Origin of the sequence: Paenibacillus sp. yr247 (genome assembly GCF_900103825.1) — a bacterium.
In the GTDB taxonomy this organism is placed as follows: Bacteria; Bacillota; Bacilli; order Paenibacillales; family NBRC-103111; genus Paenibacillus_E.
Genome location: NZ_FNIF01000006.1, coordinates 115343 through 173013 on the forward strand (window position 1 = coordinate 115343; position 57671 = coordinate 173013).

At 45.7% G+C, this 57671-nt stretch carries 51 protein-coding genes and 1 pseudogene (1 of these 52 cut by a window edge); 47 read left to right on the forward strand and 5 right to left on the reverse strand.

What is annotated here, in order from left to right; genetic code table 11:
- Window positions 1-144: 144 nt before the first annotated feature.
- Window positions 145-279: a hypothetical protein gene (locus BLT91_RS33535; protein ID WP_302847496.1), complete on the reverse strand. Its 135-nt coding sequence runs from the start codon at window positions 277-279 to the stop codon at window positions 145-147.
- A gap of 379 nt (window positions 280-658) precedes the next feature.
- Here BLT91_RS33535 and BLT91_RS14270 point away from each other — a divergent pair, with 379 nt between their 5' ends.
- The 22 genes and pseudogenes from BLT91_RS14270 (at window position 659) to BLT91_RS14370 (ending at window position 23868) form a co-directional block, all read left to right on the forward strand.
- On the forward strand, window positions 659-1669 hold the full coding sequence (locus BLT91_RS14270) for a LacI family DNA-binding transcriptional regulator (protein ID WP_090821956.1): 1011 nt from the start codon (window positions 659-661) through the stop codon (window positions 1667-1669).
- 32 nt (window positions 1670-1701) lie between these two features.
- Window positions 1702-3717: a PKD domain-containing protein gene (locus BLT91_RS14275; protein ID WP_090821959.1), complete on the forward strand. Its 2016-nt coding sequence runs from the start codon at window positions 1702-1704 to the stop codon at window positions 3715-3717.
- Between the two features lie 26 nt (window positions 3718-3743).
- The gene (locus tag BLT91_RS14280; RefSeq protein WP_090821961.1) at window positions 3744-5054 is read left to right on the forward strand and encodes an ABC transporter substrate-binding protein; all 1311 of its coding nucleotides are present in this window, start codon (window positions 3744-3746) and stop codon (window positions 5052-5054) included.
- Window positions 5055-5150: 96 nt separating this feature from the next.
- The gene (locus tag BLT91_RS14285; RefSeq protein ID WP_217635226.1) at window positions 5151-6104 is read left to right on the forward strand and encodes a carbohydrate ABC transporter permease; all 954 of its coding nucleotides are present in this window, start codon (window positions 5151-5153) and stop codon (window positions 6102-6104) included.
- A 17-nt stretch (window positions 6105-6121) separates the two neighbouring features.
- A complete protein-coding gene (locus BLT91_RS14290) occupies window positions 6122-6982 on the forward strand; it encodes a carbohydrate ABC transporter permease (protein WP_090821965.1) in 861 nt (286 codons plus the stop codon).
- A 61-nt stretch (window positions 6983-7043) separates the two neighbouring features.
- Window positions 7044-8906, forward strand: a complete 1863-nt coding sequence (locus tag BLT91_RS14295; protein ID WP_090821968.1) for a glycoside hydrolase family 127 protein — start codon at window positions 7044-7046, stop codon at window positions 8904-8906.
- Window positions 8907-8936: 30 nt separating this feature from the next.
- Window positions 8937-11714, forward strand: coding sequence for a glycoside hydrolase family 2 protein (locus tag BLT91_RS14300; protein ID WP_090821970.1), 2778 nt, complete (start codon window positions 8937-8939; stop codon window positions 11712-11714).
- Window positions 11692-12171, forward strand: a complete 480-nt coding sequence (locus BLT91_RS14305; protein WP_254776953.1) for a DUF2961 domain-containing protein — start codon at window positions 11692-11694, stop codon at window positions 12169-12171. Before BLT91_RS14300 ends, BLT91_RS14305 begins: the two co-directional genes overlap by 23 nt.
- Window positions 12172-12323: 152 nt before the next feature.
- Complete coding sequence (locus BLT91_RS14310) at window positions 12324-13406, forward strand: Gfo/Idh/MocA family protein (protein WP_090821972.1); 1083 nt, start codon at window positions 12324-12326, stop codon at window positions 13404-13406.
- A gap of 39 nt (window positions 13407-13445) precedes the next feature.
- Window positions 13446-13853 (forward strand): ATP-binding cassette domain-containing protein, encoded by a 408-nt coding sequence (locus BLT91_RS14315; protein WP_090821974.1) that lies wholly within the window; start codon window positions 13446-13448, stop codon window positions 13851-13853.
- A gap of 260 nt (window positions 13854-14113) precedes the next feature.
- On the forward strand, window positions 14114-15136 hold the full coding sequence (locus BLT91_RS14320) for a DUF2332 domain-containing protein (RefSeq protein ID WP_090821976.1): 1023 nt from the start codon (window positions 14114-14116) through the stop codon (window positions 15134-15136).
- A gap of 121 nt (window positions 15137-15257) precedes the next feature.
- Window positions 15258-15473: pseudogene (locus tag BLT91_RS32875) on the forward strand (SAM-dependent methyltransferase); the annotation flags it as partial.
- Window positions 15474-15761: 288 nt separating this feature from the next.
- On the forward strand, window positions 15762-16907 hold the full coding sequence (locus tag BLT91_RS14325; RefSeq protein ID WP_090821979.1) for a thiolase family protein: 1146 nt from the start codon (window positions 15762-15764) through the stop codon (window positions 16905-16907).
- A gap of 18 nt (window positions 16908-16925) precedes the next feature.
- On the forward strand, window positions 16926-17696 hold the full coding sequence (locus tag BLT91_RS14330; RefSeq protein ID WP_090821982.1) for a 3-hydroxyacyl-CoA dehydrogenase: 771 nt from the start codon (window positions 16926-16928) through the stop codon (window positions 17694-17696).
- A gap of 15 nt (window positions 17697-17711) precedes the next feature.
- Window positions 17712-18863, forward strand: coding sequence for a CaiB/BaiF CoA transferase family protein (locus BLT91_RS14335; protein ID WP_090821984.1), 1152 nt, complete (start codon window positions 17712-17714; stop codon window positions 18861-18863).
- Window positions 18856-20001, forward strand: a complete 1146-nt coding sequence (locus BLT91_RS14340; protein ID WP_090821986.1) for an acyl-CoA dehydrogenase family protein — start codon at window positions 18856-18858, stop codon at window positions 19999-20001. Before BLT91_RS14335 ends, BLT91_RS14340 begins: the two co-directional genes overlap by 8 nt.
- 9 nt (window positions 20002-20010) lie before the next feature.
- Complete coding sequence (locus BLT91_RS14345) at window positions 20011-20286, forward strand: NUDIX domain-containing protein (RefSeq protein ID WP_090821989.1); 276 nt, start codon at window positions 20011-20013, stop codon at window positions 20284-20286.
- 163 nt (window positions 20287-20449) lie between these two features.
- On the forward strand, window positions 20450-20590 hold the full coding sequence (locus tag BLT91_RS31610; RefSeq protein ID WP_175532301.1) for a hypothetical protein: 141 nt from the start codon (window positions 20450-20452) through the stop codon (window positions 20588-20590).
- A gap of 66 nt (window positions 20591-20656) precedes the next feature.
- A complete protein-coding gene (locus BLT91_RS31615) occupies window positions 20657-20854 on the forward strand; it encodes a hypothetical protein (protein WP_090821993.1) in 198 nt (65 codons plus the stop codon).
- 434 nt (window positions 20855-21288) lie between these two features.
- Window positions 21289-21852 (forward strand): DUF6143 family protein, encoded by a 564-nt coding sequence (locus BLT91_RS14360; protein WP_175532302.1) that lies wholly within the window; start codon window positions 21289-21291, stop codon window positions 21850-21852.
- Complete coding sequence (locus tag BLT91_RS14365; protein ID WP_090821995.1) at window positions 21849-22406, forward strand: DUF6143 family protein; 558 nt, start codon at window positions 21849-21851, stop codon at window positions 22404-22406. Before BLT91_RS14360 ends, BLT91_RS14365 begins: the two co-directional genes overlap by 4 nt.
- A 157-nt stretch (window positions 22407-22563) precedes the next feature.
- Window positions 22564-23868, forward strand: coding sequence for a homocysteine synthase (locus BLT91_RS14370; protein WP_090821997.1), 1305 nt, complete (start codon window positions 22564-22566; stop codon window positions 23866-23868).
- Window positions 23869-24052: 184 nt separating this feature from the next.
- Here the strand turns inward: BLT91_RS14370 and mctP are convergent, their stop codons facing one another.
- The gene (gene mctP / locus BLT91_RS14375; protein ID WP_090821999.1) at window positions 24053-25612 is read right to left on the reverse strand and encodes a monocarboxylate uptake permease MctP; all 1560 of its coding nucleotides are present in this window, start codon (window positions 25610-25612) and stop codon (window positions 24053-24055) included.
- Between the two features lie 18 nt (window positions 25613-25630).
- Entirely contained in the window at window positions 25631-25840 is a 210-nt protein-coding gene (locus tag BLT91_RS14380; RefSeq protein WP_090822130.1) for a DUF3311 domain-containing protein, read from the reverse strand.
- A 309-nt stretch (window positions 25841-26149) separates the two neighbouring features.
- On the opposite strand from BLT91_RS14380, the gene BLT91_RS14385 reads away from it, so the two are divergent.
- The 15 genes from BLT91_RS14385 to BLT91_RS14455 all read left to right on the forward strand — a co-directional run bounded on the left by BLT91_RS14385 (window position 26150) and on the right by BLT91_RS14455 (window position 44122).
- A complete protein-coding gene (locus BLT91_RS14385) occupies window positions 26150-27514 on the forward strand; it encodes an acyclic terpene utilization AtuA family protein (RefSeq protein ID WP_090822001.1) in 1365 nt (454 codons plus the stop codon).
- A 3-nt stretch (window positions 27515-27517) separates the two neighbouring features.
- The gene (locus BLT91_RS14390) at window positions 27518-27862 is read left to right on the forward strand and encodes an AtuA-related protein (RefSeq protein ID WP_090822003.1); all 345 of its coding nucleotides are present in this window, start codon (window positions 27518-27520) and stop codon (window positions 27860-27862) included.
- A gap of 16 nt (window positions 27863-27878) precedes the next feature.
- The gene (locus BLT91_RS14395; protein ID WP_090822005.1) at window positions 27879-29018 is read left to right on the forward strand and encodes an acyl-CoA dehydrogenase; all 1140 of its coding nucleotides are present in this window, start codon (window positions 27879-27881) and stop codon (window positions 29016-29018) included.
- Between the two features lie 5 nt (window positions 29019-29023).
- Entirely contained in the window at window positions 29024-29806 is a 783-nt protein-coding gene (locus BLT91_RS14400; protein WP_090822007.1) for an enoyl-CoA hydratase, read from the forward strand.
- Window positions 29807-29811: 5 nt separating this feature from the next.
- On the forward strand, window positions 29812-31356 hold the full coding sequence (locus BLT91_RS14405) for an acyl-CoA carboxylase subunit beta (protein ID WP_090822010.1): 1545 nt from the start codon (window positions 29812-29814) through the stop codon (window positions 31354-31356).
- Between the two features lie 249 nt (window positions 31357-31605).
- Window positions 31606-32619, forward strand: coding sequence for a LacI family DNA-binding transcriptional regulator (locus BLT91_RS14410; protein WP_090822012.1), 1014 nt, complete (start codon window positions 31606-31608; stop codon window positions 32617-32619).
- 175 nt (window positions 32620-32794) lie between these two features.
- A complete protein-coding gene (locus BLT91_RS14415) occupies window positions 32795-33889 on the forward strand; it encodes a LacI family DNA-binding transcriptional regulator (protein ID WP_302847497.1) in 1095 nt (364 codons plus the stop codon).
- Between the two features lie 134 nt (window positions 33890-34023).
- Complete coding sequence (locus BLT91_RS14420) at window positions 34024-35361, forward strand: ABC transporter substrate-binding protein (RefSeq protein WP_090822013.1); 1338 nt, start codon at window positions 34024-34026, stop codon at window positions 35359-35361.
- A 121-nt stretch (window positions 35362-35482) separates the two neighbouring features.
- Window positions 35483-36433, forward strand: a complete 951-nt coding sequence (locus BLT91_RS14425) for a carbohydrate ABC transporter permease (protein ID WP_090822015.1) — start codon at window positions 35483-35485, stop codon at window positions 36431-36433.
- Between the two features lie 4 nt (window positions 36434-36437).
- Window positions 36438-37268: a carbohydrate ABC transporter permease gene (locus tag BLT91_RS14430; RefSeq protein ID WP_090822017.1), complete on the forward strand. Its 831-nt coding sequence runs from the start codon at window positions 36438-36440 to the stop codon at window positions 37266-37268.
- Between the two features lie 324 nt (window positions 37269-37592).
- Window positions 37593-39641, forward strand: coding sequence for a spermidine synthase family protein (locus BLT91_RS14435; RefSeq protein WP_175532303.1), 2049 nt, complete (start codon window positions 37593-37595; stop codon window positions 39639-39641).
- Entirely contained in the window at window positions 39613-41967 is a 2355-nt protein-coding gene (locus BLT91_RS14440; protein ID WP_090822022.1) for an alpha-L-rhamnosidase-related protein, read from the forward strand. Before BLT91_RS14435 ends, BLT91_RS14440 begins: the two co-directional genes overlap by 29 nt.
- A gap of 101 nt (window positions 41968-42068) precedes the next feature.
- Entirely contained in the window at window positions 42069-42914 is an 846-nt protein-coding gene (locus tag BLT91_RS14445; RefSeq protein ID WP_175532304.1) for a phytanoyl-CoA dioxygenase family protein, read from the forward strand.
- Window positions 42915-42934: 20 nt separating this feature from the next.
- A complete protein-coding gene (locus BLT91_RS14450; RefSeq protein WP_090822026.1) occupies window positions 42935-43726 on the forward strand; it encodes a sugar phosphate isomerase/epimerase family protein in 792 nt (263 codons plus the stop codon).
- Window positions 43727-43870: 144 nt separating this feature from the next.
- Entirely contained in the window at window positions 43871-44122 is a 252-nt protein-coding gene (locus BLT91_RS14455) for a hypothetical protein (RefSeq protein WP_090822028.1), read from the forward strand.
- Window positions 44123-44285: 163 nt separating this feature from the next.
- Here BLT91_RS14455 and BLT91_RS32880 read toward each other — a convergent pair whose 3' ends face one another.
- On the reverse strand, window positions 44286-44372 hold the full coding sequence (locus BLT91_RS32880; RefSeq protein ID WP_141224993.1) for a YjcZ family sporulation protein: 87 nt from the start codon (window positions 44370-44372) through the stop codon (window positions 44286-44288).
- Window positions 44373-44841: 469 nt separating this feature from the next.
- On the opposite strand from BLT91_RS32880, the gene BLT91_RS14460 reads away from it, so the two are divergent.
- Both BLT91_RS14460 and BLT91_RS14465 read left to right on the forward strand, forming a co-directional pair.
- Entirely contained in the window at window positions 44842-45459 is a 618-nt protein-coding gene (locus BLT91_RS14460) for a molybdopterin cofactor-binding domain-containing protein (protein WP_175532305.1), read from the forward strand.
- A 30-nt stretch (window positions 45460-45489) separates the two neighbouring features.
- The gene (locus BLT91_RS14465; protein ID WP_090822032.1) at window positions 45490-47070 is read left to right on the forward strand and encodes a multicopper oxidase family protein; all 1581 of its coding nucleotides are present in this window, start codon (window positions 45490-45492) and stop codon (window positions 47068-47070) included.
- Between the two features lie 377 nt (window positions 47071-47447).
- Here BLT91_RS14465 and BLT91_RS14470 read toward each other — a convergent pair whose 3' ends face one another.
- Window positions 47448-48296, reverse strand: a complete 849-nt coding sequence (locus tag BLT91_RS14470; RefSeq protein WP_090822034.1) for an AraC family transcriptional regulator — start codon at window positions 48294-48296, stop codon at window positions 47448-47450.
- A gap of 541 nt (window positions 48297-48837) precedes the next feature.
- On the opposite strand from BLT91_RS14470, the gene BLT91_RS14475 reads away from it, so the two are divergent.
- The 8 genes from BLT91_RS14475 to BLT91_RS14510 all read left to right on the forward strand — a co-directional run.
- Window positions 48838-50019, forward strand: a complete 1182-nt coding sequence (locus tag BLT91_RS14475) for a Gfo/Idh/MocA family protein (RefSeq protein WP_090822036.1) — start codon at window positions 48838-48840, stop codon at window positions 50017-50019.
- A 38-nt stretch (window positions 50020-50057) separates the two neighbouring features.
- Window positions 50058-51737, forward strand: a complete 1680-nt coding sequence (locus BLT91_RS14480) for a type 2 periplasmic-binding domain-containing protein (protein WP_090822038.1) — start codon at window positions 50058-50060, stop codon at window positions 51735-51737.
- 125 nt (window positions 51738-51862) lie between these two features.
- Entirely contained in the window at window positions 51863-52840 is a 978-nt protein-coding gene (locus BLT91_RS14485) for an ABC transporter permease (RefSeq protein ID WP_090822040.1), read from the forward strand.
- A gap of 13 nt (window positions 52841-52853) precedes the next feature.
- The gene (locus BLT91_RS14490; protein ID WP_090822042.1) at window positions 52854-53735 is read left to right on the forward strand and encodes a carbohydrate ABC transporter permease; all 882 of its coding nucleotides are present in this window, start codon (window positions 52854-52856) and stop codon (window positions 53733-53735) included.
- Window positions 53736-53772: 37 nt separating this feature from the next.
- Window positions 53773-54552: a phytanoyl-CoA dioxygenase family protein gene (locus BLT91_RS14495; RefSeq protein WP_090822044.1), complete on the forward strand. Its 780-nt coding sequence runs from the start codon at window positions 53773-53775 to the stop codon at window positions 54550-54552.
- Window positions 54553-54654: 102 nt separating this feature from the next.
- Window positions 54655-55479 (forward strand): sugar phosphate isomerase/epimerase family protein, encoded by an 825-nt coding sequence (locus tag BLT91_RS14500; RefSeq protein ID WP_090822046.1) that lies wholly within the window; start codon window positions 54655-54657, stop codon window positions 55477-55479.
- Window positions 55476-56534, forward strand: coding sequence for a Gfo/Idh/MocA family protein (locus BLT91_RS14505; protein ID WP_090822047.1), 1059 nt, complete (start codon window positions 55476-55478; stop codon window positions 56532-56534). The genes BLT91_RS14500 and BLT91_RS14505 overlap by 4 nt, the downstream gene beginning before the upstream one ends.
- A gap of 460 nt (window positions 56535-56994) precedes the next feature.
- Window positions 56995-57671, forward strand: partial view of an ROK family transcriptional regulator gene (locus BLT91_RS14510; protein ID WP_090822049.1) — the 5' portion only. Its footprint extends 520 nt past the window's final position; only the first 677 of its 1197 coding nucleotides appear in the window; its start codon is at window positions 56995-56997; its stop codon lies beyond the right edge, outside the window.

The following is a 57671-nucleotide window of genomic DNA, read 5'->3' on the forward strand; positions in this document are numbered from 1 at the left end:
AAAAAGAAAAAGCACAACCTTTAGGGCTGTGCTTTTTCACTTTATTTAATGATTTGAATAAGCTCTTTTAGAGCTTGTGATAACCCATCATTTAACTGAGTTAATGCTTGCTTATCGATCGGTTGTTTTTGTGATCCGGCTACTTCAGGGTTCAGACTCTTCATAAAGGTCCGAGCTACGTGGCTTCACGCCATCTTCGAATGTAGCCCAAGTTTCTTCAATTTTAGGACCGATTTCTTTAATTTTAGCTTCGTTGCCAGCTTCAATTGCTTTTTTCATAACACTAGTGACGCCAATTAACTGAGTAGCCGTGGATTTGACGAATTGCGGGAATAGACTCCGAGATTATAATGTAATCGTACTTGATCAAAATCAGGTTTGGTCGAACCATCAAACTACCTACCCAAATCCGAATTTAACCGTGAGTGCAGGGGGACTAACTGGAAGGTACGTTAAGATCCAATTAATGGGTACAAATAGTTTAGCTCTTGCGGAAGTACAAGTGTTTGGAGAGCTGAAAGGGGCGAAAATTCGGAACTTTTGTCGGATGGGAAATTTTGTTTTATATGTATTGACACTATAGAATGCAATCGATTACACTACTTAATGTAATCGATTGCATGAAACATTATCGCTCTTATTCGGAAAGGGTTCGTTTATGGCAAACATTTATGATATTGCAAAATTGGCGAACGTTTCCGCCGCCACCGTTTCCCGTGCACTGGCTAACAATGAGAAGATCAGTGCCGCCTCTAGAGAAAGAATACAAAAGATTGCAGAAGAGCTAGGTTATCGTCCGAATCTCGTGGCAAGAAATTTACGGCAAAAATCGTCCTTGATGATTGGATTGATTCTGGATGACGTATCCGATGAGCTCAGCGGCTTTATTGCCAGAGGTGTTGAAGACGAAGCGCGTAAAAACGGCTTTAGCGTTCTGCTTTGGAATATCCAGCATGAGCTCGAAAGCGAACTCGCAGCTCTTGATTTCTTTACGAATTTAAAGCTCGATGGCGTAATACTTGCCGATACTACGCTGAACGCGGTCGAAGAATTCCCTCATTTGAAGATGCCAACCGTATTAATTAATCGTACGGGAAGCGAGGAAGAGTCCATTCATAACGTACTGACGGATGATTATGCCGGAGGTTATGATGCAACGGAATATTTGTTAAAGCTAAATCACAAAAAAATTGCCTTTATCAACGGTCCTTTCGATTGGCATGCAAGCGCTAGGCGATTGAATGGCTACTACGATGCTCTGAGGGATCACCATGTGGAGCCCCGAGAAGAGTACGTGAGGCACGGTGATTGGTACGAAGAATCTGGATATCAGCTGGCGAAGGAATTACTTCTTCTGGATGATCGCCCGACGGCTATTTTCGCATCGAGCGACATGATTGCCATTGGCGTCATGGATGCTGCCAAAGAGCTCGGCCTCCACATACCTGAAGATATTTCGATCATGGGTTACGATAACCGGATTATCGCCAAGTATGCAAGGCCAAGGCTGACTACCATATCCTTGCCATTATATGAGGTGGGGATGATGGCGGCCAAGACACTTTGCGAAATCATTCAGAATCAAGCCCACAAGGATAAACAAGTCAATATGTTAGTGAAGGGAAATGTGATTGAAAGAGAAACGACGAAAACGTTTCAAGCAGATTGAATGGTGAAGACGGGAAGGGGAGCGCCCAGAAAATGAGTATATATGTGAAACCCTATTCAGGAATGGTTATTACGGAGAACGTTATCTTCGAGCCCGGCGAATATGTGTTTGGTGACGGGCTTGGCCTTATCGTAGGTGGGGAAGGCATCACAATCGACGGAAACGGTGCGATTATTCGCGGTCGTGGAAGGGAAGGCAATATACACACATATAGCGGAATCGGCCTCTTCTCGAGCAGTTTCAATCACGTTACGGTGAAAAACATAACGCTTCGTGGTTTTCAAACCGGTATGAAAGTGATGAACGGCTCGAACTGGACCATCACAGATAATGATCTATCTTACAATTATACGGATCCTGATTATGGTTGGGGGGAAGGCGAACCGTTCGGCGCCCTTCATCTAGAGAACCTGCATCATAGCAGTATCAAGGGGAATAAAGGCAATTACGTCTGGAACGGCCTTCATCTCAAAAATTGCGATGACAACGTAATCGAAAATAACGACATGTCCCATTGCACGAACGTTTGCCTGAAATTGTGGCGCTCATCATACAACGAATTTTCAAATAACAACATGAGTTACGGCATTCGCATCTCCCCTGGTGAAGTGCATGCAAGGGATTCAACATCTGTCCTGATTGAAAGCGGTTCCAATGACAATAAATTTTCCTTCAATGACTTTACGTACGGCGGCGACGGCGTATTTATCCGGTCGTTAAACGGTTGGGTCAGCACGGGCAATTATTTTGAAGGCAACGATGCTTCTTATGCGCACAACAATGCTTGGGAAGTTTGGGATCCGGGCAACACGTTCGTGAATAACAAAGGTAATCATTCGAGCTACGGTTTCTGGCTTGGCGGTTCCTGCCATGCGGTGTTAATCGGGAACGAAGCGGCGTACAACGGGGTGCGGATCGCGAATGCGCCTGAGCCTTTCGGGAACGCGGGCATTGCTGTCGTCAACGGTTCAAGCAGCCATTTTATTATGAGGAACAATCACATTCATCATAATAAGAGCGCTGGTCTTGCCATCGGATACAAACTAGGATACGAAGCTTATCACTGGATTATTGAGCAGAATGTAATCACAGACAACGATACATACGGCATTTATTTGAAGCATGCTCAATGTATAAACATCTCGGCAAATGTTATGGCGAATAATCGGCTTGGTGACCTGCACCAGGAAGTAAACGTAAGCAACGTTTCAGTAAGCGCTGAAATCTCTGAAGGTACAGCTCCTATAGCAAAAGCCAAGCGATTAACATCCCGGGCGGTAACCGGGCAGCCTGTTCAATTCGATGCCAGCGAAAGCGTGGACTCAGGGGGTGGAGATTTACTATACAGGTGGGAGATGGGAGACGGAACAGTCCTTGAGCATCCCGATATTACTCATATTTATGAAAATCCAGGGTTTTATCGCGTCGCATTAACGGTATCCAATGGCGTGCTTTCAGACCTGGCTTGGTTCGACCTTTATGTATTCCCGAATCCGGGATCCGTATTACTTGCTTTGAATCCAGTCTCAGCGGAAATCATGCAAGTGGTGCCTGATCAATACGCTTCTCTAACGATCGATGAGGACAACACTGTTCAAAGTGGAGCTTCAGCTCATCTGCGTTCCGCATCAACTTTAACGTGCATTCGCTTGGAAATTAGCAAGCCGGATGGCAAGCAGGCCACGCTTACCAGAGCCAAACAATTCGTTTTCTGGATGAAATATCATCATGAAATGTGGGGCGGCTTTGCGCAAGGGGGTCTGAAGCTGCGATTCATCCAGGATAACCATAACAGCATTCAATACATATGCACGGCTCCTGTCTTTAATTGGAGCAAAATTGCTTCCGAAGCGAGATATGGTTGGTCACTTTTTCAAGTACCGCTTCTTTCAGCTGCAGATGCAACAAGCTTTAGTGCGGTTTCGGACGCTTGGAACGTAAAGGTCACCGGAAATCCGCAAGTGGAACAGATTCAAAGTGTGGTTATAGAATACTCTTCTCATGGGGGCCAGTTTCATGTCTGGCTGGATGAAATTGTATTTTTATAATAATAAACTACGGGGAGTGGTATCACATGGTGAAGTCTTCAAAAATCGTTTTAGCAGGGCTTTTGGCATCAATGGTTGCTTTATCGGGGTGCAGTGCAGATAAAAATATCGCAAGCACGAGCAGTGGAAAAAGCGGTGAGAAAGTAAAACTAAGAATTTCTTCGGGCGCAGCTGTCGAAGAAGCAACCGCGGAACAAGCTGCGATTAAAGCCTTCATGGAGAAATATCCGAACATTGAGGTTGCCTACGAACCGATTCCGGGCGACGATTCCAACCAGAAGATCCTCGCATCCATCGCATCCGGTAATGCACCTGACGTATTTCTGATGGACTCCGTCGTTCTCCCCCAATTCATTGATAACGCTGCCGTTCTGGATATGGGTCCTTATGCGAAAAAAGATCCAGCCTTCAACAAGGACGTCTGGTTTAAAAACGTTTATGAAATCGGCGTGCGCGGCGATAAAATTTATGATCTACCCCGTGGCTTCACACCGCTCGTGGTTTATTACAACAAGGAAGTATTCGATAAGTCCGGCGTTCCTTATCCGAAAGAAGGATGGACATGGAACGATTTCCTAGAAACTTCCAAGAAGTTAACGAAAGCAGGCGCTGACGGAAAAACCGAGCAGTACGGCGTAACTGCAGATCCTTATTTCTATAAGTCCGTTCCATTCGTATGGCAAAACGGCGGTGATGTGCTCAGCAAAGATGGAAAAACCGCGAAAGGCTACCTAAACGGTGCGGCATCCGTCGAGGCGTACCAGTTCTACACAGATTTGGTTACCAAGCATAAGGTTTCTCCAACCCCTTCTGTGAAAAAAGCGTTTGGCGATCTATTCTTCCAAACAGGCAAAATCGCAATGAACATCAGCGGTCACTGGACGCTGCTGGGGCTTAATGATACGGCTAAAGCCGGCAAGTTTAACATTGACAAGCTGGGCGTAGTCGGATTGCCGAAAAACAAAGATAACGTATCCGTTATGTATGAGGCAGGTTGGGCGGCTTCCGCGAGCACGAAGCATCCACAAGAAGCTTATCAATTGGCGAAGTTTATGTCAGAGTCCGAAGTGGGCCAAAAAGCACGCATCCAATCCGGTTTAGAGCTTTCCGCCGTGAAAAAGGTATCCGAGGAATACGCGAAGGACAAACCGATTGAACAAGTGTTCGTTAAAGAAGTTCAATATGCGCGCCAGCCTTGGGGCTCCATCCATCCAAAGTGGGATTCCATCGAGAAAGAAATCGACAAAGCGATCGAACAAATTATTGTGAATAATACACCTGTGCAAAAGGCATTCGACGATGCCGTTCCGAAAATTGATAAGATCATCAACGAGTAATTCGGCTCAACACCTCTCATGTATCGGGAATCTGAAATTCCCGGTACATATTCTTTTTAAATAGCCCAATTCCGTGTTAGGGAAAGGAGAGACTCAATGGAAAGCGACACTGCGGTAACCTTCGCTTCCTCAAAGCGAACCATGAAGCCTAGCTTCTGGAAAAAGCTAAGAGGCCAAACAGCAAGCGATGAAAAGCCGATCGGATATTTATTCATCTTGCCTGCTTCCTTGCATCTCATGGTTTTCGTTATTTATCCCATCTTGTTCGCGTTGTATCTCAGCTTTCATAAATGGAGCATCCTGAAGCCGGATAAACCCTTCGTTGGCCTTGGCAACTATAAAAAGCTGCTTGACGATACCGATTTCTGGATCGCGATGAAACATACCTTTTATTTCGTGGCAGGCAGCGTACCAACCGGCATTGCCATTTCACTCCTTGTAGCGCTAGTGCTGAATCGAAAGATGCGAGGAGTCTATTGGTTCCGGACGATATTCTTTCTCCCTGTTATTTCTTCGACGGTTGCTATTGCCATGGTATGGCAGTGGATCTTACAGCCAGAGTTCGGCTTGTTGAACTTTATGCTCAGTAAAGTCGGTATTCACGGCATCAAATGGCTTCTGGATCCGAACTGGGCCATGATCGCGGTGATCATCGTGTCGGTTTGGAAAGGAATCGGGTATCAAATGATCATATTCATAGCCGGTTTGCAAGGCATACCCGATCATTTGTACGAAGCGGCTAGAATTGACGGAGCCTCAAAATGGCGCATGTTCTGGTCAGTAACGGTACCTCTGCTGATGCCGACACTATTCTTCCTAGCTGTGACGTCTGTCATCTCTTCGTTTCAGGTGTTTACGGTCGTATACATGCTGACGGAAGGCGGTCCGTTAGGTTCAACAGACGTAGTCGTTTATCATATTTACGATCAAGCGTTTAAACGCTTCAATATGGGTTATGCCTCGTCACAGTCGTACGTCCTGTTCGCAGTCATTTTCGCTGTTACCATGATCCAGATTAAAGTGATGAAGCGATTTAATTATGAATATTAAGAGGAGGGAGAACGAATATGGCTGCTGCGATTACTAGTAGGAGGAAGCCGATCAACGTGACTCAGCTCCTCACAAGCACCGTGACGTACGCGATACTCATCATCGTTAGTTTATCCATGCTGTACCCTTTCATATGGATGTTTACGACATCACTCAAGCAAGAATACTCCGTCTTTGAATTTCCGCCACGCTTCATTCCGGAAACTTGGGAATGGGTCAATTATGCAACGATCTTTAAAGCCGCCCCTTTCTTGACGTTTCTGAAAAACACGGTATTCGTTACGATGATGGTTGTGATCGGGCAGCTATTGGTTTGCTCATTGGCTGCTTACGCCTTTGCCCGGCTTTCCTTTAAAGGCCGAGATATCATTTTCATCATTTTTCTGTCGACGATGATGATTCCAGCCGAAGTTACGCTGATCCCGACTTACGTTATGGTTTATAAATTTGGTTGGCTCGATAAATATGCGGCCTTGATTGTGCCCGGATTAAGCAGCGCCTACGGCATTTTCATGCTGAAGCAGTTCTTTCTCGGCCTTCCGAAAGAAACGGAAGATGCGGCAAGAATCGATGGCTGCAGCGAGCTGAGAATTTATTGGAATATCATCCTTCCGTTATCCAAGCCAGCTCTGGCCACGCTTGCCGTCTTCACGTTTATGGGGATATGGACAGATTTCTTATGGCCTCTGCTCGTTACCAATACATCTGAAATGAGAACGTTAGAGGTTGGACTCTCCATTTTCCGCAACGTTTATACGACGAACTGGCCCTTACAGATGGGCGCGTCTCTCCTTGTGATTATGCCGGTACTTATCGTGTATATTTTCAGCCAAAAATACTTCGTTCAAGGCATTTCGCTCACCGGAATGAAAGGGTAATTAGGGTAACCGTCTATGTGAAGAACCTGCAAAATATAACTAGAGAAGAGGTCGGATAGGTATGAATAGCACAGTAAAAAGCACATTGTACTCCACGTATAAGCTGCCGCATCAACGGTTGGCGAACGTCCCATTTACACAGGTGTCCATTGAAGACAGATTTTGGACGGCACGGATGAAAGCTTCGCAAAAAACGACCTTAACGGCTTGTCTAACACAGTGTGAACAAACAGGAAGAATATCGAATTTCGCAAAGGCAGCCAGTCTTACGGACGGCGAATTTGAAGGAATTTTCTATAATGATTCAGATGTTTATAAAGTGCTCGAGGGGATCGCTTATTCCCTCATGAATGAGCCTGATGATGAGCTGGAGGCGCAAGCGGATCGGGTTATCGGATTCATTGCCGCCGCTCAAAAAGAAGATGGCTACCTGCAGACCTATTTTACGCTTGCTGAGCCCGATAAGAAATGGACGGATATGAACAAGCATGAGGAATACTGTGCAGGCCATCTCATCGAAGCGGCCATCGCTTATCATCAAGCGACAGGAAAGCGCAAGCTGCTGGATGTAGCCATTAAGTTGGCTGATCATATTGATTCTTTGTTCGGACCGGATAAACGCCACTGGGTACCCGGACATCAGGAGATCGAGTTGGCGCTCGTTAAATTGTATTTGGAAACCAAAGAGGAGCGTTACTGGAAGCTCGCTTATTGGTTCCTTGAAGAAAGAGGCCACGGGCATGGTGTAGGCTATAGCTGGGACCGTGCAGATTGGGGGGCCGCTTATTCGCAGGATCATATGCCAGTGCGTGACATGTCCATTGTTACGGGCCATGCGGTGCGTGCCGTCTATATGTATGCAGGGATGGCCGACTTAGCGTCATTGACCGGAGATGAAGGGTATTTGGCAGCACTGGATAGACTTTGGGACAATGTCGTGAATAAGAACATGTATATCACGGGCGGAATTGGTCCATCAAAGCAAAATGAAGGCTTCACCGAGGATTACGATCTGCCGAACCAAAGCGCGTATTGTGAAACTTGCGCCTCCGTAGCGATGATCTTATGGAACCATCGCATGAACTTGCTGCATGGAGACAGTAAGTATGCCGACATCGTAGAACGTGAGATGTATAATGGCGCATTGGCTGGTGTTTCTCTAACTGGAGATAAGTTCTTCTATGTGAATCCACTGGAGGCTGATGGCACGCACCACCGCGTTGAATGGTACGACTGCTCCTGCTGCCCGACGCAAATTGCCCGCTTTATTCCTTCTATCGGCAATTACGTCTATGCAATAAATGAAGGACAAATCATGATCAATCAATATATAGCAGGCACAGGATCATTGCATGTTGGAAACGATGAGGTAAAGCTGCAGCAGGTGACGAATTTCCCTTGGGACGGGCGGGTAACGATTAGGGTTGAAGAAACAGGTGACACGGCATATGACATGCTGCTTCGGATTCCAGGCTGGTGCAGAAATTTCACGCTGAAGGTAGGCGGCGAACAACTGGTTCGTTCGAGTATGGAAAACGGCTACGTGAAGCTAAGTCGTACTTGGAAGGCTGGGGAGGAGATCGAGCTCTCATTCGAAATGCCGGTACAGAAAGTTTACGCCAATCCGCTAGTTAAAGAAAACGTTGGAAAAGTCGCGTTACAACGCGGGCCGATCGTCTTTTGCATGGAAGAAATGGATAATACGGATTATGATCTTACTGAAGTTTCTCCGGATACACGCTTCCAAGCGGTGTTCGAGCCGGAGCTGCTCGAGGGCGTCGTCACTTTATACGCAGCAGGGAGTGATCATACGGATTCATTCCAAGCTGTGCCGTACTTTGCGTGGGATAACCGCGAACAAGGGAAAATGCGCGTGTGGTTGCCCGAGAAAAAGGATGCGACGGCTTTGTATGAGATTCAGTAATAATAGCCTCCAAAGGATCGGGTGACCTACATGGCAGATATGAAAATGAACATACCGACATCGGCTGACAGCGCGCTCAGCCTTAACGGGAATTGGGAAATCTTCATAGATTTTGTGGATGCGGCTGTAAAACCTGAAGATCTGAATGTTCATGCCCAGTGGCGGGACATTCATGTTCCAGGCTGCTGGGAGCAGGTCGAAGAAAACAAAAAGGCGGAAGGTCCGGTATGGTACCGAAAGTCGTTTAAGGCGCCGGCAGCATGGTCGGATCTTCCGGTGGCATTGGAATTTGGCGGCGTTAATTATTATTGCGAGGTCTATTTGAACGGTATTTTGGCCCGTACGCATGAAGGCGGTTGGAACGGGTTTCAACTAAGGCTGGAAAAGCTGCTCGCATTCGGCAACGATAATGAACTGCTGGTTAAGGTGTATAAACAAGGCGTGAGATTCCCTCTGCGTGAAAGCCTTGCAGGATTCCTGCCGGATGTGGGCGTCATTTTCGGAGGCATCTGGAAATCGGTTCAGCTAATCCTTGTCCCTGATGTAATAGTAAAGGATGTTTTCGTGAAGCCTCGTGTCCGTGACAACGGTGCGGAGGTGGAGTTTGTCTTGAATGCCATTCCAAGAGATACCGCGCGTTCACTAAAACTAATAGCTGAAATCAAGGATGTACAAGGAAATACCGTAAGCTGCGGGGAGCTATCGATGACGATAGTTCCTGCATCGGAACGAATGGAAGGCAAACTCTGGCTAGAATTCGAAGATGCGATCTCCTTATGGAGCCCGGAGCAGCCGGCGCTTTACCAGTTAAATCTATCCTTATCCGAAAATGGTTGCGAGATTCATAGCCATACTTGCCGTTTCGGCATGAAGGAGCTAGAAGTGCGCGATGATCAATTCTACTTGAATGGTTCCCCACTTTACATGCGGGGTGTGCTGCATTGGGGCTGGTACGCCGATCATATTGCGCCGATGCCAAGCAGAGATGAGATCCGCGAGGAACTGAAGCGCGTGAAAGATAGCGGGTTTAACCTTATTAAGCATTGCCTGTATGTACCGACGCAAGACTATTATGAGCTGGCGGATGAAATGGGCGTGCTGTTATGGCAGGAGTTGCCGATGTGGCTTCCCGAGGTGACGCCTGAATTTAAGTCTCGTGCGTTCTCGCAATATGAAGCCATTATACGCGAAGTTCGAAATCATCCGTCACTTAGCGTCTGGACGCTTGGCTGTGAATTAGACCAGTCCGCGGACTCGACTTTCCTACAGGAGCTTTACCAAATGGCCAAACGTCTCACGGATAACGCGGTTATTCGCGACAATAGCGGTTCCGGGGAATGTTATGGAGGTTTGTTAAAGGAGTATGCGGATTTCTATGACTATCATTTCTACACCGATATTCACTTTTTCCCCGATCTGTTAAGCCAATTTGCTGGCTCATGGCGGGAAAACAAGCCTTGGATGTTCGGCGAATTTTGTGATTATGACGAGTTCCGCAATCTGGACACTACCTTGGAAGATCACGGCGGCGAGATGCCATGGTGGCTCAAATATGATGAGGCAATCAATCCGGTTGCCAAAGAAGAGCGTTGGCAGTACAGCCGCCAAGTTGAGAAGTTAGCTAAGCTCAATTTGCCATTCAGCAATGAGCAGCTGTGGAAGAACGCAAACCAAAGTGCTTACGTGTATCGCAAAGCCGTTCTCGAGCTTGTTCGAACTTATTCGAAGATTTGCGGTTATGTCCTCACATCGATAAAAGATAACCCGATCGCGACTAGCGCCGTATTCGATGATGCCGGAAGGCCGAAGCAGCCGCCTGAGCGGTTGAGGATGATAAACGATTCCACCGTAATCACTCTGACTTGGGATAACCGCCGCAGCTGGATTGGCGGAGGTGACCGGCTCGTCCGATGGGATCCGTACAACTATACGGCCGGTACATTTATCCGCCCGCATTTGTTCGTCTCCCATTACGGCAGCGAACTTCTCGAAGACGGCGTTCTCTCTTGGAAAATCGTTAATGAAGTGGACGGAGTCTTACTGGGAGAAGGAGTAATTTCTTCCGTCATGATGCAGGCCGGCGAAGCCAGAGAAATTGGAGTACTTGAGGTCGCTTCACCGGAAGTCAAAGTGCCTACGGCGCTAACGCTTAGCGTAGCGTTAATAGGCAAGGCCGAAACAATCCGCAATGCGTGGACCTTATGGGTATTTCCGAAGCCCGCCTTGACGGCAGAAGAGCAGTCGGTTCTGCTGATCGACGATCCGTTCGATGTTTTCGCAGGGCTGAATACCTTGTATCCGGGGATTCAAGTAAATTCAGGCATCCAAGAAAGCACGCGAGTGATTGTAACTTCACATCTCCTTCCTGAGCATGAAGCGTTCATGGAGCAAGGCGGTAACGTACTGTTCGTTCAAAGGAGTAAATCGGGTCCGTTCGCCGTGAAGCAGCTTTCGTTTTCAAGGGAATCTTTGCAATTGTACTACGATCATCCGGTGATGAACGGCTACCCTCATGAGCATCATACGTCACTTACCATGTTTGGCTTAGCAACAGACCTAGTGTTCGATTATGAGTCGCTGCCTGCGCATACACCGGTGATGGAGCGCTTGGATGCCAGATTATTCGAACGTCATGGATATATGGTCGAAGCTTCCAGGGGACAAGGGCTGCTTCTTGCGACCACGCTTCGTTTCGAAGGCGGGTTAGGCTCGCAGCCTCAAGGCATCGTGAAAAATACGGGCGCCCGATATTTGCTGGATATGGCGATCAAGTATTTATTGGAGGGTGAACGACCGGACGGGCGGTAATTATGACTGGTTCGAGATTCAGGCAGGTCAAACGTATGAAATCGCTAACATTAAAGGCGCAGGATGTATCCGCCATATTTGGTGTACCATGCACAATCCTGCCGGGGAAAAAGACCATCTGCGGAAAGTATTGATCCACATGTTCTGGGATGATGAGGAACTCCCTAGCGTTGAAGCGCCTATTGGAGATTTTTTCGGCATGGGGCATGCGATCTCCAAAGATTTTTGGTCCTTGCCGCTTGTAATGGGGCCTGACAAAGGCAGGGGCTTCAACTCCTTTTTTGCGATGCCATTTGCGGAGCAGGCGAGAATTGAAATCAGCGAAGAGTCGCCTGCCATCCACGGTACGGGAACCGAGGATTATTTCAATACAGCTTTCTGTCCGCGGACCGAATTCCATTTCTTCGTATTTCGGTATTCATTTGAACTCCGGGGCACGGGCATGCTAACAAGCTAATTAATGACTACTCCAGCACCGCTTACTGGTACCAAATGGAGCCGCACCGCAAATTTCCAGAGATGCTCCCGGTGACCCAGCGGTTGCCTCGGCATTATAAAAAGCAAGTCCTACTCGTACAAGAGTAGCTGCAAGGCGACAGGGGGGACAGCATGGAAGGGCATGGACGTTTTACGAAAATCGGCAAATCTTACAGTCTAGGCGTGATCGGTTTAGGCGAAGGCAAAGGGTTAATCAAGGGGCTTTACGGTCATCCAGAGCTTAAGGTTCTAGCCGTTTGTGACGTGAACGAAGCTTTGATCAACAAGGTGAAAAGCGATTATGATGTTCCTCACGGTTATACGGATTTGGCACTTTTGATTGCTAGAGAGGATATAGACATCGTTGCCATCTATACACCTGACCAGCTTCATTTGGAGCATATCCAAGCCTGTTTTCGTGCGGGGAAGCATGTCATTTGCACGAAACCGCTGGTCAACTCCCTGGGTGAGGCGAGGAAGCTCATGCAGCTTACGGCAGACTATCCAGAAACTAAGCTGATGGTCGGGCAAAGCTCGCGTTTCTTCGGACCGATGCAGGAACAGCGCAGGGCGGTTGAAGCAGATAAATTAGGACCCATTTCCTTCATGGAGACTCAATATGTGCACGACATGCGCTGGTTTTACGGCAATAGGCCATGGGCGATGGAGGGCGGCTTCGACCTGCTTTTCGCTTGCTGCTCGCATCCGGTCGACCTCATCAAATGGTACATGGGTGAGGTGGAGGAAGTGTTTGCCTACGCAAGCCAATCGCTGGTTGCTGAACAGGCTAACTTTCAAGGAGATGATACGTTCGTGATCAACCTGAAATTTGCCAGCGGCAGAATCGGTCGGGTACTGGGATTTTACGGCTTAGAACAGCCGCACCAGAACCGGCCGTGGATCGAAGTGGCGGCATATGGAACGAAAGGAACCTTTATTGCCAAATATCCGCAGCTAGAGGCCATCGTAAAATACGAAGGCGAGCATGAACGTATCGAATCGTATTTCGAGGATATTTACCATTACTTCCAGTTCGAAGGGGTCAACCATCATGCTGGAGAATTCGTGAATTACGCTGAATATTTCACCAAGTGCCTCACGTATGGCACCGTGGCTATGCCAGACGCAGCAGACGGTTTCACAACCATAGCGACACTGGAAGCGATTCGCGAATCGATCCGGCAAGGCCTACCGGTTAAAGTGGAGCGAATATAATGTCCTGTAGTATCGAGTCATACATCTAACATATCGGTAATGGTTTTGGTGCAACATTTAAAATTGATCAAAGATATCCGCGATTTCTTTGTTGATTATGCTGTCAAACTAAACAATTTGTTGATTAATTCAACTGAAAGAGAGCCGCTCGTTTTACATGCACTAGAATCGGTGGACTTACTTGATCGCAAGAAGCATTTTCCATCAGAGCTATCTGGCGGGCAGCAGCAGCGTGTTGCTATTGCGCGAACATTGGCGGGAGATCCACCGATCATTCTGGCCGATGAACCTACAGGTGAGCTAGATCCCAAAACAAGTGTTGAGATGTTAGAGCTTTCGAAGAAATTAAATGAACAAGGTCGGACGATTATTTTGATTACGCATGACATTTTGATTGCGAAGCGGATTATTCGTTTTCGGGATGGGCGATTGTATGCAGATGCTTAGTATTTATAAGACCGGAACTCCTTGGGAAATAAGGGGTTCCGGTTTATTTTATTTTCAAGTAATCGATTATTTTATTCAATGAAAATGCCGGCATTCAGCTACCGGGCAGTAATGTGGAATATGGAAATGTATGATAACATTAATTTAAAATTGCTTTGGAATGATTTATTTGAATACGTTGGGTACAAACCATTACATTGAATCAATTGCAGGAGCATTTTAAAAATAAGGCTTATAATCCTGATAAGGTGGTGTGAGATTTGGATATAAACTTACTCTCAGAGCGTTTTAAGGTTTTTGCTGAAAGAGAATGTAAGGATTCCAGCATTCTATATGGACATCTTGCAGAAAACATAGCTTATGACACGAAGTTGCTTAAACTAGCAGCTCATTCGAGACTCGGACAGCCTGTTCCTAACCTCTTATTGGGTGCGGTTCACTATTTGCTATTGGGTGGGATAGAACATGAATTAGCTGAGTATTACGCCAGCATTGTAGATGAACCAAGGGAGTCATCGGCAGCAATTGATTGTTTCAGGGATTTTTGTAACTTATACGAAAATGAGATTATTCAGATTCTAGAAAGCAAGCTTGTACAAACGAACGAAGTGAGACGCTGTGCTTACTTGTACCCTAGCTTTTGTTACATATATAAAATAACGAAAAAACCGTTGGCACTCATAGAAATAGGAACAAGTGCTGGCTTGCAACTTCTTTGGGATAAATACAGCTACTCTTATAATTCGAACAAAAAGTACGGAAATGATCAATCGGCTCTAGAGATAACAGCAGAAATCAGAGGCGATAAAATTCCATTCCTTTTTGAGCATTGCCCACCAGTAACATCCAGGATAGGTTTAGATTTGCACGTAAATGACCTAAATGATCCTGAAGATTATCTTTGGCTGAAAGCGTTGATTTGGCCGGAACATAAGGAACGGATTTCCTACTTTGAAAAAGCAGCTTTATGTTTAGAAAAGCAACCCTTAGAGTTAATTAAGGGAGATGGCATTGCTTTGCTTCCGAATATGGTATCGAAGATTACTAAGGATTCAACAATATGTGTTTTTCATACCCATGTGGCCAACCAGATATCTAACGAAGCTAAGATAAAATTGAGTGAGTATATTCAATACCTAGGTGAAGAAAGAGACGTGTTCCACCTCTATAATAATATGTGGGATCTTGAACTCCATCTCGATTATTATGTAGACGGTAATGTGCGTACGAAAACGCTGGCAGAAACAGATGGACACGGTCGGTGGTTTCAGTGGAAGTTATGATTCACAACTCAACAAGCGGGGAACAAGAGCTATATAAAAACAAGTGAAGGCACCCCCAGCCAGATTTTGTGAGCGAATTTAGTGAAAGCTACCACCTTTTTTCTATAGATCAGAACGATTAAAAGGTGGAACCTTCTTAACCCAACAAGAAAGTGAAAATGATAAATTCAATATTAAGGAATATTTTGGACGTGGTCAAATTTATGGAACTAAGGACGGAACGTTAAAAGAGCAGTATATCCATGAGTTAAAACTGATAGGTTTTTCAGAAGTACAAGCATTTGAGAATTATGCGACTGAATATTATAAAAGAATAGAAGATATTGTCTTCCTTTTGAACACATTCCTAAAAACAAAAAAATTCAATCGGCGAGAATCCTATAAGGCCGAAACTCCTTGGGAAATGAGGGGTTCCGGTTTATTTTATTTTTGACCTTCCGGTGAGATACCATACCACGAAGCATGCGCTTGGTGTAATAAAAATGTTATTTAAATAAGTTTCCTAACTTTAAAGGTCCAATTTATCATACAAATGTAATAGGTCGTAAAAAAACGACAAGAAAGTATGGCAGGTTAGACCTTGCCACACATTCATATTCCTCTAGACAGAAAGGAAGAAACCATTATGCGTGAAGTTGTTATTGTCGAAGCGGTCAGAACTCCCCTTGGTCGCCGAGGAGGAGCATTAAGCGGAATTCGTCCTGATGATTTAGCTGCAGAAGTGTTAAAGGGGCTTGTAACTAAAGCGGGAATTGAGCCGGGAATCATAGATGATGTCATCATGGGATGTGTAACTCAATCAGGGGAACAAGCAGGAGATATTGCCAGAGTAGCAGCTCTGCTTGCCGACTTTCCAATTGAGGTTCCGGGAATTACGATTGACCGTCAATGCGGGTCCAGTCAGCAAGCTGTTCATTTCGCTGCACAAGCGATTCTAAGCGGAGATATGGACGTCGTTGTAGCGGCTGGTGTAGAAAATATGTCCCGTGTTCCGATGAATGTGCAAGGAATTCCATGGAATGAAAAACTTACAGCGCGTTTCGGAGTATTTAATCAAGGAATATCCGCAGAAAAAGTAACGGAGAAGTGGGGATTCAGCCGCCGTCAATTAGACGAATTTTCATTGGAAAGCCACAGGAAGGCTATACAAGCTCAACAAGAAGGAAGATTCGAACGGGAAATACATCCTATTGAGGTTACGCTATCAGATGGCACGAAAACGATACTATCTCAAGATGAAGGCCCTAGAAGAGAAACTTCAATCGAAAAATTGGGAGCTCTTAATCCCGTGTTTATGGAGAACGGCAAGATTCATCCAGGAAATTCCAGCCAAATTAGTGATGGCGCAGCTGCCATTCTGTTAATGTCTCGTGAAAAGGCCGAAGCATGCGGATTGAAACCGCGGTTTCGAATCATCGCTCGTGCTGTTGTTGGTTCTGATCCCGAATTAATGCTTACGGGTCCGATTGCTGCAACACAGAAAGTGTTACAAAAAGCGAATTTAACCATTCAAGATATGAATATATATGAAGTGAATGAGGCATTTGCGCCTGTCCCGCTTTGTTGGTTGGCTGAGACTGGAGCAGATCCTGCAAAGCTGAATCCTAATGGCGGAGCGATTGCACTCGGTCACCCGCTAGGTGCTAGCGGAGCACGTATCATGGTTACCTTGATGCATGAACTGGAGAGAACCGGAGGGCGTTACGGTTTGCAAACCATTTGCGAAGGTCACGGCATGGCAAATGCAACGATTATTGAACGTTTAAATTAGAAATAAGGAGGAGTATGAATGAATCTGCAAGATTGTGTAGCCGTAGTAACAGGAGGAAGTTCAGGATTAGGCGAAGCAACAGTAAGGAAGATTGTACAGTGTAAAGGTAAAGCAGCGATACTTGATTTGACCAAAGAAAAGGGTCTTGCCCTTGTGGAAGAGTTAGGCCGAGAGAATGTGATTTTCGTACAAACAGATGTCACAAGTGAAACTGATGTACGTATAGCTTTAGAACAAACCGTAGAAGCTTTTGGTTCCATTCAAGCTGTTGTGAATTGCGCCGGAATCGGCATAGTTGAGAAAGTAATAAATAAAAACAAGCCGCATGAATTATCAAGCTTTACTAAGATCATACAGATCAACCTGATTGGAACCTTCAATTTGATTCGATTGGCTGTAGAAAAAATGGCGGAAAATCAGCCCAATGAAGAAGGGGAACGCGGTGTCATCATTAATACGGCTTCCGTTGCAGCTTACGAAGGACAAATTGGGCAAGCAGCTTACAGTGCTTCGAAAGGAGGAATTGTGGGCATGACATTGCCCATTGCCAGGGAGCTCGCGAGATATGGTATTCGCAATATGACTATCGCGCCTGGATTGTTTGAAACACCGTTATTCAATTCTCTTCCTGAGGAAGCAAAGATAGCCTTAGGTGCCTCGGTGCCATTTCCGCAGCGTTTGGGAAAACCGGATGAATTCGCCAAGCTTGTGCGAAGTATCATTGAAAATCCCATGCTGAACGGAGAAACGATTCGCCTAGATGGTGCGATACGCATGCAGCCGAAGTGAAGAGGATGTGAGCGCATGGCTTTATTAAACGCTATTAAAGTTTTGGATTTTTCAACATTACTGCCAGGTCCTTATGCAACGATGATGCTTGCAGATTTGGGCGCTGAAGTTTTGCGGGTCGAATCACCAACAAGGCCGGATTTGCTTAGAAACTTTAATGCTAAGGATGGCGAGGATTCTACTGCCCATCAATATATTAACCGCTCCAAAAAATCTATTGCTCTCGATTTAAAGAAACCGGAGTCTATAGATCTTGTGAAACAACTTATAGAAGAGTATGACATTGTTTTAGAGCAATTTCGTCCCGGCGTCATGGAGGCGTTAGGATTAAGTTACGAAGAACTGAAACTAGTGAATCCGGGCCTCATCTACTGTTCGCTTACTGGATATGGACAAAACGGTCCTTACCGTGATCGTCCGGGTCATGACAACAATTTTTTGGCAATCTCAGGAATAGCCAGCTATTCAGCTCGCAAAGAAAGTAGACCTATCCCAATGGGAATTCAGATTGCTGATATTGCCGGTGGTTCCCTGCATACGGTTATTGCGATCTTGGCAGCCATCATCCACCGCAAAGAAACGGGTGAAGGTCAATATGTAGATGTGAGTATGACGGACACTGCCTTTGCTCTAAACACCTTGTTCGGACCGGGATATTTAACAGCTGGTATTGATCCGGAGCCTGAAATGATGGAGCTCAACGGCGGCACTTTCTATGACTATTACGAAACTAAAGACGGGCGGTACTTTTCTGTAGGAAGTCTTGAACCTGCATTTAAAAAACAGTTATGTGAAGCGATCGGGCAGCCCGAACTGATAGAACTTGGGATGAGTGAAAGCTTTGAAGATATAGATGCATTTAAAAAGAAGATTACAATAGCATTTCTGGGTAAAACGTATGAAGAATGGACGGCTAAATTTGCTAACATGTCGGCTTGTGTGGAGCCGGTGCTCAAGTTCTCTGAAGCTTGCGAACATTCGCAAATCAAAGCGAGGAAAATGATCGTAGAAGTTCCTAAGGCTGATGGTACCTTCCAACGGCAGATTGCTTGCCCGATTAAGTTTTCGGCCTTTATGCCGGAATATAAGCATATCGGCGTGAATCTAGGGGCTCATACGAAAGAAATACTTAAGGATTTAGAAAAAAGGAGTGGAAAACATGTCTAACAGCTATGTGCAGGAAGAACATCGCATTTTTCGCAGCTCCCTTCGCAAATTTCTTGAGAAAGAAGCCGTTCCGTACTACGACCAATGGGAGGAAGATCGCATAATCCCTCGTCAATTTTGGGATAAAATGGGCAATGAAGGGTTCCTTTGTCCGTGGGTTGATGAAAAATATGGAGGTCTTAACGCTGATTTTGTCTACTCCGTCATTTTAAATGAAGAGCTGGAGCGTGTCGGCACGAGTTTAATTGGATTTGGCCTTCATACTGATATCGTCGTTCCCTATCTGGATGCATATGGATCTGAGGCGCAGAAGGAGCAATGGCTGCCGAGATGTGTAAGCGGGGAACTGATTACAGCAATTGCGATGACAGAGCCAGGAACAGGGTCAGATCTTGCAAATATTAGAACAACGGCTTTAAAAGACGGTGATTTTTACGTCATAAACGGTGAAAAAACATTTATTACGAATGGTATTCATTCGGACTTAATCGTTGTCGTATGTAAAACAGATCCAAAGGCAAGCCCAGCTTACAAAGGAATTAGCCTTCTTGTAGTTGAACGCGATACTGTCGGTTTTTCAAGAGGAAAAAAATTAAACAAAGTGGGCCTGCATGGCCAAGATACAGCCGAACTGATCTTTCAAGATGCGCGTGTACCGGCTTGTAATCTTCTGGGGGAAGAAGGAAAAGGCTTTTATTATTTGATGGAAAAGCTGCAACAGGAACGTTTAATCGTAGGAATAGGAGCACAAGTTGCGGCAGAAGAGATGTTAAGGATGACAATAGCCTATACAAAAACCAGAAAAGCGTTTGGACAGGCTATTAGCAAGTTTCAAAATACGCAGTTCAATATTGCCGAAATGGCAACGGAGGTGGAAATTGGCCGTACGTTTATTGATCGTTTGATCGTAGAGCATATGGAAGGAAAAGACATTGTAACTCAAGTCTCAATGGCCAAATGGTGGTTAACGGAAATGGCTAAGCGGGTTGCCGGTATATGTATGCAGCTTCATGGTGGATATGGCTATATGGAGGAATACCCGATCGCTCGTAGATATCGGGATATACCTGTAGCGGCCATTTATGCAGGAACCAATCAAATTATGAAAAGCATCATTGCCAAAAATTTAGGTTTATAAGACAACAATATCGTTGTTTCTGCGGCAACAATTGTAATAAATGAGCGGAACGAAATATTATTAATAAAAGGTCCTTGGAGAGGTTGGGAAATGCCGGGGGGGCAGGTTGAAGAAGGTGAATCGCTGAAAGATACGGCAATTAGGGAAACAAAGGAAGAGTGCGGTTTAGAGGCAGGAGTCTTTCCAATTGGAGAAGTCTTAGAGATGGTAACTTGGAAAAATGTTAGGCAAAGAATTGAGCTTTGCTTAAATGAAGAACTTCATCCATTTTATGTTGAGTTTTGACTATGTTATTCCGCTAACAGTGAACGATAGCACCATGAAACAGGCTGCCGACAGCAATGGATTGGCAGCCTGTTTTATTCTTTACAACAATAGGAATCCCAAAGTAGATATTGAAATAATTATGTTAAAGCAGGATAGATCTTGTGAGAGGAGTGTAAGGGGCATGATTGAGAACACGATTCAATTACAGATGGGCGATTATTGGGTTATGCGGAATACGGGCGGCCAGACGGGACTCCCGTTATCACGATACACGGAACGCCGGGGGCGCGCTTTGGCGCCTCCCGACTGGATCAGTTGGTGAACAGAGCCTCATCCTGGGCGAACAATTGACCACGTAGTGGAGGATACGGTCTTTTTTGCAGATGTCATGGAATTGAAGCAATTCGCTCTTAGTGCTGGATCGGGAGGAGCCCCATTTGCATTAGCCTGCAGCCAACGCATGCCTCACCGAGTAACGAAAACTGCCATAATGGCAGGACTTGGGCCGGTATACTTACCCGAATTGCTTGAGGGGGTATCAAAGGAGGAACTGAAGAGCACCGAAAGCAAATACCTGCCGCTGTAAAAGATCTCATTGCCCTGGTGGTGAGTGAAAGTACAAAAAGTCCCCTCGGGATGCTTGATGATTATCGATGCTTCGGTCATCCCAAATGCTAGCCTCAAACGGTTCCACAACGTAGATCACATAACAACGTCACAAACCGCCCTTCCCGAGGTACTTGCTTTCCTCGCCGAATAGCTTTCATTGTAAACAACTGCAAGAACTACTAAGCTATTTGTCAGATCGACTATAGATTCCTATCTAGCAATTTCCCTACTTGTTCATGCGAAACGGTGATTAATCAATGACAAGAACTTTAGCAACGTTTGCTTGTTTGATCATTCGACTTTAATTACGTATCGATGACGGAACAATAAACGTGAATGCTTTTGGGAAATCGAAAATAAAATGTGGTAAAGCCTGCTGATTGGCGAATGCTGGCATGAAGGAGGGATCCCGTGTTCGGCTTGATCAAAAAAAGGCGCCAGCCTGTTGAAGTGGTGGATGTGAAGAGTCGTACGTTGAATTCATTTCGGGGCAATTATTTTATCGGCCAGACCGATGCGCTCATAATGGAGGGTCAGCAACAGAACGCTTGGGGTGGAGTGTTCAATCCCGCAGAATCAGGAGTCATCCTGTTCTTAGACATTTTTGCCATCACCAATTTTTCAAGCCAATTCTTTAATATGGAAATATGGGTTAACCCCAAACTTACTGGAAAAGGCAATACCTCTTCTCTTGTTCATCCCGCCAATCTCACGCTAAATCCACCTACCCAGCCTAAAGTAAAGCTGCAATACGCTAGCCAAATTAATGAAATTCCTATAGGGGGAGTAAATGTGAGTAACCGAATCGTTCCCCCGAATTCAACGTTTATGAGCGATTCTAACAAAGGCGGAATCGTCATACCACCCGGTGGGTCCTTTGCTATTTTCTTGAAATCTCCAGGCCCATTTATATATGAGTCTAGAATCGTATTCAGATGGTGGGAGGAAAAAAATTCAGTTGGAGGTCAGCAATGAGCTTTCAACACAGAAAAAGTGCAGAGCAGCCTGTTGAGGTCATCAATATGACCGAATCTGTTTATCAAACCCGGCTTGGAAATTATTTTCTCGGACAGACGGGGTTGTTAACTTTTGGAGAACGTAATTACGCTTGGGGAGGACTATTCAATCCGAGTGATTCCGGTATCCATTTATTATGTGATGTATTTACGGTTACGAATTATTCACCCAATCCATTTACTGTTGAATTTTGGTTGAAAAACAACTCCCTAGGAAAAGGAACCGTCTCTCGGAATGTTGCCTCAGTTAATCAGGCGATTTGTCCCATTCCGATACCTAAGGTGGAGCTGCGGGATGCAGATCGGCTGAGCGAATCTCCTAAGGATGGTCTGTTTTCATTTGTACAAATAGCGGAGCCTAAGTCAACCGTTACAAACGATTTACAAGGCATGATTATCCTGCCTCCAGGAAGCTCTATCATCGCTTTTTTACGTTCACAGGAGAGGGGGACTGTTCCGTCGCGAGTGGGCTTTGGCTGGTGGGAGGATCCTGCTCCATTGACTAACGGATAAATCAAAATCCGGTTCATATTTTGGAAATCGCTATCGCGCTAAAATATGAAGAGTTAATTAAGGCTTTACCGGAGCAATACGTTTAGATTCAAAGATCCCTAAACGAGAATAATATGGAAGAGTATTACAATTTCTGGACTTTGGGGAGTGAACTTCAATGGCGGAACAATTTTCAGAGGAAAGACGCTTTTTGGAAGAGACACTGGCAGTGCATGGCGGACAGGAACTTGATCCTTCGACCTTCTCTCGTGCTGTACCGATTTATCAAACGACCTCTTATGGCTTCAGAGACGCTGAGCATGCGGCCAATTTGTTCGGATTGAAGGAGTTTGGCAATATTTATACGCGTATCATGAATCCGACAACCGATGTATTCGAAAAACGGATTGCGGCACTGGAAGGAGGCATTGGTGCGCTTGGCGTAGCATCCGGACAGGCAGCGATTACTTATTCAATTCTGAACATTGCCGAAGCAGGCGATGAAATTGTATCTGCAACAAGCCTCTATGGCGGAACATATAATTTGTTTTCGTATACGCTAAAGAAGCTAGGGATTCACGTGCGGTTCGTCGATCCAAGTAACCCGGAAAACTTCCGCGCAGCAATTACTGACAAAACCAAGGCATTATTTGCTGAAACGATTGGAAATCCGAAGGGCGATGTTCTGGATATTGAAGCCGTTGCGCGAATTGCACATGAGAACGGCATTCCGCTGATTGTTGATAATACGTTCCCTAGCCCTTATTTACTAAAGCCGATTACACATGGAGCGGATATTGTGGTTCATTCCGCTACCAAATTTATCGGCGGACATGGCACCTCCATCGGCGGCGTAATTGTGGACAGCGGCAAGTTTGACTGGGCCGCAAGCGGAAAATTCCCTGGATTAACAACTCCGGACCCCAGCTACCACGGTGTTGTGTATACAGATGCAGTTGGGTCAATTGCCTATATTATTAAAGCACGCGTACAGCTGTTAAGAGATATGGGCGCAGCGATTTCGCCCTTCAACTCCTTTTTGATGCTGCAAGGTCTTGAAACTCTTCACCTTCGTATGGAACGTCACTCATCGAACACTTTGAAGGTTGCCGAGTATTTAGAGCAGCACGAGGATGTAGAAGGGGTAAGCTACGCTGGCCTTGAGAGTCATCCTTCCTACGAGCTCGCGAAAAAGTATTTGCCTAAGGGACAAGGAGCGATTCTTACTTTTGAAATTAAAGGCGGTGTGGAAGCTGGCAAGCGTCTTATCAATGCCGTAAAATTGTTTTCCCATCTGGCTAATGTGGGAGATTCTAAATCGCTTATTATTCATCCTGCCAGCACAACTCATCAGCAGTTATCAGAGCAGGAACAGCAGGCGACTGGTGTAACACCGGGACTAATACGGTTGTCTGTCGGCACAGAAGCAATTGAGGACATTCTGTACGATCTCGAGCAGGCAATCCGGGTAAGTCAAGGTTGATCAAATCAAACGGATAACGGCAAACCACAATAGCCTTGCTATTCGCAGTCCAGTGGACTCGAGTAGCGAGGGTATTTGCTCTAGTTATCCTCTTTTAGCTACTTATGATTCGCTCGGCAGCCTATTCCGCAAATTGAAAACAGAAACGGAGCCTTGCAAGTTTGCAGGCTCCGTTTTCTTCATTTTATACATGGCGGGAGTTTCCAATGGAGTGAGTGTTGTTTTGATCTTCTGCTACGTCAAAATGATAATCTTGCGGTTGCGTTTCGTCTTTGCCATTTCCGATACCAATCGCACGGAAGATGAAAGTTAGGACGATGGCCACAATGAAATTCAATACTAGCGCATAGAGCCCAGAATATACCGTCGAAGCGCCGGATAGTCCGAATGGCAGCTTGTACTGATTTCCATAACTGGTTGAAACGGCCATAAATGTACCGTATACCATCCCAATTAGCCAGCCAATTACCATAGCCCAACGATTCAACCATCTTGTGTATAAGCCGACTACGACCGCAGGCAAGGTTTGAAGAATCCAGATCCCGCCCAGCAGCTGCAGGTTGATTGCGTCCTGTTTGTTCATTAAGAAAATGAACAGCAATGCGCCGACTTTCACAACAAGCGAGAACCATTTTGCAACCTTGGATTCCTGCGTGTCTGTGGCATTTTTGTTGATATACGCTTTATAAATATTGCGCGAAAACAGGTTGGCCGCAGCAATCGACATGATCGCAGCTGGGACAAGGGCACCTATACCGATTGCGGCGAACCCAAATCCTGCAAACCAGCTAGGGAACATTTTAAGGAACAATTCCGGAATAGCAGCGTTGCCATCCTTCGTCGTGATGCCAGCGGCAATCGCCATAAACCCAAGCAATGCAATGATACCCAGCACGAACGAGTAGGCCGGCAGCAGTGCGGAGTTGCGTTTAATCACATTTCGACTGCTCGAACTGAAGATCCCGATCAAGGAGTGCGGGTACAGGAACAAGGCAAGTGCGGAGCCAAGTGCCAACGTCGCATAAGGCGCATAAGCCTTAGGACCAAGGATGACAGCTTCCTTATGCTTGATTGCTGCGGCATCAAAGATCGGACCAAATCCGCCAAGCTTATACGGGATATAAATAACGGCTGCAATAACAGTGATATAGATCATCAAATCTTTGACAATGGCAATGGCGGCCGGAGCGCGAAGACCGCTATTAAATGTATAAATCGCCAGTACCAGGAAGGCAATGATAAGCGGCAAATCGTGCATAAAACCTGTCCCCGTAAATCCCATGGCATCGAGTACAGCCTGCATACCAACCAATTGAAGCGCTATGTACGGCATCGTAGCCAAAATACCTGTAACCGCGACAGCCAATGCAAGGGAACTGCTTCCAAAACGTCCCTTAACGAAATCTGCTGCCGTAATGTAGCCATGCTTTTTGGCAACTGACCACAGGCGCGGCATAACGACAAATATGAACGGATAAATGATAATGGTATACGGAACAGCGAAAAATCCGATCGCGCCTTTCCCATACATCGAAGCAGGAACGGCAATAAACGTATAGGCCGTATAAAGATCTCCGCCTAGGAGAAACCAGGTGATCAGCGTTCCGAACCTTCTTCCACCTAATCCCCACTCATCGAGAAGCTCAAGGTTCCCTTGACGCCATCTTGCCGAATAAAATCCGATAACCGTAACTAGTAGAAAGAACAATAAGAAAACAATGAATGCCGTCCAATTAATATTCATAATAGCTCCTTCTCTCTCTTATTTTCGCTTAGTAGCGAAATAAACGACTGCCGTTAACACTGCACTGATAATAACCCACAACAATTGATACCAGTAAAAAAATGGCATTCCCGCCAGTTTTGGCTCTGCAGTAGAATAGGATGAAGGCCACAGCATAGCTATAAAAGGAATGATCAGAAGGATGTACCACCATTGGCTGGCATTTTTTTCATTTTGTTTATTCTGCATGATCAATGTCACACTCCTTTCGCATATTTTGTAAAAAAGTTCACAGGAAAATTTTGCAACATGAAAGCGTTTTCGTCAATATATATTTTTCATTTCTTCTACTAAATTGTGTATATCCGATGTTTGAAAATTTGAAGTCGTCTTGGTGAATCCTCATCTTGAGAAAAAGAATAAAGAAAACTGTGACAATACCGCCTACAAATGACTTTCAGCGTTTTTTTCATGGAGAAGCCGAATAAAAACGTTTGTCCCCCCCATAAAATGATTATAAAGCTGTACCTGATGACTTCGAGTTGAAAGGGGGCTGACATGAAAACGATCCGAATTGGGGCAGGACAAGGATTTTATGGGGACTCCATTATACCTGCAATTGAAACGGCGAAGAATGGGAATGTCCAGTATCTATGTTTCGATTGTCTCGCAGAATTAACGCTAGCCATTTTGCAAAAAGATCGGCAAAGAGACCGGGCCAAGGGATATACAGGAGACATTACACGAACGATGATTGAGCTTCTACCTTTTGTAAAAGAAAAGGGATTAAAAATACTGACAAATGCCGGGGGAATGAATCCGCATGGAGCCGGACAGGAGGTACTGCGTATTGCCCGGGAAATGGGGATTGAAGGACTGAAAGTGGCAGTGGTCACAGGTGACGATGTTCGGGATCGATTAGATGATTGGGAGCAGCAGGGCATTTCCCTACATCATATGGAAGATGGAAGAAATTTGGGATCCATTAGGGATCGTTTGGTATTTGCCAACGCCTATCTAGGTATCGGTTCCGTTGTGGAAGCGCTTCGGCTAGGCGCCGACGTGATCGTAACCGGACGGACGACCGACTCCGCGTTATTTCTTGCTCCGTTAGTCTATGAATTTGGCTGGGAGCAGGAGGATTGGAACCGTATGGCGCAAGGCATACTGATGGGGCACCTCATGGAGTGCTCCGGGCAGGCAATGGGAGGAAATTTCAGTGGGGATTGGCAGTCCATTAAAGATTTAGATAACATCGGCTTTCCAGTGGCGGAAGTCCGAGAAGATGGAGAATTTGTCCTTACGAAGACGGAGGGAACGGGTGGGCTTGTCTCCGTAGATACAGTAAAGGAACAGCTGTTGTACGAGATTCATGACCCGTCCGCTTACATGACGCCGGATGTTGTATTGAACCTGACAGAAGTTCAATTGGAGGAAATAGGTGTGAACCGGGTGCGTGTGACAGGCGCTCGTGGAACGAAGCATCCCGATCAGTTGAAGGTTGTCATGGGGTATGCGGACGGCTGGCTCGGGCAAGCGCTATGTGGCTATTCATGGCCCGACGCACTCGCCAAAGCACGGACCGCAGATCGCATTATACGTAAGCAAATCGAGCGAATAGGTTTGCAGTTTGACGACATCCAAACGGATTATCTCGGCTACAATTCATTACACGGACCACTCGCGAAATTGCCACAGGAAGAGCTGAATGAAGTGTATTTGCGTATCGCCGTACGTACGAGGAACAAGGATGATGCAGCCAAGCTGGGCAGACTTTTTCCGCCGTTGATGCTTAGCGGTCCTCCGGCCATGGGCGGATTCCTGGGTATGATGAAACCGCGCGAGCTGCTTGGGATGTGGTCATGTCTCGTGCCGCGCGAAATTGTTGAGAGCGGGGTTCAAGTGAACGTTCTGGAGGTGTAGGCAATGGCCCGAATACAGCTTCGGTATGTCGCGCAAGCACGTTCAGGCGATAAGGGAAACACGATAAATATTGCCTTATTTGCCCCAAATGCGGCTATATACGGGGTACTGATGAGAGAAGTAACCGCGGAGCGGGTAAAGAAGCATTTTGCCGGATTAGTAGATGGAGAAGTTACCCGTTATTTATTGCCTAATCTGCAAGCGATGAATTTTGTGTGCAAGGAGGCATTGAGCGGGGGCGGTTCTGCATCTATGAGAATGGATAATCTTGGAAAATGTTATGCGTCCAACTTAATGCGACTAGAAATCGAAATCGAGGACGAAGTAATCACTCCAAGTCTTACGTAGAAAGGTTGTGGAGATGATGCATTTCGATTTGACGGCAGAGCAAACGATGATCCGAAATATGATTCATGATTTTGCAGAATCCGAGGTTGCCCCGGGGGCCATTGATAGAGACCGTACGGGAATATTTCCAAAGGAAATATTCGAAAAATTGGCAAAGCTCGAGCTTATGGGGCTTCCTTTCCCTGAACAATATGGGGGTGGAGGGGCAGATACAATAAGCTTTGCTATCGTCGTTGAAGAGCTAAGCCGAGGCTGCGCATCTACCGGAATCACCTACTCCGCTCATATTTCGTTGGGAGGAGCGCCAATTCATCTATATGGAAGTGAGGAGCAAAAGACCAATTTTTTAACTCCTCTATGTAAAGGGGAGTATCTGGGCGCTTTCGGGCTAACCGAGCCAGAGGCTGGGTCGGATGCTGGAGGAACTCGAACGTCTGCTGATCTTGATGGGGATGAATGGGTGATAAACGGCTCCAAATGTTTTATTACGAATGCCAGCTACGCGCAGAACCTCGTACTGACCGCTGTCACTGACAATTCCAAAGGAACAAACGGAATAAGTGCTTTTATCGTACCTACGGATACGCCTGGTTTTACCGTACTTGATAACTATGAAAAAATGGGGCTTCACGCTTCCAATACAACGGAGCTAGTGCTTGATCAAGTGCGCGTACCCAGAGGCAACCTTTTGGGAATTGAAGGCAATGGCTACAAACAGTTTTTGGCTGCTCTCGACGGAGGGAGAATCGGTATCGGCGCGATGGCTGTCGGCATAGCGCAAGGCGCATACGAGAAATCTCTCCAATACGCCAAACAACGTAAACAATTCGGGCGCAATCTATCTGCATTTCAAGCCATTCAATTCAAACTGGCGGATATGGCTATGTATATTGAAATAGCTCGTACCATGGTATATAAAGCAGCTTGGCTCAAGGATCAAGGAAGAAGATTTAAAAAGGAAGCGGCGATGGCTAAATTATTTGCTTCGGAGATGTGTATGAAAGTATGCGACCAAGCGGTTCAAATTCATGGTGGCTACGGCTACATGAGAGAGTATGAAGTGGAGCGCAGCATGCGTGATGCGAAGCTGTTGGAGATTGGTGAAGGAACCTCGGAGATCCAGAGGATGGTGATTGCAAATCAAATTCTGGGGTGAAGAACATGGAAAAGTTAGTGTTGGTCTCCAAAAACAGTCAGGGGATTGCAGTCATAACTCTGAATCGGCCTCAAGCGGCAAATGCATTAAACATGCAGCTGCTGACTGAACTTCAAACCGTGCTTGCCGATTGCAGATCGGATACATCCGTTCGCTGTGTGATTATCATTGGTGAGGGCGATTCAGCATTCTGTGCAGGTGCCGACTTGAAAGAACGCGCTGGAATGAATGAGTCGGAAGTTCGTCATGCTGTTACGTTCATTCGTGAAACGATTAACGAAGTTGAAGCGCTCCCTAAGCCGGTCATTGCAGCCATCAACGGTGCGGCCTTTGGAGGAGGACTGGAGCTGGCTCTCGCTTGTGATATCCGTATCGCAGTTAAGACAGCAAAGCTTGGTCTTACCGAAACGTCCCTGGGCATTATTCCGGGTGCCGGCGGAACACAGCGATTGCCAAGGCTAGTGGGCATTGGACGGGCAAAAGAGTTGATTATTACGGCTAGACGAATTGTAGCTGACGAAGCGCTGCAGATCGGACTTGTTGCACATATCGCACCAGCCGGTAAAGTACTGGACAAAGCGATCGAATTAGCTGGCGAGATTGCCCGAAACGCTCCGATTGCTGTCACACAAGCCAAGCTCGCGATCAATAAGGGAGTGGATACCGACCTCCGAACCGGGTTGGCCATTGAGCAGCAGGCGTATGAGGCAACCATCTCGACTAAGGATCGCCTGGAAGGGCTGCAAGCATTTCGTGAAAAACGCCACCCGATATTTAAAGGGGAGTAATCCAGATGTCCAAAGAAATCGAATCGCAGAAAGACCTACTGCAAGAGCGGATCGAACAGATCAAGAAGGGGGGCGCCCCCAAATATCATGAGAAAAATACGGAGCAGGGGAAGCTGTTCGTCCGCGACCGGCTTCAGCTGCTGTTTGATTCGGAATTCGAACTCGAGGATTCCTTATTTGCCAACTGTGTAGAGCATGACTTGCCTGCGGACGGAGTAGTAACGGTCATAGGGAAAATAAACGGACAGACGGTTTGCGTAATCGCGAATGATTCGACGGTCAAAGCGGGTTCGTGGGGGGCCAGGACGGTAGAAAAGATGATTCGCATGCAGGAAACCGCGGACAAAATGCGGGTGCCACTCCTTTACCTCGTCGATTCGGCGGGCGCACGGATTACGGACCAGGTTGAGATGTATCCAGGACGGCGGGGTGCCGGAAGGATTTTTTATAATCAGGTAAAGCTATCGGGGAAAATCCCGCAGATCTGTATTTTATTCGGACCATCTGCGGCAGGAGGCGCCTATATTCCGGCGTTTTGCGATATTGTGATTATGGTCGAGGGCAATGCTTCGATGTACCTCGGCTCCCCGCGGATCGTAGAAATCGTTACAGGGGAAAAGGCAACCTTGGAGCAGCTGGGCGGCGCCAAAATGCATTGCTCCGTATCAGGCTGCGGCGATGTACTCGCTCATAGTGAAGAAGAAGCAATTGCGCTTGCCAGGGACTATCTCGCTTTTTTTCCAGCTAATTTTACCGAAAAACCGCCTGTTTGCGAACCGCAACCTCCGAAAGATCTGGAAAAAACACTGGAAGAGATTATCCCTGAGAATCAGTATACGGCGTTTGATATGTTCGACCTCATTGATCGGATTATCGATGAAGACTCCTTTTTTGAAATGAAGAAGCTGTTCGCTAAAGAACTCATTACCGGATTAGCGCGACTTAACGGGAAGCCGGTAGGGATCATTGCCAATCAGCCGCGTGTGAAGGGTGGCATTTTATTCCACGATTCTGCGGACAAAGCCGCCAAATTTATTTGTTTGTGCGACGCCTTTCACATTCCCCTTCTGTTTCTGGCGGATGTTCCCGGCTTTATGGTTGGCACCAGAGTAGAGCAGGCGGGCATTATTCGGCATGGCGCAAAAATGATTTCCGCCGTTTCCGAAGCAACGGTCCCTAAAATTTCGATTATTGTCCGCAAAGCCTACGGAGCAGGCTTGTATGCCATGGCCGGGCCTGCGTTCGAGCCCGATTGCTGCCTCGCCCTGCCTTCGGCGCAAATTGCCGTTATGGGACCTGAAGCGGCGGTCAACGCGGTGTATGCGAATAAAATCGCCGAGTTGCCGGAATCGGAACGGGCGGATTTCATCTCAAGTAAGCGGGAAGAATACAGAAAAGATATAGACTTGTACCGCCTAGCCTCCGATATGGTTATAGACGGGATTATTCCTGCCAATACCTTGCGAAGCGAATTAATCAAACGGTTTGAGGCATATTCCTCAAAAAGCGTCGTAATTTCAGATCGAAAGCATCCGGTTTATCCGGTTTAAACCTGCTCCAAGAGGCAAATACGTTTCGGCTTCGTTTGCCAGTCAGCTTCTTGAGGTTATCAACGAGCTAGAAAAGGGGCAAGTCGAATGTAATCATTCACCGCCCCTTTTTGCTGTTCAAGGTCGAAATGCAGGCGGAAAACTAATGTGACTACTTAGAAGATTTACTAGTTTTGTTTGAAAACGTTTCCGTAATTACTGGAACAAAGTGATACAAATAATTTGCAAGTACAGCGGAGTGATAGAAAAATGGCAGCTACAATTAAAGATATTGCTAAAATGGCCGGTGTTTCTATAACGACGGTGTCTAGAGCATTAAATAACCATACGGATGTCAATAGAAATACATATAAAAAAATAATAAAGATAGCTAAACAACTGAATTATCAGCCCAACTCTTCTGCCAGAAACCTTGTGCTAAAAAAGACCAACACCATTGGGTTAGTTATTTCGGGATTAACAACAAGAAGTGGGCATCATTTTATTTACGATGTGATTTGTGGGATTAATGAACAGGCAAAATTAAGAAACTATGATGTGCTTCTAATTGGCACATCCACCCAACAACAAAAGGAGATCAGTTTCAAAGATCTGTGCTTAAAGCGTAACTTTGATGGAGTCATATTGGCGGGTGTGCGCACTGGTGATCCGTATATCGAGCAAGCGATGCAATCTGATATACCCACGGTCATAATGGGAGTTCCAGTCGCTACTGCTTTTTGTGGAAGTGTTGTCACAGAAGACGTGTCTGGAGCATTTTCGGCAGTACAACATTTAATTGATTTTGGCCATCGACACATCTTATTCATTAATGGTCACAAAGAAACTGTCGTAAGTCAATTCCGACTAGAAGGATACATTAAAGCACTGAATAAGAACGGTATTCCGTATAATGACAATTATGTCGCTCATGCTAATTTTGAAATCGAAGGCGGATCGCAAGCGTTAGAAAGTTTGTTGAGTCACAATCCAGAGGCAACGGCCGTATTCTGTGCTAGTGATTTGATGGCTTACGGTGCCATGATGAAGTGTATGGAGTTGGGATTCAAGGTACCTGATGATATATCGATCATAGGCTTCGATGGCATTGATATTACGGAAATTGTAAAACCTTGTTTGACTACCATTTATCAGGATCGTTGGCAAATGGGGATATCCGCTGTAAATATGCTGCTGGAGCTGCTTGGTGGGAGTGAAGGATATATCCGTTTCATGTCGCCCAAACTGGTGATTCGAGAAAGTACAAAAATGTTGATAAAGTAATAAGGGGGTGATTACTTACCTATTGCAGCCCTTTTTTTGAATATAATGAAAACGTTTCGGTTTTTTGTTCCGATTTTGTAAAATTAATCGTGGAGGTAGATCTAATTGCTAGGAGAACAAAGTGTAAAAAAATCTCCTAGAGAGTAAAATAAAATGCTTGCAAACGCTTTCGGTAATGTTTTATAATTGGTTTGCAAGTAATCCGAAACGTTTCGGAAAAGTGAGGAAAGGTGCCTTGATTACAATCAAAGATTTGGCCAGAACTGCTGGCGTTTCCGTCACTACTGTTTCCCGGGCGTTGAATGGCTACAACGATGTGAGCGAGGAGACCCGAAGGAAAATAAAGCGGGTCGCCGAGGAATTAAATTACCGCCCGAACGTGATCGCTCGGAGCTTGGTGACGAAGAAATCGCGAACGATCGGTGTTATCCTGTCGGAAATTAACCGTGCAGGGGCCAAGGATGCTCTGGCGTACGAAACCCTCTGCGGTATCAATGACCGGACATCTGAACTAGATTACGACATTCTGCTGTTCAGCACCAATCCCAAGAAGCAGCTCTCCAAGTCATATGCGGATTTGTGCAAGGAGCGAAACGTTGCAGGAGCGATCATTTCCGGCCTGCGTGTTCACGATCAATACCTTCATGAGGTCACTCATGACACAAACTTTCCGTGCGTGCTGATTGACATTCCCTCAGCAGGAACCAATCTCGGCCACGTGACCACAGATAACGTTCAGGGCGCAGGAATCGCCGTCCGGCATCTGCTAGAACTGGGACACCGGAATATCGCCATGATCAATGGCCATAATGATGCCGCTGTCAGTCGGGAGCGTTTGAAGGGGTACCACCAAGAGCTTGAGAAGAGCGGCATTGCCTTCCGGCCCGAATTCGTATATAACGGCAATTTTTCGGAAGAAGGCGGCTGCGAGGCCATGCATCAAATTTTGCTGAATCAACCGGAGGTGACGGCAGTATTCTCCGCCAGCGACCTGATGGTGCTCGGTGCATTGCGGGCCGTGGAACGAAGCGGTGGGAGGGTCCCTGAAACGATCTCAATCGTCGGCTTTGACGATATTGCGATTGCTTCGTACTGCTCGCCTAGATTGACGACAATCCGGCAGGATAAGTACGAAATGGGTTATCAATCGGCACAACTACTGATTGACATGCTGGAAGGCAGAAACATAAACCGCAAAATTGTTCTGAACACCGAACTGATTGTCCGCGAGAGCGTAATGCCAAACATAAAGCCTTCACGAAATAGCTAAGGGCGATTTTTTATCGGTTGTTATTTTTTGCTGCATAAAACCAAAACGTTTCGGTCACACAAATAAGATATTTGAGGCTGTGCATTTCCGGAAGCCTTTAAATATAAAATCTCAACCATGAGGAGTGTTCAAGGATGACGAAGAGGGGACATGCAGTTTTAGCACTAGGTATCGCATTTGCTCTTACCGTGACGGGCTGCAGTACAGGCGAGAAATCCGATTCAGGCGCTAGTGCTACAACCAGTCCGTCTGGTGGATCGAACGGCAGTTCGCAGAAGGAAGTCAAGCTGCGTATCGGTACTTGGGAAGGCGGGGACGGCCTCAAAATTCAACAGCAAATCGCGGATAACTACAAAAAGACACACAGCAATGCTAGCATCTCCATCGAATCGGTGCCAGATCAGTACGGAACCAAGCTATTGACCCAGATCGCGGCTGGTCAAGCGCCGGATATTTTCCAAATCGGCGACGGCGATGTCAGTATGTTCATGAAAAAAGGAGCGCTTGAAGATCTTACACCGTTTATTAAAAGCGGCAACGGCATTAAAGTTGAAGATTATTATCAAAGTGTACTTGATGTAGGTAAACTGAACGGCAAATACTATACGTTACCGAAAGACTATTCAGATATTGCGGTATATTACAACAAGAAAATGTTCGACGCTGCGAATGTTCCTTATCCGAAAGCAGGGTGGACTTGGGATCAGTTTTATGACACCGCAAAGAAGCTGACCCTAAAAGATAACGACAAATATACGCAATGGGGCGTTAACTTGCCAGGGGGTTGGGTTCGCGCAATTTTGCCTATGATTAATTCATATGGTGGAAGCGTTATCAGCCCGGATGGCAATAAAATCGACGGCTACATGAACAGCGACGGCACTGTCAAAGCGCTTCAGATGTACCAGGATATGTACCAGAAGGACCATATTTCACCGTCCAGCACGGAAAGTCAGGCATTAAAAGGTGTTGACCTATTCGGCGCAGGCAAAGTGGCGATGAGCATAACCGGCAGATGGCCAGTGGAGAACTATAAGAAAAACAACGAGCTATCCTTCGGAGTTGTTCAAATGCCTGTTGGCCCGAGCGGTGCAGCGAATACGATTTGCTATGCAGGTTACGGCCTATATTCGAAATCGTCGAACAAAGAGGCGGCCTGGGATTACCTGAAATATTTGACTGGTCCGGAAGGACAGGAGCTGATGGCTGCGCACGCATTCACAGCCGTGAAGTCGACGGCGGAGAAGCTTGGGCAAACCAACGACCCAGTGTTGAAACCGTTCCTTGACGATATCCCGAATATCAAGGACTTCCCGGAAAAGGTGAGCCCATTCTTCGGAGTCTCAGGCGGCAAATCACTGCAGACAGTTATGGACAAAATGATGATCGGCAAACCGATCGACGTCAAAAGCGAACTGGATGCTGCTGCCAAGCAGGGTGACAAGGATCTGCAAGCAGCAAAATCCGAATAACTCGCAGTTGGGAAACAAGAATACCCGATTTCTATGGGGCGGGAAGGACAATAAGGGCTTCCCGTCTTTTCTATTCTGCAACGCCATAACAAAAATGGCTACAAACGCTTGAGGTGATGAAATGAGCAAGCAGGCGAACACGGAATTTTTCATTGAAACTGACAGTGTACGTAAAAAAATATGGTTGAACGCAACGCGCAAAGAGGCACTATGGTTTTACCTGTTAATCTCGCCATGGCTAATTGGGTTTATTTGTTTCATACTCGGGCCGATGATCGCCTCGTTTATCATTAGTTTGACGAAATGGGATTTGCTGACACCTGCGAAATTTGTAGGCTTCAAAAACTATTCCAAAGCACTCAATCAGGATCCATTATTTTGGCAGTCGCTTAAAGTGACGGTTATTTATTCAATCTTTTCCGTGCCCCTTGGGCTGATCTTCTCCTTGGCGCTTGCTCTGCTGCTCAATCAGGCGGCATGGGGAATTCGGTTATTCCGCACCATCTTCTATATGCCTGCCGTAGTAAGCGGCGTATCCGTCATGGTGCTTTGGATGTGGATTTTCAATCCGCAAATTGGATTATTAAATACAATGCTCGGGTACATCGGCATTAACGGGCCTGGGTGGATTTTCGACCCCAATTGGGCGATGCCGTCCTTGATCATTATGAGTCTTTGGGGTATTGGCGGCGGAATGATAGTTTGGTTGGCTGGTCTGAAAGGGATTTCTCCTTCACTATATGAAGCGGCGAATCTAGACGGGGCGAACGCATGGCAGAAGTTCCGGAATGTTACGGTTCCAATGCTTACGCCGACTATTTTCTTTAACTTGATTATGGGTATTGTCGGCGCTCTGCAAACCTTCGGTCAGGCTTATGTCATGACCAAAGGGGGGCCAATGAATTCAACCCTTTTCTACAACTACTATCTGTTTCAGCATGCGTTTGAGAACTTCAATATGGGTTACGCTTCGGCGCTCGCGTGGTTCTTGTTCCTGATTATCCTGATGCTCACGCTATTTGTAGTGAAATCGTCGGACGTATGGGTATATTACGAAGGGGAAAGGAAGTGACGGCATGAAGAATACCAACTTGATGAAGTCCATCATCGTTTACGCGCTCCTTTTGTTTGGGTCCGCCGTCATGCTTGTGCCTTTCGCCTGGATGCTGTCGACGTCGCTTAAAGAATCGTTTCAGGTGTTCTCCGTTCCTGTGAAATGGATCCCCAGCCCAATCAAGTGGGACAACTATATCACAACTTTCTTGGGTCTTCCGTTCGGCAAGTGGCTCGGTAATACGATATTCATCACTCTGCTTAACATTTTCGGGACGCTGGTTTCCTGTACGGTAGTCGCTTACGGGTTCGCCCGTTTTCGCGCCAAATCCAAAAACGCACTTTTCATTGTGATGCTTTCTACCATGATGCTGCCAAGCTCCGTCACGATGATTCCCGTATTCTACCTGTTCCAGTCGCTCGGGTGGATGAATACGTTCTACCCGCTCATCGTGCCAGCCTTTTTCGGTCATGCATTCTTCATCTTCCTGCTTCGGCAATTCTTCATGTCGATCCCGATGGAGATGGAGGAAGCGGCCAAAATCGACGGTGCCAGCACGCTTGGCATTTTGTGGCGTGTCATTCTGCCTTTAACGGTTCCGGCGCTCATTACGGTAGCTATCTTCCAGTTTAACGGCGTGTGGAACGATTTCATGGGACCGCTGCTCTATTTGAACAAACCTGAATTGTATACTCTGGCACTGGGTATCAACTTTTTCAAGAGCCAGAATGACGTTCAGTGGAATTACTTGATGACGGCTTCCATCGTCACGATGCTTCCGTCGCTCATTTTCTATTTTGTGGGACAAAAATATTTTGTGGAAAGCATTACACTCACCGGATCGAAGGGATAACGTATGTCAAAGCTTGCAAATGGCGCTGGCTGGACCGTAGGCGTTGGTCTAATGTCCGCTGCGGTGCTAGGATTGGAGATCGCCCTTACGAATGTGTTCGGCGTGATACAGCAGTACCACTACGTATCGTTCATTGTGTCGCTCGCCGTATTTGGCATTGGGGCAGGAGCTTATGCCTCCTATCGGAAAAACCCGGGGGGCACAGGCAACAGTTCGGCTGGCTGGGTATGCGTGGCCGTCGGTTTGTTTATTATTACGTTAAGCTTTGTTCTTGCCAAGTTCCCCTATGTTGGTGAGCTCGCGGTCTACGCACTGCTCTGCACCGTGCCGTTCTTTCTGTTCGGCTGGGTGATGGGCCGCGCGCTCGGCAGCGGATCCGCACCGGCATCCATAATTTACGCAGCCGACCTGCTTGGCGCCGGAGTGGGCGCCGCAGTCTCCTATGTGCTGCTCGATCGGCTTGGGGGTTTTGCCACGGTATTCGCTCTCTCGGCGCTGTGCTTCGCGTCTGCCGTAACAATGTTCTCGCTGTCTGCCGGTTATACGGACCGTCAGCGACGTCAGAGCCGAAGTGTTGGCCTCGTGACCGGCATCGTCCTGCTTGTTGCAGTGCCGCTTGGTATATGGCTGGGTGCCGAAACCGATGCTTGGAGGCTTGATTTCACCGGCATGAAAGGTGTCGCGCCTGACAAGACGATAGTCGGTACGCTGAAGGGAAAACCCGATGCGCGCGTCATACGCACCGAATGGGACAGCTTTGCGCGGACCGATACGGTGAGCACATCAGACGAGAGCCGCAGAATTATGTTTGTCGACGGTGGAGCCGGCAGCTATATGTACAAGTTCAATGGAGACCTGGGATCGGTGGCGGGGCTCGCACGCGATATCGAGTTTCTGCCGTTTGCAGCTGGGCCGGCGGATAAGTCGATCATCGTTGGTGCCGGCGGAGGACGTGATATATTATATACGCTTATGGCTGGAGCCAAGGAAGTCACAGCTGTAGAACTGAGCCCAGGCCTTGTGAAGAGTATGCGGGCTTTTGCCGATTACAATGGTTCGATCCTAGACCGTCAGGGCGTACACACCGTTATTGGCGATGGGCGCAGTGTGCTGGAGCGAAGCCGCGAGTCTTATGATCTCATCGTGCTTGACCTTGTCTATTCGCAGGTCGGAGGTATCGGCGGGCAAGCGCTCGCCGAGAACTATGTGTTTACCCGCGAAGCTTTCGCGACATATTTGCAACGTCTGAACCCGAACGGCCGGATCATTATTATCTCGCACCAAGGGATTGAAGGCATCCGCGCTTATTATACCGGATTCGAATCGCTCCTGCGCACAACCGGTGGGAAGCCAGGTGATGTTGCAAGGCACACGGCACTTCTGATGGCGCCCGAAGGCTCCGCTTCTCCAAATCTAACCATGTCAATTATCCAGAAGTCGCCGCTTACGCAGCAGCAGCTTCAACTTCTGAAGGCCGGAACGCAGTCTCTCGGGCTAAATGCGCTTTTCCTGCCGAACTCGAATGAACAGCTGCTAAAGCCGCTCTTGAACGGCAAGACGGGGTTCGATCAGTTCGTTCGTGATTCCGAATATAACGTTTATCCGACGACCGACGACAAGCCGTTCTTCTTCCAGGTGGAGCAATCGCTGCCCGTTTCTCTGCATCAATGGTTTATCGTCATCGCGCTGCTCTCCGTGCTCTTTGCCTTCTTTCTCTGGAGGCAAGAAATTGCGCCACAGCTTCTCAGCGTACGTGCCGGTTCAACGGCCGATGGGGGACGGACGCCCATTCCCAAACGTTTTGGTGCGATGTCCTACTATATCCTGCTCGGTATTGGCTATATGTGCATCCAAACCGCAATCATTCAAAAAACAATGATTTACGCTGGCGGCCCTGTTCTTGCGGCCATCGTCGTCATCGTTACAATGCTGCTAGGCGGGAGTCTGGGCAGCGGTATTGCCGGACGTTTTAAGGTATCGGTTCTTGTAGCCGTGATTGCGGTGATTGTCCTTACCATCGGACTGATCATGCTGGACTTCCTGCTGGGCGACAGACTAATTGCACTCGGCACAATCACCCGCATGGCTGTTATCGGTATTGCCATATTTCTGCTAGGCATACTGCTTGGCATTCCACTGCCAGCCGGACTCAGGACGGAAGAACGGCGCGCGCAAGGCTCATCACCGCTCTTTTTCGCGGTTAACGGCATCGCCGGCGTCTGGGGATCGTGGCTTGCTATAACCGTCTCGGTAACATCCGGACTCACGATTACACTTGCTATAGGCTGCCTTTGTTACGCAGTTATCGTTTTTGAACGAATCATTCGACTTAGGAGGCTTAAACATGAACGAATTGGAACAAACGAATCTTAACCTCGGATCCGTTTTGGAAAATTACCATGAATCGCGAGAAACGCACGGCTTATCCTGGCAGGATCTTTATATTTGCGCAGGCAATCGCGCATATCTGATAGGCAGCCAGAATGGCGGTTTCCCGGATTTCGGCCATCATGTTAAACAGGAGATGGGAGGGCTTTGGGTCCATCCGATCAAGCTGCTGGACGGTTTCTGGCTGCATATCGCCGACACCGATGCAAGATCCTCTGCTGACGGCAAGTGGCTGACGGAATCCGACTCGTTCCACAATTATCCGTTCTTCAACGAACACCGATACCGGCTTTCGTCACTTCAGCTTGAGGTTGTGCGAAGGCAGTTTTGCCCGGACGATACAGAAGGTGTCGTTGTTACCTATTTGCTGCGTGATTTGAGCGGCGGAGACCGCAAGCTATCCTTAAGCTTCCTTGCTCGGACGGATTTGAGTCCTGTTTGGTTCTCAGAAGGCAAAGGCATCGAGGACGGCCGGGACGAAGGACGCCTTCTTGCGGAGGAAGGTCTTTTCCTGGCGAAGGATGATCTAAATCCATGGCATGTCGTCTTAGGTGCTGATCGCGGTTATAACCGCGGTAAAGTCGGCAGGGAGTTATTCGGACCGCATTGGACGTCGGGCAAAGGAATTAGCGGATCGCTCTCTTACGAGGATGTGTCCGTACCGGCCAACGGTGAGGCGGAAATCCGCTTTTTTATCGCCGGATCGTACAATTCCGAGGAGGAAGCACGCCTTACCTATAAGAAGCTTGCGAGCAGCCATGCGGAGCTTTGGGAAGCGAAACGTCTGCGGTATGAGGCCATTGCGGAATGTACAGTGGTAACCATTCCTGACAAGCATCTGCAGAAAGTGTTCGATTGGGTCAAATTTCACAACGATTGGTTCGTCCGCGAAGTGCCGGAAATCGGGCGCGGAATGGGCGCAGGCCATCCGGAATACCCGTGGTGGTTCGGCTGCGACAACAGCTACACGCTGCTCGGCCTGCTTCCGGTTGGTGGATTGAAGATGGCGCAGGAGACGCTGAATTTGATTCTGAAGGCATCGGAGAAGGAGAACGGCAATGGCAGAATCATCCACGAGCTGTCGACTAGCGGTCTTGTTGCAAATCCGGGCAATACACAGGAGACCGCGCATTTTATTCAGTGCGTCTGGGAAGTGTTCCAGTGGACTGGAGACATTGAATTCCTGCGCAGTGTGTATACGGCCGTAAAGAAGGGATTAACTTGGCTGCTTGAAGAAATGGACCCGGACGGGGACTTGCTGCCGGAGGGCTACGGCATTATCGAGATCGAAGGCCTCAATGTAGAGCTTATCGACTCGGCCGTATACACATGGTCGGCGCTTTGTGCAGGCTCGCAGATGGCTGAGTTATTCGGTGAATCAGACCTTTCACGACACTATGCACATCTGGCGGAACGCCTCAACGAGAAAATTAACCGCGATCTGTGGATTGAGAAGGAAGGCCTGTATGCGGACGCGATGGCGACCGTTAGTAAGGTGCTGAATCGGATTGATATTTACATCGAACGTGCCCGAAGAATGGGGGCAGACAGAGCCATCAAGTACATGGAAGAGATGAAGGCGGAGATGTCGCAGCTGGATCCGGAGAGCGAGCAGGCTTGGCTGTTCAAGAACTGGGTCATCAATACGCCTATGGAAACCGGACTCGCGCCTCGCGATAAGGCGGTCAGGGCGCTCGACCGGATGGGGACGGACGAATTCACGGGGCCGTGGGGCACGTACTTGTCAGGTTTGTACCAGGATCAGATGATGACCATATCTACGGGCGTGCAGGCGGTCGCTGAAGCGCGTTACGACAGGATGGACGAATCACTCCGTTACATTCGTCTCATTGCTTCGACATTCAACATGCGATTGCCGGGATCGATTTCGGAGATGTCCCCGGATTACGGCTGCTTTGTGCAGGCATGGACCATTTACGGAATGGCTTGGCCGCTTATGACACGGATGTTCGGTATTCAGCCCAAGGCGCATTTGCGAGAACTGATGCTGCGTCCGCGACTGCCGAAGGAATGGAACGATATAGCAGCTGAGAAGGTTCATATTGGTCTGGGCAAGTACGAGAATGTGCTCGGCATCCGCATCTCCCGTACCGAAATGACGGATATTTACCTATTCGGGCTTGAGCATCCGGATTGGACAATCTTACTGGATTTGGCAGATGCCGCGACCTCTTCGGTTACTATTGACGGTGCAGCCGTTAAGTGGGAATCCGTAGCATCCGATGGTTCCGCCGTCTTTCGGATTTCCGGCGCGGGACAGCATGAAGTAAAGGTAGAGCGGAACATTTAAAAACGGCGCGATGGGCATTATCGAAACCTCGATTTCCTCCGGTTCAAACTTTTTTGCACTCGAAGTTCTATAGAATTTCTGAAAGTTTGGAGGTTATGAAATTGAAATTAAGTGCAGAAGAATTGTCCGCCGGGAAGCTGCTGCCTGAAACAGTGGAACTAGCTGCAAGTCTCATTCAAGCCAACGGTTATGTTATTTTTGAGAAGGTCCTGCCTGAACAATTGGTGGACAAATTATTCAACCGCTATATCGAAATTTTGGAGCCCTATCTGGAGGAGCATCACGACGAAGTTTTCAACCCTAAGAACGGATTTAATGACGGTACTAACCATATTCGCTTGTATTTGCCATTCGAGATGCCGTTCATTGACGAGTCGATTATCGCACACCCGTTTGTGCTGCAAGTGGTGGATCATTTGCTGGGTGAGGACAGTGTGCTCCATTATTTCGCCACAAACACGTCGCTGCCAGGCGGGCAAAAGTGCCAACCCGTACATGCGGATACAGGTGCGATGTTTGGTGATCGTTGTTCGGTTAATCTGCCGATATCGAACCTGGTTGTTAACTTTCCTCTCGTCGATACACACGAAAACAACGGCCCAATGGAAATTTGGCCAGGTGGAACTCATTTGCTGCCCGACTATTGGTACGGACCTAAATCGTACAACAAAAACAAATTGGCCGAGCATATGACCTCCATCAAAGCTTTTATGCCAGCCGGTTCTATCATGATCAGGGATGACCGCATGTGGCATCGGGGAACGCCGAACCGCTCTGATCAGCCTCGTCCGAACATTGCTATGATTTATGCGCCTAAGGATCGTGCGCCCCGAAACGGCGGGACCATTCAAATTCCACAGGAAACTTACGATCAACTTTCTGACAGAGCGAAGAAGCTTTTGCGCAATGAAAAAATCGGATTCGCTGTAGCCCAGCCTACTCATTAAAAATAAGGAGAGGAATCATCATGAAATTAGGTATTATAACATCACCCAATTCAAATAGTTTCGAATATGCCGCCGGTCTTGGGCTCGAGTTCGTAGAGTTTTGCATTAATGTGGAACAAGATGTGCAACAGTTCGCTTCCCGCGTTTCGGAGCTGAAAGCTGCCAGCGAACGCTTCGGCGTAAAAGTCGGCTCTATAGGAAGATGGGGCTCTGACCGAATCGCGAAGGACGGAAGTGTCATCGAAGAGGAACTGCAAGCGTCGTATGCGTTGATCGACGCATCAAGCGAGCTTGGCTGCCCAGTATTCGTATGCGGCAGCAATTATGTTAAGGAACGTTCGTATTTCGACAATGTCGTATCCGCGATTTCTTACTTCTCGAAGTTAATTGAATATGGGCAGGCCAAAGGTGTGAGAATCGCCACCTATAATTGCCATTGGAACAATTTTATTGTGGATGACACAGCGTGGAAGTTAATTCATGGCCATTTACCAGAGCTCGGCATTAAATATGATCCGTCTCATGCCCGCTATGCCGGTCAAGATTATTTGAAAGAAATGAACGATTGGGGTAATCGATTCTTACATGTACATATTAAAGGCTCCGTCATCATTGACGGCAAGCGGTTCGACGATCCACCAGCGGGACTTGATCAGACCGATTGGGGCACATTTATGGCAATCCTGTACAGTGTCGGATACGAAGGCGGCCTAAGTATCGAGCCGCATTCCCATACATGGACCGGGGAGCTTGGAAACCAAGGCGTCAAGTATACCGTCGCATATATGAACAAGCTGCTGTTCCGCATGTAAGAGACAAACGTAGTTAGTAGGGTTGTGTGGCAAGAAATTCAACCATGCGGGATGGGCGATTGTAGACAGATGTTTAGTTGGTTATTTATTAGACCGGGACTCCATGGGAAATAAGGGTTCCGGTTTATTTTGGGAATCCAGTAAATGGTAAAACAAATTATGGAGGAGCTTGCTTCACGGCAGCTCCTTCTTCCTATTGTTAAGGATCCTGCCGCAATACAAAAAAAGGAATTTTGTATCGCTCAATTGGTTGACATTTTCAATTATAAAAATCAAATGCTTACTGAATACGTTGGAATTGGAAATGCTGTAGCAGCAGCACCAGTGTCATTAGTAAATGCTGTAGCAAGAATACCATATCCAATACCTACAACTGCTCCAAAGGCTAATCAATAGAGTACATTAAATCATTTTAATAGGATTATTTAGTTTTCCTGCGAGGAGTTTGATATTAATTGGACTATTCTAGCTTCTGTAATTATCGTAAGCAACGAAATGAGAAAAAGCAAGTAGCCTAAATTATCTTTTAGGCTACTTGTTAAAACAGTTCCATTTGTAATTACCAAATCATACGAGAAATAATTACGAGAAGGATGAAAAGAACTAAGATCGTAGCAGTAGAAGTATGAAGTCCTGCAAAGCTCATACTTTTTCCCCCTTTCAATCAAGATATATCATTCTATGAAACTAATTCCTAAGGTGCTTGGACATTTGCTATAGTAAAGTCAAATATGTGTGCTGCATTTCAGAAGATTAGTTATCGAATGGTGTGAAGCGAAGGATCTTGTAATAGAAGAATGAAGCAAAAATCGTGCTACCGAGAAATAAGAGCAGTGGTACAGGACGAATATTGCAAAAGGTAGATGGAGTGAACAGTCAGCTATTTTAAAGATGTTCGTGGACATGAATACAAAACTAACGATTTAGGTTTAACCTAAAAAAGGACCGTCAGGATGAACTTCCCTGATGGTTTTTTCTTATAAAATAGTGGTATTTATCGACTATTAGCACATTACACTTACTTAGACAAGCTGTGAGTAGAATAGGACATGATTTTTCACTATATGATGTAGAATAACGCTCCGTGGAATCGTTTTGAACGTCTAATTGTCCTGTTGATTATTTTCCTGTGCTCACCGGTGGCCTTCTCGCCGATCGTCCCCCCCCTTGCGGTCAAGAAAGTGCGGTATTTCGGCGAAACGATCGCCGTAGTGGTGGCGGAGACGGAACAGATAGCGAAGCGGGCGGCAGAGCTTATTCGAGCCGAATTCGTACAGCTTCCCGTCGTTCATTCCCCTAGTGCTGCCTTGCAGCCCGAAGCGCCATTGATTCACAAGGACTTGGGGAGCTACCAGAGATATGGACCCGTGTATCCCGTTCCAGATACCAACATCGGAAACCATGTGAAAATCCGAAAAGGCGACATGCAGACAGGCTGGGCGACAAGTGAGGTGGTGGTTGAAGGCTCGTATGCCTTCAACACATCCGATCATTGCGCTATGGAACCGCGCTGCTCGATCGTAGAAGTGATGCCGAGCGGCCTGATTGATATCCAAACCTCAACGCAGGATCCGTTTATGATTAAATGTTTGTTTCATCTCTTCTTCCAAGTCGACCAGTCAAAAGTTGTTGTGCATGTGCAGTTTGTAGGGGGAGGGTTTGGGGGGAAAGGCTCCACACAGCTGGAGTACATCGCCTATTTGGTGATGCATCTCTTAAATCATTTATTGTAAAGGAATAGATTAAGGAGGTGTTCTATTTATATGCCAGTGAAAGTAAAACTTCAAAAATTTGTAGATAAACTGCCGATTCCCGAAACCATTTCCCCGATCAAGCGAGACAAAAAAGGCACGTACTATGAAGTGACTATGAGGGAATTTACCCAAAAACTGCATCGTGATCTCAAACCAACCCGCTTATGGGGCTACAACGGAATGTACCCGGGCCCGACTTTCGACGTGATGAAGGGTGAAACAACATATGTCAAATGGATGAATGAACTGCCCACAAAGCATTTTCTCCCCATCGATACGACCATTCATGGTGCAGATAAAATGCTTCCAGAGGTTAGGACCGTTGTTCATGTTCACGGAGGAAAACAGCCAGCCCATAGTGATGGGTACCCTGAAGCTTGGTTTACGAGAAATTTTGAACAAACAGGACCTTTGTTTGAAAGAGAAGTATATGAGTACCCAAACCTTGAAGCCGCTACGTTATTTTATCATGACCACACAATGGGAATTACGAGACTGAACAATTATGCGGGACTTGGAGGTTTTTTTATCATCCGCTGCAAACATGAACAATCTCTGAATCTGCCGACGGGAATTTATGAAATGCCTCTTTTTATTCAGGATCGCTCGTTTAACCCGGACGGTTCGCTCTATTACCCTAGTTCGCCGGATGAAAAGAACCCTCGGCTTCCTTATCCCTCGATTGTCACACCCTTTGATGCAGACACGATTTTGGTAAACGGGAAAGTATGGCCCTTTGTGGAAGTGGAACCGAGAAAATACCGATTTCGCATTTTAAACTACTGCAATAGTCGAGCCATGACATTCAAACTGGACTCCGGACAGCCATTTTATCAAATTGGAACCGATCGCGGATTACTGGAGAAACCAGTGAAAATGAAAGAGATCCTCCTTTTAACTACCGAGCGTGCGGATGTGATCGTCGATTTTTCTAGATCCTTCGGTAAGTCGATCGTTCTTAAAAATGTCTTCGAGGGTGCCTCTCCCGAAACAACAGATGTGATGCAGTTCAGAGTAACCGTTCCGTTAAAAGGCAAAGACACCAGTTCCCTTCCAGATCATTTAAGGAAAATTGAATTTCTTTCAAGAAAGATGGCTAGCAGAACAAGAGATCTCACACTCATCAGGGTGATGGATGAATATGGAAGATCGTTAAATTTACTGGACGGTAAAATGTGGATTGATCGTATATCCGAGAGAATAGAGTTAGGAACTATTGAGATATGGCGGTTAATCAACATGTCAACGGATGACCACCCCATTCATTTACATATCGTTGACATGCAAATTCTTGAGCGCCAGCCTTTTGACGTTGCTCATTTCAAAGCCACTGGAAAACTTAAGTTTACAGGACAGGCGGCGCCTCCTGAGCCAAACGAAAGGGGATTTAAAGATACGATTCGTGCTCCCGCCGGTAACGTTACCTCTTTTATCGCGAGTTTCGGTCCTCTCACCGGACGTTTTGTATGGCATTGTCACATGCTAGAGCATGAAGATTACGAGATGATGCGACCATTTGAAATCCTGAAGAAAAAGAAAAATACACTAAAAGATATACTAAAGAGAATGATTTACCCTTCACGAGATTAGTTGGAGATTTAAACTACATCCAACACAAGAAGAAGGTGATCCGACTTGGGCAGGTGTGATTTTCAGAAGTTGCTAGGTCGTCCGACCACTCCGATCAAAGAGGCTCTCAGTCAAATCGTAAACGAAATTCAGTCTTAATTAAGCGATCGAAACAATCAAAGAGGTTGTCCTAGAAGGTCTAATGTGACCGGAGGGATAGCCTCAGGATGACAAATGGAGAATTTCCTTAATTGATCGCTCAGCTTCATTTTTTTGGCTCCTTGCGTACTTTGTAATATGCTCTAAAGCCAATAATTGTGAACTTGATAATTTCATGGATAGATGAGTCTCTCCTTTTTTGCCGAATATGTTATTGAATTTGCACCCGATGAAGTGGATCAGTCAATGTCGAAATTACCTAAATTACCCTTATATTTTCCGGGGGAGATACCAACGGTTCGTTTAAACATTTTCAAAAAATTAGAATAATCATTAAATCCACATTGTTCACAGGTATCTGTGACACTATAGCCTTCCGAAAGAATTTGTTTTGCTTTGGATATTCGTTTGAAAAGGATATATTCATGGATGTTACTACCGAAATATTTCTTAAAAACTCTCCCCATATAAAATCGATCCACATAGAACTTATTAGAAAGAGATTCAAGGGTGAGGTTTTTTTCCAAATTCATGTCAATATAGTCCAATAGTGAAATTAATAATTCTGGCATAGAAGAAAGGTTTTCCGAACGATTAACGTCTTTAAATATAATATTGATCAAGACTAACACTTCAACAAGATAATTCAGTTTTAAAATCTTATAACCGGCATTGGGTTTAAGATTTTCGATTTGATTAAAAAGACGCAGAAATTCTTTAATCTGACTTGGTTGAAGTGTAATCTTGTTTTGTTGACCTTTCGGTTTGTTTAGGAAGCAGCTTAGAAGATCAAGACTTGGAGAATTAAATGTGCGGACGATATGCGGTACAAACTGTAACGTTATTCTTTCGTATAACTTATCATTTTGAAAGGATGGTTTATGGATTTCTTGATTATTTGTAATGATTAAATCTCCATATTTTATTGGATACATGTTCTTTTCAACGAGGTAGTTCACATCACCTGAGATTAAAAAATAAATTTCAAACTCTTCGTGCAAATGAAAGTTAACGTTACATATATTAGGATTATAGAGTTTTCGTTCATAACGGATACATTCGTCTATACTTTCATAAGGTAAGATCATCCATATAACCTCACTTTAAATACCTGAAAGGTTCAGGTGAATTGTAGTGTTACTGACGCCAGATAAATGGTCTTGGATGTTCGCGTGCTGACTCCTTTTGCATACAAGGCAATAATTTGGTTAGAACAATCGCGCTTCATGTGTGTTCTCTCTGAATCACGGTTTCTATCATTTATCAATAAATGTCTCAATAAGAATAGAGTATAATAGAATTGTGAAAATGTCCTTGTAGTATTTGATGATAATATGGACTTTATTGATAAGTTTGACAAAAAGCAGCCTATCTCAAATGGAGATGGCTGCTTTATTTGCATTTTTTGATACGAAAAAATGATCGTTATGGGCATCAATCACAAGGGTTACCCCAGTTTCTCTCTCATTGATAATGCACAAAAAACGATATTTTAATCACAAAAAACTATGACATATCTCGAGTAATATTTTAGAATAGCACAAGTAAGCGCTTTTATTCTTTATCTGCCACTTTGTACTGCGCGTTTAAATCTTAAACTGCACTTCAATATACTGGGAGGGTTATTGTATGAGTCCGATGAGCAAAGTGAAATTAGGTGTAATTGGTTTAGGCGGAATGGGAAGCAGCCATCTCAAGTACCTGACACAGATGGATACAGTTGAAGTCGTAGCAGTTTGTGATGTTGTACATGAAAAGGCTGACAAAGCAGCGGCTCTATATCATACCAAGGCCTATTACAACCATACGGAGCTTTTTGACAAATCAGGCATAGAGGCTGTATTAATAGCTGTTCCCCATTACGATCATACGCCTATATCGATCGATGCCTTCAATAAGGGAATCCATGTTCTTTGTGAGAAACCTATCGCTGTGCATGTAAATGATGCCAAAAAAACGATTGCCGCTTATGAAAGTGCCAAGGAACAACATCCCAATCTGATGTTTGGCATTATGTTTCAAGAAAGGACCTACCCCTACCATAAAAAAATCAAAGACATTCTTGAAGGCGGCGAGTTGGGGAAATTAATCAGAGCGACCTGGATTAATACCAAGTGGTTCCGATCTCAGCTTTACTACGATAGCGGCGAATGGCGTGCAACTTGGGCTGGAGAAGGCGGAGGGATTTTAACCAACCAGTGTCCGCATAATCTGGATCTCTACCAGTGGTTATTCGGTCTTCCAACACGAATCAATGGTTTTGCGCATATTGGCAAATATCATGATATCGAAGTTGAAGATGAAGTGACGGCCTACTTTGAGCATGAAAACGGGATGGTTGGACATTTTATAGTGACGACTGCGGAAACGCCTGGATCAAACCGGATGGAGATCGTGGGAGAGTACGGAAAACTGATTTTTGAGGATAATAAAATTGTTTTTTATCGAACCCGCGAGTCCATGCTTCGTTTTATCAAAGAATCACAAAGCAGGATGGGCAATGTTGAAAACTGGTACACGGAAATTCCTGTGAACGTGAATGTGCCTACAGGGCATCAGGTGGTGACAGAAAAATTTATCGAAGCTATACAAAATGGCGGTGGGGAGCTTATCGCGCATGGTCCGGAAGGGATCAACGGACTAACCATAGCGAACGCGATTATGCTTTCTTCGTTTATCGATCAAACCATCAAGCTGCCTATGGATGCAGACGAATATGAAAAGAAGCTTAAGGAACTGATCCAAGGATCCAAGTACGAAAAGGCTATTAAAAAGGATGGAGCTATGGATATCAGCTATTCCCAGGCTTAGGTTCTGGTCACTCACAAAATGTATAGGGGGAACGATCTATGAATGGTAAGCTCGGTAAGGTTTCAGCTTTATCCCTTTCTGTTGTGTTACTTGCAGGTTTATTTACAGGCTGCACCTCTAATACTACGAAGCAAACAAGTTCGTCAGAGAAAAATGATACGGCAACGCTATCTTCAATCCCGCTGCCTATCGTCAGTAAACCTATTACTTTAAAGATGTTTGTGCCCATGGATGCCAAAGTAGCGGCAACCATGAAAAATTATAATGAAATTGCTGTGTTTAAAGAATTGGAAAAAAGGACAGGGATCCATATCGAGTTCATTCATCCTGCATCTATGGATGGGGCAGCGATCAAAGAACAGTTCAATCTTATGGTCGCTTCTGGCGATTTACCTGATCTGATTTATTATAACTGGACAGGTGATTATAATGGCGGACCCAATAAAGCGATCAAGGATGGCGTCATCTTGCCGCTGAATGATTTGGTAGATAAATATTCACCCAATCTCAAAGCATTTATGAATTCCGACCCTAAAGCGAATAAACAGTTGCGTACAGACGATGGTACGATCTATGTCTATCCCGAGGCCCAATCACCGAATCAGTTTGCAAAAGTAAACCCTAATCCGAATCCTGCTTTCCAGACTTTTGGATGGCAGATCCGACAGGATTGGTTGGAAAAACTGCAGCTAAAGTCACCTGAAACGATTGACGATTGGTATGAAGTGTTAAAAGCATTTAAAACAAAAAATCCTAGCGGCAGCGGCAAAAATGACGAAATTCCTTTGGCGCCTAGAGGAGCGGGAGACTTACAGAACTGGATCAGGGCTTGGGGGATCAACTATGGGTTTTATCATGACGGCGATAAAGTAAAATATGGACCTTATACCCCAGAATATAAAGATGCGCTTACAACCTTAGCGAAGTGGTATAAAGAGGGCTTGATCGACCCTGATTTTGGAGTAACGGATGCCAAACAATTTGATACCAAAGTCATGGGTAACCGAGCAGGTGCATGGACGGGATCTACATCAGGAACATTCGGAAGATTTGTTCAATTGATGAAAGCGAAAGATCCGTCGGTAAAATTATCGGGAACGGTTCCGCCTTACGTAAAAGGCACGAAATCATATAATTTTAATGTCGATGAAATCAAGGTTGCTAGTGGCGGTGGTGTAGCGATATCCGCTAAAAGTAAGTACGCGAAGGAAGCTGCGATGTGGCTGGACTATGGCTATAGTCCTGAAGGATCGCTGCTCAATACCTTTGGTATCGAAGGCGAGAGCTACAAGATGGTGAATGGTTCGCCTCAACTGCTCCCAGAGATTACTAATAATTCAAAGGGCTTGTCGATTGATGAGGCATTATCTAAATATTCCAGAGGATCAGGCGGATTAGCCTTTGTCATGACACCTGAGATTTGGCAGCAGCGCATGGCCTTACCTGAACAGCAGCAAATTCTTGGCTTATGGAAAGCAGGCTCTTACGATAGAACCATGCCACCGGGGGTTACACCAACCATCGAGGAATCGACCAAGATGGCATCCATTACCTCTGCGGTTAATACGTATAGGGATGAGATATTCACTAAGATGATTATGGGACAGGTACCTATTAGCGAGTTTGATAATTATATGAGCAAATTAAAGGGTATGGGAATCGAAGATGCAATCAAAATTCAGCAAGCGGCATACGACAGATATATGGCAAGAAAATGAGTCTTGACGTTTGACCGATTTGGATAGTTTAGCTGCAAGCGCGCCAGCATCTGATCGCCTCCCAAGGGTAAGGTCAGAGCTGGATGCATGCTGCGCGAATTTCTTCGCTCAAAGGGGAATGGACGATGGAGAATATTACGGTTGGTGAAGCGAAGCTTTCCAGAAGTGTCTATCAGACGAAAAAGCAAGACGGCTTTGTCCATAGACTTCGAAGAGATTTGTATAAAAACAGAATCATTTATTTCATGGCCTTGCCCGTGATCGCCTACTACATTATTTTTCAATATATTCCTATGTATGGAGCCTCGATAGCTTTTAAAGATTTCTCCCCGATGAAGGGAATTTGGGGGAGCTCTTGGGTTGGAATGCAGCATTTCACCGATTTTTTTAACGATGTCTATTTCGGAAGAATCCTTACGAATACCCTTTTAATTAGTATATATAACATTATCTTTGGATTTCCGGCACCGATCATTTTGGCGTTACTGTTAAATGAAGTGCGGAAAAATGATGTATTTAAAAGGTTTGTACAATCAGTGACGTATTTGCCGCATTTTATTTCTGTCCTGGTTTTATGCGGTTTAATTGTAGATTTTACGGCAAGAAACGGGATTATTAATGATTTACTTGCTTTCATGGGAATGGAAAGAATTACGATGATGCTGGAGCCCGGATTATTCCGAACCATCTATGTGAGCTCTAATATTTGGCAGGAGGTAGGCTGGGGCTCGATTATCTATTTGGCTGCCTTAGCCGGAATCGATCAGGATCTGTACGAAGCGGCTACGATCGATGGGGCGGGACGTTTTAAGCAAATGCTGCATGTTACACTGCCGGGGATTATGCCAACCATAATCATACTGTTTATTTTAAGAATGGGAAGCATGATGAACGTCGGATTTGATAAAATCTTTCTGTTATATAATCCGGTTACCTACGAGACGTCGGATGTCATTTCGACCTATGTATATCGCAAAGGGATTCTGGAAGCGAACTACAGCTTCAGCGCAGCCGTCGGATTATTTAACTCGGTGATCAATTTTGCGCTCTTGGTAGCTACAAACAAATTCAGTAAAAAAGTCAACGAAACTAGTCTTTGGTAGGGAGGGATGACCGTTGAATCTAAAGCGAAGCAAAGCGGAAACTATTTTTGGTTTTTTTAATATATGCTTCTTGCTGTTTCTAACTTTAATTACGCTTTATCCATTTCTATATGTTACTATGGCGTCCCTTAGCAACCCCGCTAGTTTGGCAAGTCATTCCGGTTTGTTGCTTTGGCCTTTGGGATTTAATATAGACGGCTATATCAGTGTTTTTAAAAATCCCAATATCATCACGGGCTATACCAATACGTTAATTTATGTTGTAGTGGGAACAAGCATCAATGTTATTATTACCGCTCTAGGAGCCTACGTATTATCGAGAAAAGGTGTCATGCTTCGGGATTCGATAATGATGATGATTGTGTTTACCATGTTTTTTAGCGGGGGCTTGATTCCTAACTATTTGCTTGTGAGAAGTCTTGGCATGTTTGACACGATGTGGGCACTCATTCTACCGGGAGCCATTAGCACCTATAATTTGATTATCATGAGAACCGCGTTTGCGGCGATCCCGGATAGTTTGGAAGAATCCGCACGCATTGATGGAGCCAGTGATCTTACAATCTTGTTTAAAATCATCCTGCCGTTATCGCAAGCGGTGATTGCGGTAATGATTTTGTTTTATTCTGTGGCCCATTGGAATTCGTGGTTTAACGCCATGATTTATTTGCGAAATCGAGATGCCTATCCGTTACAGCTTTTCTTGCGTGAGATTTTGATAAACAGCAGTACCGACAGTATGATCACAGGGTCAAGCGGGTCCGACAAAGAGGCCGTTAGCGAAATTATTAAATATTGCACCATCATTATAGCCACATTGCCTATCATTGTGGTGTATCCTTTCTTGCAAAAATACTTTACCAAAGGGGTTATGGTAGGCGCAGTGAAGGGATGAGCAATAGGCCAAATTATATTTGAAACGAGGAATTTGTATGATTTCTGAGGACCAAGTGAAGTTTTATCATGAGAATGGTTACTTACTGGTGAAAGGTGTATATAACGCTGAGGAAGTTGAAACGTTCCGTGAATCGGTAGATACGTTCCTGAAGAGGGCGGCTGCCTCTAAATTCGACCGAAGCCACGCTTGGTCGGGAGACTATCTGCCTCCGGAAGAATTAAAGAAGCTGGTGCTTAAAGGCTTCCATGATGTTCAATATCATGACGCCCAATTTATGCGCATGATAACGCAATGGAATTTGATCACGATTTTCACCAAATTGATTGGTGAGAATGTCCAGCTGCACCATACCAAAATGATGGTCAAACCTCCGGAAAAAGGTGCTGCCTTCCCCATGCATCAGGATTATCCATATTTCCCGCACAGCAAGCACAGTATGATGCTGGCAAGCATCCATTTGGATCATACCAATGAGGAAAATGGTTGTTTGCATGTCATACCGCGCTCCCATAAACAGGGGCCTTTACCTCACGTAGGAAGCTACTATTTGAATCATAAAGAATATCCGATTGAAAGCGGAATTCCATGCATAGCTGAACCGGGCGATGTGTTATTTTTTAACTATCTAACGATTCATGGATCACCGATAAACCGCAGCGACCGGACGCGTAGAAATATACTTGTCCAGGTTCGTGATCCGGAGGATCTGCCGACGAATGATAAACATGTAAACTGGGGACAAGGGTTGATGCTTCACGGAATCAATCCAAGATTCAGGAATTATAAATATGAAGGAACATTAGTGGAAGTTTGATAGTGACAACATGTTCCTTCGGAGCGAGCTAAGAAGGATAACGTATCCCAGCAAGCGATGGAAAAGCGGTTATAATATTTTAACAAATTGGAGTGAACCTATATGAAATTATCTTTTACCACGTTAGGGTGCCCCGAGTGGCCCTTAGACAAAATTATTTCCAGCGCGACAGAAAATGGATTTGACGCAATTGACTTTAGAGGTTTAACCGGCGAAATGAATATCTACAAGCTTCCGGAATTTTCCGAGCAGGTTGAACAAACACTTCGTAAAATCACGGATGCCGGATTGCATGTTTCTTGCTTTTCCAGCTCCGTCCATTTATTCTCAGAGGAAAACTTCGAAAAAAATATGCAGGAGATCACCGAATTCGCGAAGCTTTGCAGAATTTTCGGAACTCGTTACATTCGTGTGTTTGGTGGCCAAATTAGCGATGCAACTCTGGAAACGGCTGTTCATAAGGTCGTTAAGCATGTAAGTGAAATGGCAAAAATCGCTAAGGCACACGGTGTCAAGCTTTTGATTGAAACGCATGATGATTGGATATCTTGCGCAAATATGAAAATGGTGATGGAGCAAGTCGATACCGAAGCAGTCGGGGTACTGTGGGATGTGCACCATCCTTACCGCATAGTGGGAGAACAACCTGAGGATAGCTGGAAGACATTGGGACAATGGATCGAATACACACATGTGAAAGACTCGCGTATCGGAGAAAACGGGGGAGAAGACTTCCAATACTGTTTAACTGGAGAAGGCGATATTCCGCTGAAAAAAATCTATAAGTTATTAATTCGTGAAGGATATCAAGGTTATTTCACCTTAGAATGGGAGAAAAAATGGCATCCTGAATTGGAAAACCCAGAAATTGCTTTTCCCCAGTATGTACAATATATGCGCAAATTAGCATCGGTAGTAACGATATGAAAAAGATCAGAGTTGCTATTATTGGCCAAGGACGCAGCGGCCGTGATATACACGCCCATTCCTTAAGTCAAATGAAGGAGCAATATGAAATTGTTGCGGTAGCTGACATGTTGGAGGAGCGACTGGAAAGAGCCAAAAAAGAGCTGAATTGTGATATATATCATGATTACCATGATTTGTTTAAGAGAAATGACCTGGATTTAATCATTAATGCTTCCCCTAGTAACTATCATTTTGCAATATCCAAAGAAATTTTGGAGAATGGATTTAATGTACTGTCTGAGAAGCCACTTGCCCGAACGGCGGCAGAGGTGGACATTCTGATTGACACTGCAAAGAGAACAGGAAAATTACTTGCTGTCTATCAGCAATCCCGGTATGCACCCGCCTATCGTAAAGTACAGGAAATTATCGAATCTGACGTGATAGGCAGAGTGGTTCAGGTCAGTATAGCCTATAACAATTTTGCTAGAAGATGGGATTGGCAGACTTTGCGAGCTAATGACGGAGGTAATCTCTTAAATACGGGACCACATCCTGTAGATCAGGCTCTCCAATTTTTTGGAAGCGAGGAGATGCCGCATATTACTTCTATCATGGATCGCGCGAACACGGCTGGAGATGCCGAGGACTACGTGAAAGTGATCTTGCACGGCCATGGACGTCCTGTTATTGATGTGGAAATTTCCTCTTGCTGTGCATATCCGAGTTTTACCTATAATGTCCAGGGAACCAGAGGCGGAATCAATGGGAGCACAACACATCTGGATTGGAAATATTTCAAGCAGGAGGAAGCGGGAGAGTTGAAATTAATCACAGCTCCTTTAGTAAATGAAAAAAATGAACCGGCTTATTGCCGTGAACAACTAAAGTGGTATGAAGAAAGCTGGGATATCCCCGCCGAACATGGGAAAGATTTATTCCACTCGATGGCCCAAAGCTTTTATAACATGATTTATAATACGATCGTACATGGGAAAGCGCTCGAAGTTACACCATCACAAGTGCGCCAACAAATTGCCGTTATGGAAGAATGCCATCGACAAAATTCGTAATCGCTAAGAAATTGGCTTTGTCAAAAAAGGAGCGCCTCAGTATGATGGGTTTGTTGACGGGTAATCCCCAACACCATTAAGGAGGCGCTCTTATTATGAGGTTTAAGCAATCAGACGGACAAAATCAACGTATTGACTCATTTTCAGAGGTTACGTACCCTGATAGCTTAGTAAAATAGTCAACAATAAACTGCATCCTGATTTTTATCAAAAATATTTCATTGCTCTTAAACCTGTAAGACCAATCGAGGACATGCAGGCAGAAGGTTATTTGGATGAGTGGATTTGTTACAAGAGTAAACAAACACGATTTATAAATAAAATAAATAACGAGGATGGAGTTTGCGGGGGGTGGATAAAAAGGGAAATTATGGTTGACACTTTAAAAGCCTTTAACTTATAATTCAAGCAAGATGACTTTGTTAATCATTATAACTAATTAAGGGGGTGAAATATCCAATTGATAGGACGCGGTCAAACAGGCAATACCAAGTTGGTTAAACAAATTAACCGGGAAGGCATACTTCATCAATTGAAAGAGAGAACGAGGATGTCTAGAGCAGACTTGGCAAAATTGACTGAGTTAAGTCGACCTTGTGTTTCCTCATTAGTTGATGAAATGATTCAAGAAGGAATAATTCGTGAAGTTGGAGTAGGGGAGTCTAAAGGAGGCAGAAAGCCAATCTTATTGGAATACAACTTCCAAGCTTACGGTGTGGTTGGTGCTGTGTTCGAAGGGAGTACCTTACAATTAGCAATTGCTGATTTAAAAGGTGAAGTGTTATTTCAATACAAGACTCTTTTATCTCATCAGAAGGATGGGCAAGGAACCATCGAAAGTGTTGAGAGAGGGCTTGCGGCGTTGTTGACACAAAGCGGATTTAATAAAAGCAGGCTGCTCGGAATCGGTTTGGGTCTACCTGGGATTACACAGCGTAGAGAGGGTACGGTAAGTTATTCACCTAGTACAGGATGGATGGGCCTACCTGTGCAGAAGGAAATTGAAGATCGGTTAGGTTTACCCGTTATTATAGATAACGATGTCAATTTAATGACCCTTGGTGAATTCCATAAAGGAGTAGGCAAGAACTTTCCAAATCTGGTTTATATGTATGTGGGCACCGGTATTGGTGCTGG

Bases quoted from the DNA above. Each gene is read 5' to 3' on its own strand.
- BLT91_RS14390 (WP_090822003.1), top strand. From the start codon at position 27,518: ATGGCCCGAATACAGCTTCGGTATGTCGCGCAAGCACGTTCAGGCGAT.
- BLT91_RS14280 (WP_090821961.1), top strand. From the start codon at position 3,744: ATGGTGAAGTCTTCAAAAATCGTTTTAGCAGGGCTTTTGGCATCAATG.
- BLT91_RS14405 (WP_090822010.1), top strand. From the start codon at position 29,812: ATGTCCAAAGAAATCGAATCGCAGAAAGACCTACTGCAAGAGCGGATC.
- BLT91_RS14385 (WP_090822001.1), top strand. From the start codon at position 26,150: ATGAAAACGATCCGAATTGGGGCAGGACAAGGATTTTATGGGGACTCC.
- BLT91_RS14465 (WP_090822032.1), top strand. From the start codon at position 45,490: ATGCCAGTGAAAGTAAAACTTCAAAAATTTGTAGATAAACTGCCGATT.
- BLT91_RS14485 (WP_090822040.1), top strand. From the start codon at position 51,863: ATGGAGAATATTACGGTTGGTGAAGCGAAGCTTTCCAGAAGTGTCTAT.
- BLT91_RS14480 (WP_090822038.1), top strand. From the start codon at position 50,058: ATGAATGGTAAGCTCGGTAAGGTTTCAGCTTTATCCCTTTCTGTTGTG.
- BLT91_RS14440 (WP_090822022.1), top strand. From the start codon at position 39,613: ATGAACGAATTGGAACAAACGAATCTTAACCTCGGATCCGTTTTGGAA.
- BLT91_RS14505 (WP_090822047.1), top strand. From the start codon at position 55,476: ATGAAAAAGATCAGAGTTGCTATTATTGGCCAAGGACGCAGCGGCCGT.
- BLT91_RS14450 (WP_090822026.1), top strand. From the start codon at position 42,935: ATGAAATTAGGTATTATAACATCACCCAATTCAAATAGTTTCGAATAT.
- BLT91_RS14295 (WP_090821968.1), top strand. From the start codon at position 7,044: ATGAATAGCACAGTAAAAAGCACATTGTACTCCACGTATAAGCTGCCG.
- BLT91_RS14380 (WP_090822130.1), bottom strand. From the start codon at position 25,840: ATGCAGAATAAACAAAATGAAAAAAATGCCAGCCAATGGTGGTACATC.
- BLT91_RS14340 (WP_090821986.1), top strand. From the start codon at position 18,856: ATGTCTAACAGCTATGTGCAGGAAGAACATCGCATTTTTCGCAGCTCC.
- BLT91_RS14470 (WP_090822034.1), bottom strand. From the start codon at position 48,296: ATGATCTTACCTTATGAAAGTATAGACGAATGTATCCGTTATGAACGA.
- BLT91_RS14290 (WP_090821965.1), top strand. From the start codon at position 6,122: ATGGCTGCTGCGATTACTAGTAGGAGGAAGCCGATCAACGTGACTCAG.
- BLT91_RS14410 (WP_090822012.1), top strand. From the start codon at position 31,606: ATGGCAGCTACAATTAAAGATATTGCTAAAATGGCCGGTGTTTCTATA.
- BLT91_RS14285 (WP_217635226.1), top strand. From the start codon at position 5,151: ATGGAAAGCGACACTGCGGTAACCTTCGCTTCCTCAAAGCGAACCATG.
- BLT91_RS14270 (WP_090821956.1), top strand. From the start codon at position 659: ATGGCAAACATTTATGATATTGCAAAATTGGCGAACGTTTCCGCCGCC.
- BLT91_RS14370 (WP_090821997.1), top strand. From the start codon at position 22,564: ATGGCGGAACAATTTTCAGAGGAAAGACGCTTTTTGGAAGAGACACTG.
- BLT91_RS14415 (WP_302847497.1), top strand. From the start codon at position 32,795: ATGTTTTATAATTGGTTTGCAAGTAATCCGAAACGTTTCGGAAAAGTG.
- BLT91_RS14310 (WP_090821972.1), top strand. From the start codon at position 12,324: ATGGAAGGGCATGGACGTTTTACGAAAATCGGCAAATCTTACAGTCTA.
- BLT91_RS14475 (WP_090822036.1), top strand. From the start codon at position 48,838: ATGAGTCCGATGAGCAAAGTGAAATTAGGTGTAATTGGTTTAGGCGGA.
- BLT91_RS14300 (WP_090821970.1), top strand. From the start codon at position 8,937: ATGGCAGATATGAAAATGAACATACCGACATCGGCTGACAGCGCGCTC.
- BLT91_RS14400 (WP_090822007.1), top strand. From the start codon at position 29,024: ATGGAAAAGTTAGTGTTGGTCTCCAAAAACAGTCAGGGGATTGCAGTC.
- BLT91_RS14275 (WP_090821959.1), top strand. From the start codon at position 1,702: ATGAGTATATATGTGAAACCCTATTCAGGAATGGTTATTACGGAGAAC.
- BLT91_RS14430 (WP_090822017.1), top strand. From the start codon at position 36,438: ATGAAGAATACCAACTTGATGAAGTCCATCATCGTTTACGCGCTCCTT.
- BLT91_RS31610 (WP_175532301.1), top strand. From the start codon at position 20,450: ATGATTGAGAACACGATTCAATTACAGATGGGCGATTATTGGGTTATG.
- BLT91_RS32880 (WP_141224993.1), bottom strand. From the start codon at position 44,372: ATGAGCTTTGCAGGACTTCATACTTCTACTGCTACGATCTTAGTTCTT.
- BLT91_RS14495 (WP_090822044.1), top strand. From the start codon at position 53,773: ATGATTTCTGAGGACCAAGTGAAGTTTTATCATGAGAATGGTTACTTA.
- BLT91_RS14315 (WP_090821974.1), top strand. From the start codon at position 13,446: ATGGTTTTGGTGCAACATTTAAAATTGATCAAAGATATCCGCGATTTC.
- BLT91_RS14455 (WP_090822028.1), top strand. From the start codon at position 43,871: ATGGTAAAACAAATTATGGAGGAGCTTGCTTCACGGCAGCTCCTTCTT.
- BLT91_RS14335 (WP_090821984.1), top strand. From the start codon at position 17,712: ATGGCTTTATTAAACGCTATTAAAGTTTTGGATTTTTCAACATTACTG.
- BLT91_RS14325 (WP_090821979.1), top strand. From the start codon at position 15,762: ATGCGTGAAGTTGTTATTGTCGAAGCGGTCAGAACTCCCCTTGGTCGC.
- BLT91_RS14500 (WP_090822046.1), top strand. From the start codon at position 54,655: ATGAAATTATCTTTTACCACGTTAGGGTGCCCCGAGTGGCCCTTAGAC.
- BLT91_RS31615 (WP_090821993.1), top strand. From the start codon at position 20,657: ATGGAATTGAAGCAATTCGCTCTTAGTGCTGGATCGGGAGGAGCCCCA.
- BLT91_RS14365 (WP_090821995.1), top strand. From the start codon at position 21,849: ATGAGCTTTCAACACAGAAAAAGTGCAGAGCAGCCTGTTGAGGTCATC.
- BLT91_RS33535 (WP_302847496.1), bottom strand. From the start codon at position 279: ATGAAAAAAGCAATTGAAGCTGGCAACGAAGCTAAAATTAAAGAAATC.
- BLT91_RS14395 (WP_090822005.1), top strand. From the start codon at position 27,879: ATGCATTTCGATTTGACGGCAGAGCAAACGATGATCCGAAATATGATT.
- BLT91_RS14330 (WP_090821982.1), top strand. From the start codon at position 16,926: ATGAATCTGCAAGATTGTGTAGCCGTAGTAACAGGAGGAAGTTCAGGA.
- BLT91_RS14425 (WP_090822015.1), top strand. From the start codon at position 35,483: ATGAGCAAGCAGGCGAACACGGAATTTTTCATTGAAACTGACAGTGTA.
- BLT91_RS14420 (WP_090822013.1), top strand. From the start codon at position 34,024: ATGACGAAGAGGGGACATGCAGTTTTAGCACTAGGTATCGCATTTGCT.
- mctP (WP_090821999.1), bottom strand. From the start codon at position 25,612: ATGAATATTAATTGGACGGCATTCATTGTTTTCTTATTGTTCTTTCTA.